We start from the raw sequence: 57,671 nt of genomic DNA on the forward strand, positions 1-57,671 counted from the left end.
CCGCGTTTTGCAGGCTGTGAGTGGCAGGGCGTTCCGTGGTTCCAGTCTCATGGACAGTGGGGCGCACGGGGGTATGAGAATATTGCTCCCGGTGATGCCATTTTCTTCGATTGGGATCTGGACGGTACTGCTGACCATGTGGGAATCGTTGTCGGCACCGATGGCAGCCGTGTTTATACTGTGGAGGGAAATTCCGGCGATGCCTGCAAGATCAAGAGTTATGACCTGAATTATCAGAGTATCAAGGGCTACGGCCTGATGAACTGGTAACAGAGATTCTTAGAAGGAGTGATAGACGATGGCAAAGAACAAAATTGAACGTATCGATCAGGAAATTGAGAAAACCCGTGAGAAGATTGCGGAATATCAGGAAAAGCTCAAGACCCTGGAAACACAGAAAACGGAGGCAGAGAATCTGGAAATCGTTCAGATGGTTCGTGCGTTACGCATGACTCCAGCACAGCTGAACGCTATGCTTTCCGGTGGAATGAACCACGGCAGAGATACAGCACTGCCGGAATCAAATAATCAGGAGGCTACCGCTTATGAAGAATAAAAGAATTTGCAAAACACTTTCCGCCCTTTGTCTGACAATGGTTGTGGCATTTGGTTTTACGATCCCTGCTTTCGCACAGGGGGCAGAACAGGCTCCGGCGGCACCGGCAGAGGATACCACCAATGACAGCAATGTGGTGGTGGAAGAAACGGAAAAAGCACCGCCGCTGACCCCAGATGGCAATGCCGCGCTGGTGGATGATTTTGGTGGTAACAAACAGCTCATTACCGTTACCACCAAGGCGGGCAACTACTTTTATATCCTGATCGACAGGGCCAACGAGGATAAAAAGACCGCTGTTCACTTTCTGAACCAGGTGGATGAAGCGGACCTGATGGCACTAATGGAAGATGGCAAAGCCAAAGAGGAGCCGCCTGCGGTGTGCAGCTGCACGAAGAAATGTGAAGCAGGGGCAGTCAATACGGCCTGTCCGGTCTGTGTAACTGATAAGAGTAAATGTACGGGAAAAGCACCGGACCCCCCGACAGAAACGACGGAACCGGAAAAAGAGAAGCCTGCCGGACTGAACCCGGCTGCGCTGATCCTTCTGCTGGCTCTGCTGGGCGGCGGTGGCGTATTTGCCTACTTGAAGCTCATTAAGAACAAGCCTAAGACCAAGGGCAATGACAGTCTGGACGATTATGATTATGGCGAGGAAGATTCCGAGGAATGGGAAACCGAAGATGAGGAGTCGGGCGAGCCGGACGCTGACGGGGGCAGCGCAGAAGAAGATGACGAGGACAGCGTGAAATGACCCGTTTCACAGACAGTCCCTATGAACGCATGATGACACGCAGACCGGAGGGCGGGAAGGAAACTTCCCGTCCTCCCTCTTTACCCCAAAGCCACCCCTGTTATGGCTGCGGGAATTATGGAAGTCCCTGCGTAGGCGTTTGCCACCGTGAGATGGAACGCTGGCTTAAAGAAAGGAAACGAAAAAAATGAGTGTTCTGATTATATTTATCAAGCTGATTGCTGTTTTTGACCTGCTGGTAATTGCTGTGTATTTTGGCGGCGACATTCTTTCTACCATGTTAAACAAACTCCGGAGAAAACCGAAACAGGAAGATTCCTTTGATTTCTCTCTGGATGCCGCAACGGTTCCCTTGTCCGTAGATTCCATCCGTCAGCTTTATTCAGGAGACGCGGCGGATTTTGTGGAAGAAAAGATCCTGCCAAATGCGGAGAAAACGATGGCTGTTTTGACGGATCAGGAACAGACAGCAGCCCGTCTGCTCCTATCTGCCCTGATCGGTTTTCTTGCAGCAGAAGCTCCTATGGATGAACAGAGCTTTCCTATGGTAATGGAACTTCTGAACTGCATGGAAGGGGAAAAAGAAGATGGTTGTCAGGACGCAGTAGATATTTTGCTTGAAGATACCGTCCGCAATACCCACCGCCATGAAGAATATTACAGCAATTATCAACGCTACCAGCTGATGCAGGTGGATAAAACCCGTGTCATTTTGGCTTGCCGCATCATCATCAATGACCTGCTGGGGAAACTGTACCGCTATGACTACCGGTTCGGCTATGACCTGCTGCTGGATGAGGAAAACAGCATTGAGAAAAAACTGCACACGACTGTGCGGGAAGAATGGGAGGATGAAGATGATGGGATATAAACTGGTAATCGCTGAAAAGCCGTCCGTTGCCCAAAGTCTGGCCGCCGTGATCGGCGCGACTGTCCGCAAGGACGGCTATCTGGAGGGCAACGGCTGGCGTGTCAGCTGGTGCGTGGGCCATCTGGCTGGTCTTGCGGATGCAGACAGTTATGACCCTAAGTACGCCAAGTGGCGATATGATGACCTGCCTATCCTGCCGGAGCATTGGCAGATGGTGGTGGGAAAGGATAAGAAAAAGCAGTTTGATATTCTCAAAAAGCTGATGAATGCCCCGGATGTGACGGAGGTGGTAAATGCCTGCGATGCCGGACGCGAGGGCGAACTGATCTTCCGCAGCGTCTATGAGCTGGCAGGCTGCCCAAAGCCGATGAAAAGGCTCTGGATTTCTTCGATGGAGGACTCCGCCATAAGGGAGGGCTTTGCAAACCTGCGCCCCGGTGCGGACTATGACGGACTTCGGGATGCTGCCCTCTGCCGTGCCAAGGCCGACTGGCTGGTGGGGATCAATGCCACAAGGCTTTTTTCCGTGCTGTATCACCGCATACTCAACATCGGGCGCGTTATGTCCCCAACGCTGGCACTCATTGTCCAGCGAGAAGCTGAGATCGACACCTTTAAGCCGGTTCCCTTTTATACCGTGGCGCTGGAGCTGGCCAGTCTTACCGTATCCGGGGAGCGCATGGCGGATAAGACCGCTGCCGAGCAGCTGAAAGAAGCCTGTCAGGGTGCAGCTGTCACAATCAAAAAGGTGGAGTGCAAGGAAAAGTCCGAAAAGCCACCTGCCCTCTATGACCTGACTACTCTGCAAAGAGATGCCAACCGCCTGCTTGGATTTACAGCCCAGCAGACCCTGGACTATCTGCAAAGCCTGTATGAAAAGAAGCTCTGCACCTATCCCCGTACCGACAGCCGCTATCTGACCGGCGATATGGCAGACAGCCTACCGGTGCTGGTCAATCTGGTTGCTAACGCCATGCCGTTTCGCAAAGGGATCGCCATTACCTGTGATTCGCAGACGGTCATCAACGATAAGAAAGTAACCGACCACCACGCAGTAATCCCTACCAGAAATCTCAAGGATGCAGACCTTTCTGCCCTTCCTGCGGGAGAAAAAGCGGTGCTGGAGCTGGTAGCCCTGCGTCTGCTGTGCGCCGTAGCCCAGCCACACATCTATTCGGAAACGGTTGTAACTGCCGATTGTGCCGGCGGGGAGTTTACCGCCAAAGGGAAAACGGTAAAGCACCCCGGATGGAAAGCACTGGAGAACGCCTATCGTGCCAAAATGAAGGATGCAGAGCCGAAAAAAGAGGATACAGAGAAAGCCCTGCCGGAGCTGACCGAGGGACAGACCCTTTCGGTTTCTGAGGCAATCGTCAAAGAAGGCAAAAGCAGTCCGCCCCAACACTTTACGGATGTAATACACTTTGAGAGTAGGCAGTGGAAATATTCAAAATGCAAAGGAGCAGGATAGCAATGAAAATCAAGGATAAGAGATTTAAAATCACAGCTTTATACGAGCGACTCTCAAAGGATGATGAGGTGCAGGGAGAGTCAAACAGTATCGTCAATCAGAAGCGGATGTTGACACAGTATGCAGAACAGCATGGGTATGAGAATATCGAGCATTACACGGATGATGGATGGACTGGTACAAACTTTGACAGACCCGACTGGAAGAGAATGCTTGCGGATATTGAAGCTGGCAAGGTGGGAACAGTCATTGTCAAGGACATGAGCCGTATCGGTAGAGATTATTTGCAAGTAGGATTTTACACAGAAGTCATGTTTCGGGAAAAGGGAGTGCATTTTATAGCGATTTCCAATGGTGTTGACAGCGAGCGCAGGGAGAGTGCAGAATTTGCCCCATTCTTGAACATTATGAACGAGTGGTATGTGCGTGATACCAGTCGGAAGATAACAACGGTATTAAAGGCAAGAGGTATGAGTGGGAAAGCACATACAACCAACCGCTGTTGCTATGGATATAAAAAGAGTGCAGAAAACCCCGATAAATGGGTAATTGATGAAGAAGCTGCCGAGGTTGTTCGTAGGATATTTAATATGTGTCTGAATGGGAAAGGACCCTATCAGATTGCAAGGGAACTGGCAGAGGATAAGGTGGAAAGACCCGAATATTATTTGGGTATTCGTGGCAGGGGAGTTAATATAAAGTCATTTGATATGGAACATCCGTATATGTGGAGAGGTGGCACTGTTAAGACCATATTAACAAGAATGGAATACACTGGATGTACTGTTAATTTTAGAACAAAAAAGGAGTCGTACAAGGATAAGCGACCTACTAAAGTAGACTCATCCGAATGGATTATCTTTGAAGATACCCAAGAACCGATTATCGACAAGCATACATGGGAAACAGTGCAGAAGCTGTTAGATACTCCAAGAAGAAAAGGTGTATTTGAGGAGAATAATCCTCTTACCGGTAAAGTGTTTTGTGCAGATTGTGGAGCAAAAATGTATCATCACAGAAATGCGCAGGGAATATGGAAAAAAAATTATTTTAAGGCAGGGGAGATGATATATCATGCACCCGAAGATAGGTACGATTGCTCCAACAATATAAGAGGTAGACAGCGTTATGAAAAATTGTGTTGCAGTCATTCCATTACCACAAAGGCGTTGGAAACGCTTGTGTTGGAAACCATAAAAAGAACTTGTGATTATGCGGTGGAAAATGAAGCAGAGTTTAGGGAAACGGTATGCAGTATCTCTGAAGAACAGCAGGGAGAATTATCTGTCAGACTGGAGAAAAGGCTTGCCAAAAAGCAGAAACGAGTGAATGAAGTCAATCGTCTGATAAAGAAGCTGTATGAGGATAATATCAGCGGTAAATTGAACGATAAACGCTTCAATGCCATGCTAAGTGATTATGAGTCGGAGCTTGAAGCGTTGGAAGAGGATATTGACAGAGATAATGCTGAATTAGAGGGCATGAGTGCTAAGAAAACGGATGTGGATGTGTTCATGGAACTTGTAAAAAAGCATACGACATTCGAGGAACTGACACCAGCCATATTGAATGAATTTGTTGATAAAATCATGGTTTATAAGGCAGTTGGAAGTGGTGCAAACAGAACGCAGGATGTAGATATTTATTTGAATTATATCGGTAGATTTGTAGTTCCTGAAGTGGTTGTGGAGCTGACGGAAGAAGAGAAGCTGGCAGAAGCTAAAAGGCAGGAAAAACTGGAGAAAAAGCGAGCAAGTAACCGCAAATATATGGCACGAAAAAGAGAAGAAGCGAGGAAAGCGTGGGCAGAAATAGAAGCGGAGAAAGCAAAGGCAGTAGGGCAATAATTATCGTGAATTTGCGATTGTGAAAATGGCAGACGAGGAAATTATCAAGTGAATAATATGGATTGATTTTGCTCCGATAATTAACGAGCGAAATCAGAATAAAAAGGCATTCAAAACGGACAGTGGAACATGTTTGTAGTGGATGTCTTTTTTGTGGTCTTGTCAGTGCAACCTTCCCTTCCCCTTCCTTCTCTTCCTCTTCCTAGAGAAAAAAGAGAAAAAGAAAAGCAGAAAAGAAAGAACCAAAGAAAAGAATAAAATAAAAAGATAAAAAAGAGATATACCATCTCAATCTTATCCTATCCCATCCTATCCGCCTGCCTACGGCAGGCTTTATTATTTGCCCGTCAAAAGTACGAGTCTAGAGTCGTCAAAAATACAAACCTGAGAGAAAGGAGTGATTTAATGGGCAGTTTATCAAAGTATGAGCAGGAGACAGTTATCAATTTCAATGCAGGGGAGCAGAGAGCAGTTGTTTATACCCGAGATAAGGCAGTTATGAGGAAACTTGACGCATTAGTTATTGCGTTCCCAGAGGTTTATAAGCTGGTAGGCGAAACAGATATTGATAAGACCTATTCCATGCCGAAATCATGCGTGAATTATCGTAAGCCGAGAAAGCTCGATGATAAATACAGAGAACTAAAAAGAACACAGATGAAGCAGTATAATATGCAGAGGTAAATAGTTGAAAAAATGTGTGTTCAATGATATAATTTCCTTGTTGAAAGAGCGTGTCAATTTGGATTTGTTTGAAACATATTTGACACATTTGGCGTCTAGAATAACAGATGGAAACAATTAGACAAACTTGAATTTGACGGAGAGATAGTATGGCTATTATTAAAAACGAAATACCGATTTTGGAGTTTGATACAGAGCAGACAGCAGTTCTTAATCCCACTCATGAAAATCTTGGTTTGAACTTACCCAAGAAATGTGTGTTCGCATTTCTTGGTGCTTACATAGATGAATATGCCAGTAAAAGTGATACCAAACAGGTATCCACTTTTGAGAGTGCAACGAAGCATTATCCCATTTACATCACCAAATACAAGGGTGAGGACATTGTGCTTTGTCAAGCACCCGTTGGTGCGGCAGCAGCCACACAGATACTTGATTGGCTGATTGGTTATGGTGTAAGAGAGGTAATCTCGGCAGGTAGTTGCGGTGCTCTGGAAAAGTTCCCCGAAAGTACATTCCTCGTACCAAACAAGGCTCTGCGTGATGAGGGAACATCTTATCACTATGCGCCCCCTTCTCGATTTGTGGAAATCAGCGAGAAGGCAAGAAAAGCAATTGAAGAAACCATTCTTGAGCATAGTATGAAATATCAGGAGGTTATAACCTGGTCAACGGATGGATTTTTCCGTGAAACCAAAGAAAAGGTGGCTTATCGCAAAAGTGAAGGCTGTGCAGTTGTAGAAATGGAATGTTCTGCTCTGGCGGCCTGTGCTGATTTCAGAGGGGCAACCTGGGGTATGATACTTTATACCGCAGACAGTCTTGCAGATGTTGACAAATACGACGAAAGAAACTGGGGCGGTAATGCATACGAATATGCACTTACGCTCTGCCTTGATGCGGTTATCAAATTATAAGAACAGTTAGAATCAATCTTTTTTTGTGATATAATTTTATTGAGGTGAATGAAATGAGGACTGAAAAAGAAATATACGATTTAGTTTTGAATTTTGCTTTTCAAGATGAGAGAATTAGAATTGTAACTCTTGAGGGGTCTCGCACTAATGTTAATATACCAAAAGACAATCTTCAAGATTATGATATTACTTTTTTTGTTATAGATATGGGAGAATTTTTGAAAAGCGATGACTGGCTTAGTGTTTTTGGTAACAGAATTATGATGCAAAAACCTGAAGATATGGAATTATTTCCTCCAGAAGAAAAAGGATTTTCTTATATAATGCTTTTTGATGATGGTGTAAAGATTGATTTAACTTTGTTACCTGTTTCAATGCTTGAGGAGTATCTTACTCGCGATAAACTTGTAAAAATCATGTTAGATAAAGATAATATGATTAAAACAGAAATAGTTCCCACAGATGAAGATTATTACATTAAGTGTCCAACAGAAAGAAAGTTTGATGACTGTTGTAACGAATTTTGGAATGTTGCAACATATGTATCCAAGGGCTTACTTCGTGGTGAAATACTATTTGCAATAGACCATATGAATGAAGTATTACGTCATGAGCTTCTTAGGATGATTAGTTGGTATGTCGGTACTGAAAAAGGATTTAATTTCAGTTTGGGTAAAAACTATAAATTTTTAGATAAGCATATTTCAAAAGAATTGTGGGATAACTTACTAAATACATATTCAATGAGTTCGTATGAAGAAATGTGGAAATCGTTTGATTTGTGTCTATGTTTGTTCAAAAAAATATCTAAAAAAGTGGCAGATTCACTTGGTTATAATTATCCTGATTATGATGAAAACGTTACAAAATATTTGGAAACACAAAAGAGAATTTCAAATAAATATCTTTATGGTAATAGGTATTGACAAATTCCAATTTGTCGAATAGATGAGATTTATTATGGCAAAGAACTAATTTAATATCGAACACCTAAAGGTGGCATGGAAATTATAAAACCATGACCACCTTTTTTGTTACAAAAAATCAAGAAAAAGGAGATTGAAATTATGTTACAGAACAATGAAAAAACAGCAGAGGTATTAAAGGCAGAGAAGATTGTGGAGCAGGCAAAGGCAAGGCTTGCAGAAGCTAAGAGAAAGGCAAGTCAGCAGAAGCGCAAAGAGGAAAATCAGCACAAGTACATGATGGGTGGTATTGTTCATAAATACTTTCCAGAGTGCTACCAGTTTGACGAGCAGGAGCTGAACAGAATTATTGCTTCGGGGATGAAGTCGGAGCAGTGCCAGCGCATTATTGAAATCGTGAAAAAGGAAAGTGCTGAAAAGCGTGAGAATGCAGTTGTAAAAGCTGAAAGTGAGGTGGCAGGGGATGAAGGTACTGGCAAGAGCGAAAATGCCTAAGACCAGTCAACGAGATTTTCTCGTTGCGCACAGATATACCATCTGCAATGGTATGTGCGCTCTCCGAGGGGTCTTGCAGACAGCTGTTGCCTGCCGAGGGCAGTCAAAAGGGAACACTGCGTTTTCCCTTCGGTGCAGAGGGCGCACCTACCCATTTGCATACTTTGCGTTCAGTGAAGCTCCAAAGAGCGGAGCTGCACTGCCCACAAAGTCAGCCGATACCGCACAATCCACAGTATCGGTCTGCCACAGCCTATGCAGGAGAGTGAGGTGTGGCTATGGCAGTTAAAAACCTAAGTACCCGAGTTGCCATTATCGGAAGAGGTGCAAAGTGCAGAGGTGGTTCATCCGCAGTTGACAAATCTGCATATATCAGCCGTACTACCATGTACTCTGAATATGACGGAACAACCTATTACCCGAAGTATACCGAGGATTTGGTGCATAATGAGGTCATGCTTCCGGTCAATGCACCAGCAGAATATTCAGACCCATCGGTGCTATGGAACTCCGTTGAAATGAGGGAGAGTAAATCTGCCAAAGCACAGCTGGCGAGGTCATATAAAATCAATCTGCCGAATGAGTGGAGTTATGAGCTTGCCATAGAGGTAATGAGGGATTATGTGAAAAGGAACTTTGTGGATGACGGAATGTGTGCGCAGTTTGCCATCCATGACTCTGAAAATCCGAATACGCACCAGCGTAATCTTCACTGCCATATTATGCTTACCATGCGTCCTATTTTGGAAGATGGTTCATGGGGAGATAAGCAGAAGAAGATTTATGCACTGGACGCAGACGGAAACAAGATAAGAAAAAAGAATGGGCAATATAAATGCACCACGCAGGATGTGACTGGATGGAACAGCAGGGAGAATGCCAGGAAGTGGCGCAAGGATTTAGCTGACACCATAAATGCGGTCAATGATAAAAACGGATTAAGGGAGAATTTTTGGGAGCATAGGTCATTTGCAGAGCAGGGGCTTGATACCATACCACAGATACATTTGGGAGAGAAAGCCAGTGCGCTGGAAAGGGCAGGAATACAGACAGAGAGAGGGAATGTCAACCGCAGGATAATGGAGCAGAATAAGGCTATTCTTACTGCAAAAATGCTTGTGGCAAAAGCAGAGGAACAGTTGCAGAAGCTTGTTAATTCCAAGCCAGTTGAAGCAGTACGCAATACTGCAAATGAAGTCCTTGATATGATTAGAGCAGTTGTCGGCAAAAAGGGCAGACTGGAATTGCCAGTAATCAAGAGCAAATATTTGAGGAAGATTTCTCAAAGACAGTCATTGCAGGAGCAGGAGAGAATGGAGCGTTTTGTTGTGGCAAATCAGATTGAGAGCTTTGAGCAGTTGCAGGAGTTTAAGACACAGCGAGAGCCAGCCTATGAGAAGCTGTCAGCGGAGAGACAACAGCTTGCGGAGCAGATAGCAAGACTGGAGCAGTTGCTTGTGGCATACAGTGATTATGAGCCTTATATCGTGTATCATAAGACGAGTAATTCGCTGAAAGGATTTGCCAAGCGTAAATATGATAAGGAGCATGAAACGGAGCTTAGAGAATACGACAGTTATCGTGCAAAATTAAAGAAAATGCTTTCCTCTGATGAGAAGATTACACCGAAGAAATGGACAGCGGAAAAGGCAAAACTGGAAGAACAATTGCAGGAGAGCAATCCCGACTATGCAAGAGTGGTTACGGAGCTTGCGTCAACAGAGGTTATTGAGCATAACCATAAAATGCTTGCCATGACCCGAGAAGCCGAGCAAAATCAACGCAGTCAGATACACAGCAGGAAGAAAAATGAACAGTCATTATAACAGCGAGAGGGCAGTTTACAAGCAATGGTTTGTAGCTGTCCTTTTTGCGTGAAGGGAGAAGAACATGGAAGAAAGCAAGAAAGTGAATACAGAGCATTTCAAGAAAAAGATAGGTAATACCACTTATCGGGTAAGAGTGCATTTTCCGCAGAATACCAAGCGGACTTTTACGGACAGCGTGAATACGCTGATTATGAATGAATGTACCAGCAAAAAGAAATAATCCACATCCTACCTTGACAAATCCTCACAGAGGACACCCTATTGTCCGCGATGGAGACTGCCGGAAAAGAGGATATGCCAGAGGATGCCGAGCGAAAAGGTCTGGGGACACCGGCCACCCGTGCCGGTATTTTGGAAAAGCTGGTATCTGCCGGTTTTCTGGAACGAAAAAAGAGCAGGAAAACGGTGCAGCTTCTCCCTTCCCACGATGCAGTTTCCCTTATCACGGTCCTGCCGGAACAGCTGCAATCGCCGCTTTTGACTGCTGAGTGGGAGTACCGCCTGGGCGAGATTGAGCGCGGGCAGCTTGCCCCGGAGGAGTTTTTGGACGGGATCAGCGCCATGCTGAAAGACCTGGTAGGGACTTATCAGGTCATCAAGGGAACCGAGTACCTGTTCACTCCGCCCCGTGAGGTGGTAGGCAAATGCCCTCGCTGCGGCGGTGAAGTTGCAGAACTGCAAAAAGGCTTCTTCTGTCAGAATGATTCTTGCAAATTTGCAATCTGGAAAAATAACAAATGGTGGGCTGCCAAGAAAAAACAGCCGACCAAGGCTGTGGTGTCTGCGCTGCTGAAAGATGGCCGTGTCCGTGTGACGGGACTATATTCGGAGAAAATCGGCAAGACCTACGATGCCACTGTGGTTTTGGAGGATGATGGACAGTACGCCAACTTCAAGCTGGAGTTTGACCAGCGGAAAGGAGGCAGCCGATGAAGCTCTCTTTAGTGGAACGGGAAACCATTCTCCTCTATAACCAGGCAGAACCAATGGCTGAGGTCTACACCCACGATCCCCGTCTGATGGAGAAGCTGGAACTGCTGGCAAAAAAGCACCCCGACCAGATCACCCGAAAGGACGCCCATAACTTTACCGTCCCCAAGCGGTGTGTATCAGTCAGGGAGCCATACAGCGCAGAACGCCGCAAAGCTGCCAGTGAGCGTGCGAAAGCTGCCGGATACCAGCCCCCTGTGAGAAAGTCCAGCAGTTAAAGGCACATGGCAGAGAATGTATTTGAAGCAGTCAAGCAGTCGGTCAGCACCAGAGAAGCGGCAGCGTTTTATGGGATCGAGGTCAAACGAAATGGTATGGCCTGCTGTCCTTTTCACGATGATAAGAACCCCAGCATGAAGGTAGACCAGCGGTTCCACTGCTTTGGCTGCGGTGCAGATGGGGATGTGATCGACTTTACCGCAAAGCTCTTTGACCTCTCCCCAAAAGAAGCGGCGGAGAAACTGGCGCAGGACTTTGGCCTGATCTATGACAGTCAGGCCCCTCCCCGCAGGAAGTATGTCCGGCAGAAAACCGAGGCACAGCAGTTTCGTGAGGACCGGCAGCGGTGTTATCGCGTACTGTCCGATTACTACTATCTGCTGAAAAAATGGGAGGCCGACAATTCTCCCAGGACACCGGAGGAAGAACCGCACCCCCGCTTTGTGGAAGCGATCCAGAAGAAAACCTATGTAGAGTACCTGCTGGACCTTTTTCTTTATGAAAGTGAAGAAGAACAAAAGGCATGGATTGCAGAACACACAGCAGAAATCACACACTTGGAAAGGAGATTGAAAATCATGGCTGAGAACAAACCCACCAACCGAGAGCGGCTAAGGGAAATCACAGACGGCATCGAGCAGGGCATCAAGGAACTGTTCGAGAGTGAAAAGTATATGCGCTATCTGTCCGTCATGTCCCGCTTCCACCGCTATTCGGTAAACAATACCATGCTCATCTATATGCAGAAGCCGGACGCCACTTTGGTAGCCGGATACAATAAGTGGAAAGACCAGTTTGAGCGTCATGTAAAAAAGGGCGAGCATGGCATTACCATCATCGCCCCCACACCGTACAAGAAGAAAATCGAGGAGCAGAAACTGGACCCGGATACCAAGGCTCCGATTTTGGATAAAGACGGAAAGATCGTTACAGAGGAAAAAGAAATCGAAATCCCCATGTTCCGCCCTGTCAAGGTCTTTGATGTGAGCCAGACTGACGGGAAACCTTTGCCGGAGCTTGCTTCCTCCCTTTCAGGAAATGTGCCCAATTATGAGGCATTCATAGAGGCTCTGCGCCGCAGTGCGCCGGTGCCGATCACTTTTGAAGCAATGGCCGCCGATACGGACGGCTATTTTTCTGCCGATCATCAGAAAATCGCCATTCGTCAGGGCATGAGTGAGGTGCAGACGGTTTCGGCCACAGTCCACGAGATTGCCCATAGCAAGCTCCACAATCAGAAAAAGATTCAGATTGCCAATGACGAGAAGTATCAGGAGATTGAGCTGTTTGATAAACCCGGTCTGTTTTCCAATGGGCGGATTGCCCGTGATACTCTGCCGGAGGGCGTTTACTGCTACGACCTGCGCGGTTCTGACTATGACCCCGGCGATCCGATTTATGTGGAGGACCGAGTTGGTGTAAATCATGCAGGCTCTGTGATTCTGGCAGAACCCTTAGACCTTTCAAAAGAAGGGTATCTTCGGTTGACCGAGGAAGAAGGGCTGAATTTTGTTGGCGGCTTTTCTACCCTCGCCCAGTTTTTGCAAGAACAGAGGAAAGACCGCCACACGGAGGAAGTGGAGGCTGAAAGCATCTCCTATGCAGTCTGCAAGTATTTTGGCATCGAGACCGGAGAAAACAGCTTCGGCTATATTGCCAGCTGGAGTCAGGGCAAGGAACTGAAAGAACTGAGAGCCAGTTTGGAGACCATCAATAAGACCTCCGGCACTTTGATCTCTGACATTGAGCGCCACTATAAGGAAATCTGCAAAGAGCGTGGGATTGATTTGCACCCCAAAGAAGAAATGACCACTGCCACCTCGGAAATACAAAAAGAGTCCGAAACCTTTCGATATTACATCACAAAGGCGGCGGCTGATGCGGGTGTTTATCCCTTCCAAGAGGGCTGCAAGGTACATTTCACATCAACACTGGAAAACTACGAGGATGGAAAGGTACAGGCATTTGGTTATGTGGAATACCTGGAAAAACTCTCACCGGAAGAAATTCAGGAGTATGACCTTACCCCTGCCGGAGAAGCGGTAAGTAAGGAAGAAACCATTTGTTATTATGCAGCAGAGTGTATGGAGTTTCCAAACCTCGGAGAATACCACGATAACCTGTCTTTGGAGGAAGCAATTCGCATTTATCAGGAGATTCCGGCAGAGCGAATGAACGGGATCAAGGGCATTGGCTTTGAGCTGAAAGATGGAAGCGACTATGAAGGACCTTTTCCGATTTTGACCGGGCAGACCATTGACCTGGATACCATCCAGGCAATCGACTATTACCGTGACAATCCGCTGGTACAGAAAGCGGTAAAGGAACTGGCTGCGGCCATGCCAGAAATGGAGGTGCTGGGGGCGGACGCCAATCAGCAGGAGGCTTTGTTTCTGATCGACGATGCCACCTATCTTCATATCCAGCCCTGTGACAGCGGATGGGACTACACCCTTTACGATGCTGCGTCCATGAAAGAGATGGATGGCGGTCAGCTGGATATGCCGGAGCTTTCCCGCATGAAGGCAGTTCTCCAGATTTGTGATGACAACGATTTGGGCAAAGACTCGGTAAAATACGCACCGTTGTCCATCATTGAGACCTTGCAGGAAGCTGCCTATCAGCAGATGCAGGCAGAGGCCAGTCAGATGGCTACTTCTTCCCAGCTGCCGGAAGCACAGGAGCAGGCACTGGATGAATACCCCATGCCCGATGAGCAGGTCTCCACACCGGATATGCAGGAATATGGCTACTCTTATGACGGGATGCTCCCTGTTACCAGAGAACGGGCGCTGGAACTGGATGCCGCCGGTTTGACCGTCTATGTGCTGCATGAGGACAATACGGAGAGCATGGTGTTTGACCCGCAGGAAATCATGGATCATGGCGGTCTTTTCGGTGTGGATCGTGAGGAATGGGAGAAAAGCCCTCAGTTCCACGAAAAGATCATGGAGCGTCAGGAACATCAGCAGGAACGAGAACAGGCATTTCTCTCCCAGAACAGAGATTGCTTTGCCATCTATCAGGTAAAGCATACCGATGAATTGCGTGACATTCGCTATGAAGGGATGGACTGGCTCCGATCCATCGGGCAGGAAGTAAAGCGTGAAAACTATGATCTGGTCTATACTGCGCCGTTGGAACCCTGCAATTCTCCGCAGGATGCTGTTGAACAGCTTTATAATCAGTTCAACAACAATCATCCGGCAGACTACCACCATCCTTCTATGAGCGTCAGCGACATCGTTGCGATCAGGCAGGACGGTAAGGTATCCTGTCATTACTGTGACAGCGTTGGTTTTACCCAGATCCCTGGATTCTTGCCGCAAAATCCTCTGAAAAATGCGGAGATGACCGTGGAGGACGATTACGGCATGATCGACGGTATCATCAACAATGGCACAAAAGAGCCTACGGTAGCAGAGCTGGAACAGCAGGCCCGAAGCGGTCAGCCTATTTCCCTGATGGATCTGGCAGCCGCCACCCATCGGGAGGAACGGGAAAAGAAAAAATCCGTTGTGGATCAGCTGAAAAGCCAGCCCAAAGCAGAACACAAAAAGACAGCACCCAAAAAGAGTGCGGAAAGGGAGATTTGATATGGGAAACTTTACTTTTGAAGAAATGAACCTGATGTGCATTTACAATACCGGCAGCCGCACCGGATTGATCGACAGCCTGCGTGAAATGCGCGGCGAACTATCACCGGAGGAAACGGAACTGAGGGAGCTGACCGACAGCGCCCTTACGAAGCTCTGTGCGATGACCGATGAGGACTTTGCCCAGCTGGAGCTGTACCCGGATTTTGACCAGTAAATTGATCGTGTCAGGATGATATAGTGAGAGAAACTGTTCGATGGAAAGACGGTTTCTCTCAATTCTTTACAAAATCCCACTATACTTGGAGGGATGAATGAACTATAATGTAAGCATAAACAACAAATAGGAATTTGAGGTGGATATATGGCATCAAGCAAGGAATACTTAGAGTTTATTTTAGGGCAGCTATCTGAGTTAGAAGAAATTACTTATCGAGCTATGATGGGAGAATTTATTATTTATTATCGTGGCAAGATTGTAGGCGGTATCTATGATGATAGATTACTTGTTAAACCAGTAAAATCAGCAATTAGTTATATGCCGACAGCTCCGTATGAATTACCTTATGAGGGAGCAAAAGAGATGTTGTTGGTAGATGAAGTTGATAATAAGGAATTTTTGACAGGCTTGTTTCATGCAATGTATGATGAACTGCCAGCCCCAAAACCGAAAAAGAAGAAATAAACAACTTCCAGTTTGTTTGTGCGTTGATGAATATCTTGAACTTAGGAGGTGTTGAATGAAAACGGTTCTTTTACATGGGTTGGGACAAACTGCACAGGACTGGAAAGAAGTAGTCCAACAACTATCAATTTCCGATGTCGATTGTCCAGAACTTTTTTCTTCAACAGAAGATGAAATATCATATTTGAAGATTTTGGGCGATTTAGAACAGCGGTATTCAGAAGTAAAAGAGCCGCTTCGTATCTGTGGTCTTTCGTTAGGTGCGCTTCTTGCGATTGATTTTGCTATTCGGCATGAGGAAAAAGTGGCTTCGCTGGTTTTGATTGGCGCACAATATAAAGTTCCAAGTTTACTGATAGATTTTCAAAATCTTATCTTCCGTTGTATGCCAAACAAGGCTTTTGAAAGTATGGGACTATCAAAAAGCAGCACCATAAAATTGGCTCACTCTATGCGGTCATTGGATTTTACTGTGCAATTAAACAATATTCTTTGTCCAGTGACAATTTTGTGTGGCAAAAAGGATACTGCCAATCTGAAGGCTTCTAAGCAGCTAAAAGAATTGCTACCACAAGCTACTTTGCACATCGTTCCAAATGCAGGACATGAACTCAATAAATATGCACCAAACACGATTGCAGAGATATTAAATAACTAAAATGTAATATTCACAGTTTCACCCAGCAGGAAATCTTAGGTTTCCTGCTTTTCTTTTACCCAAAAACCGAAAGGAGGACAGAACACCATGCCAAACAAAGCTGAACTATATGCACAGATGGCGGACAAGGTGGCAACACAGCTCACGGGGAGCTGGCAGGAATGGGCAGGGTTTCTCACCACTGCTTCCCGCCTTTACAAGTACCCGTTCCATGAGCAGCTGATGATCTACGCCCAGCGACCGGACGCCACCGCCTGTGCGGAGTACGATTTGTGGAATGAAAAGATGGGCCGATATGTAAGGCGCGGTTCCAAGGGGATCGCTCTGGTGGACGATTCCGGGGACAGACCCCGCCTGCGCTATGTCTTTGACATTTCCGACACCGGAACCCGTGAACATTCCCGCACTCCCTGGCTATGGCAGCTGGAGGAGCGCCATCTGGATTCGGTGCAGGCCATGCTGGAGCGCACCTACGATGTCTATGGTGATGACCTTGCCGGACAGCTCACCAAGGTAGCCGGAAAACTGGCTGAGGAATACTGGACGGAGCATCAGCAGGACTTCTTCTATATCGTTGACGGTTCCTTTTTGGAGGAATATGATGAGTATAACATCGGAGTGCAGTTCAAGGCAGCCGCCACCGTCAGCATCACTTACGCTTTGATGTCCCGCTGCGGACTGGAGCCGGAACGCTACTTCGACCACGAAGATTTCATGGCGATCTTTGATTTCAACACCCCGTCCACCATCGGGGCGCTGGGAACAGCGGTCAGCCAGATCAACCAGCAGGTGCTGCGGCAGATCGGCGTCACCGTCCGAAATGCAGAGCGCGAAGCCACCCAAGAAGAAAGGAGCAAGCAAGATGAACAATCCCATGACCTACATCCAGAACGGAGACTATCTGATTCCCGACCTGAAGCTGAGCCAGCAGCCGGAGAAACCCCTGGGCAAGTACGGCAGGATGAGGAAAACCTATCTGAAGGAACACCGTCCCATCCTCTACAACCAGATGCTGCTGAGCGAGAAGCTGTACCCGCACCTTCTGGAGATCGACGAGACCGCCCAGAACAGACTGGAGCAGATGATGCCCCAGCTGGCGAAGGAAGCGGGAGCCACCGAGGAACTGAAAGCCAGCGATCCCATGAAGTGGGTGGGGCTGATGAACACCTGCAAAGCCCAGGCAGAGGAGATCCTGATGGCGGAGCTTATCAACAGCTGACCCTAAACCTGTTCCTCTCCGAAGCGGAACAGATCCAATCCATAGATGAAGCAGAGAATGTAGCGCATACATCCTCTGCTTTTTCTTTTGCCCAAAATGACATCGACCATGTGCTGCGTTTGGGCGGCAATACAGACCGTCAGAGAGAGCGTGTGGTTGCAGCATTTGAAAAACAGAAAACCACCGCTGAGATTGCCGAGATACTGAAAACGCTGTACCACGGCGGCAACGGCCTTGGCAGCGTGAGCGCATGGTATGCCGAGGATGGTATCCATCTTTCTCACGGGAAGTCTGTCCGTTATGACAGGTCTGCCCAGGTCATTTCCTGGGAGAGCGCCGCGGAGCGTATTGGGGAGCTTTTGGAGAGCGGCCAGTTTGCCTCCAATGTGGAGCTTGCAGAAGCGGCAGGCTATGAACGCTCCCTCCTTGCCACAAAGTTCTGGAACCTATATCACGATCTCAGTGAGGACGCCAGAGAAGCCGGATATTTGTCCTGCCTGTCAGAGATCAAAGGCAATGGGTTCCCGGAGGAGACCCACCGTCTGACGGAGCAGCTGAGTGACCCGGCTTTCCGCCAGGCCCTCAAGGAAGAATACGCCGCCTTCTGGACCGCCTATCAGCAGAACCGTGACCTGTTGCGCTTTCACTATCATAAACCAAGGGAGATCTGGGAGAACCTGAAGGAACTTGACCTACCACGCAGAACTTTTACTTCTGACCTTTCCCAAATGCCAATCGTCCAGCACTTCATTACCGAGGATGAGATCGACGCCGCCATGACCAGAGGAAGCGGTATCTCTGGTGGTAAAGGCCGTATCTATGCCTTCTTCATGGAAAACCATACGGATAAGGAAAAAGTGAGATTCCTCAAGAACGAGTATGGCATGGGCGGCTACACCCATGCACTGTCCGGCGCAACCTTTAGCGGCGAAGGCCACGACGGAAAAGGAGTGCACTATAAAAAGCAGGACTGCCCGGATGTTCACTTGAACTGGGAAAATGTTGCCAAGCGCATTACCTCTCTTGTTCAGAAAGGCCGCTATCTTACCGAACAGGAACAGGCGCAGTATGACAAAATCCAGGCTGAAAAGGAACTGGCCGAAGAAGATGCCATCCAAGCCCAGCAGCCGGAGGTGGAGGAAGAAACGCCAAAGCCTACCCTTCGGGAGCAGTTTGAGCAGTATAAGCCTGTGGTAACTGCCGCCATTTCCGAGGATGCCGCATACTGCAATGCCTGCGGTCATTCTGACCGTGAAAATGCTGTCATCGAGGGCAATGCTGCTGTGCGCCGTGCGGTCCTTGGTTCTAAGGATATGGAGCTGATCCGCCTTTATTCTGATATACCGGAGTTCCGCCAGCGTCTGCACCGGGAAGTGATCGACGAAACCTATCCAAAGCTCCATGAACTTCTGCGCCCTCTTTCTCAAGAAGATATTGATACTGCCCTTTGTGCATGGAACGGCAATATTGAGAGTAAACACGCTGTCGTCCGCTATATGAAAGACCATGCAAGAGAGAAAGATACCGCTGCATGGCTGGCTCAGGAATACGGCGGCAGTAACAGCAACAGCCTGTTCATTACTCGTGCCGGAAGCCCGGAGGAAATGCAGCTGCCCTGGCCGAAGGTACAGCGCCGGATTGCCCAGCTCATTCAGGAGGACCGGTTCTATACCGAAGAAGAACAGGACCGTTTTGACAACATCGACCCTATCGCCATCAGGGAAGCCCTGGAGGAAAGAGGGATTGTCAACGGTCAGGTGACAGAGCCGGAAAAACTGGACAATGACCCATTTATCCAACAGGTGATGTCGGATGCAGAGCAGATCGCAGCTGCCGAGACAGAGCAGCCTTCCGAAGTTTCCATTTCCGATGAGGAATATGATGCAGTTCGCCGCCCAACTCCGCAAAGAACCTCCTATGACCCTGCCGCCCCAGTTTATGCCGTGGGCGATACCGTGTATATCGAGGATGACGCCTATCAGATCACCGAGCTGCGGGATGACACCGTGCAGCTTCTGCCCACCGGTATGGTGTATCCCATCTACCGTGCAGAACACAAAGAACAGTTTGAACAGCTGCTTCGTGCAGATCGCCGCAATGCTTACTATACCGAGTTTCTTCCCGTTGACCCGAACAAAGCCGATCAGGACCTGCGGGATGTATTGGCTCATGGACTGATGGATGAAGCGGATAAAAAACAGGTTTCCACGCTGCTGCAATCCGGCAGGAGCAACAGCGAGATCGCCTACTGGCTGAGTAGAGCCTATCCCCATGAGATCGAGACTCTGAATCTGGAGACCGGCGATATTGCCGATTACCGTACCACGGCACAGGGCATGGAGCTGGAAGTCCTGGACGCAGAGGAAAAGCGTCTGGCTGTGCTGTATTTTCGCTGGGATGAAGTTGCGCCTTTGCTGCGCGGGATGTATGCCCGTAAGCTGGATGGCTTTGGACAGGAGCAGTCAGAACCAACTGCCGAATCCCCGACCTTCCATTCCGAGACCGTGGCCGTCTATCCGGGCGACAAGAACAATCTGCCTTATGATGTGGTGGTGGAACGGCTGCATATTGAGGAGCCGGAGCCGCCAGCCCCTGTGACAGAGCCGGAAAAAACCTTTGAGGAAGTGCTGGACGAACACCCGGTTTCCATTCAGGTCAATGGCCAGTGGCAGACCTTCCCGAATGTCAAAGCTGCCGAGGAAGCCTCCTATGAGGAATACAAGGCTAACCTGCGCAGCAATGCACAAAACTTCCGTATTACCGATGAGCATTTGGGAGAAGGCGGTCCGAAAGCCAAGTTCCAGGCCAATATCGAGGCAATCAAGCTGCTGAAATACCTGGAGGAAACCACCGGACAGGCAACGCCGGAACAGCAGGAGGTTCTTTCCCGCTATGTGGGTTGGGGCGGTCTTTCTAATGCCTTTGCCCCGGAGAAACCGGAATGGGCTTCAGAGTATGCCCAGCTGAAAGAGCTGCTGACCCCAGAGGAATATGCCGCCGCCAGAAGCTCCACCCTCAACGCCCATTACACCAGCCCTACGGTCATTCAGGCCATCTATGAAGCGGTGGGCCGTATGGGATTTGAGACCGGAAATATTCTGGAGCCGTCTATGGGTGTGGGCAACTTCTTCGGGATGCTGCCGGAGGAAATGAGAAACAGCCGTTTGTACGGCGTGGAGCTGGACCCTGTTTCTGGGCGTATTGCAAAGCAGTTGTATCCAGAGGCGCATATTGAAATTGGAGGTTATGAAAAAACTCAGTATTCAGATGGATTTTTCGATCTTGCAGTTGGAAATGTGCCTTTTGGAGATTACAAGTTAAATGATGCCTCATATAACAGGCACAATTTTTTGATTCACGACTATTTTTTTGCTAAAACGATTGATAAAGTTCGGGCAGGAGGAATTATTGCCTTTATTACCTCCAATGGAATCAGCGGAGGTACATTGGATAAGAAAGATAGCCGCATAAGGAATTATATGGCACAGCGTTGTGAGTTATTAGGAGCTATCCGTTTGCCAAACAATGCTTTTCTTGCCAATGCCGGAACAGAAATGAACACAGACATCATTTTTCTACAAAAACGGGAGATTCCGCGAATGCAAGGAGAAATGATGCCTGACTGGGTTGAAACGGACAATTTATTAAGCCAATTCCATACAAACAAAGAAGGCACAGAACGCCATAACTTTGTCAATGTCAATCGCTATTTTAAGGAACATCCTGAAATGGTGCTGGGCAGATTGGAAATAACTCCGGGTCCGTTTGGTCCAAGGCTGGAATGTTTACCGGATGGTGGAAAGAGTTTGAAACAGCAACTTCAGGAAGCAGTTTCTCATATTCATGGTACTTATCAGGAGGCAGAGCTGCCGGAGCTGGGCGAAGGCGAAGCCATTGACACCTCCATTCCTGCCGACCCCGATGTGAAGAACTATTCCTATGCCATTGTGGACGGGCAGGTGTACTACCGGGAAAACAGCCGCATGGTGCGCCCTGACCTCAATGCTACTGCCGAAGCCCGTGTAAAAGGTCTGGTGGGACTGCGGGATTGTGTGCAGGAACTGATCGACCTTCAGATGGACGCAGCGGTTCCTGACAGCACCATTCGGGAAAAGCAGGCGGAACTGAACCAGCTCTATGACAGCTTTTCTGCCAAATACGGTCTCATCAATGACCGTGCAAACCGCCTGGCCTATGCAGACGATTCTTCCTATTACCTGCTCTGTGCGCTGGAAGTCATCGACGAGGACGGAAAGCTGGAGCGCAAGGCGGATATGTTCACCAAGCGCACCATCAAGCCCCATCAGGCGGTGGCTGCCGTGGATACGGCAAGCGAAGCACTGGCGGTGTCCATCTCGGAAAAAGCCTGTGTGGATATGGGCTATATGAGCCAGCTTACCGGAAAAACAAAAGAAGAACTGGCCGGAGAGCTGCAAGGTGTGATCTTCCGTGTACCGGGACAACTGGAGCAGGATGGCACTCCCCATTATGTGACTGCCGATGAATACCTTTCCGGCAATGTACGCCGTAAACTGCGTCAGGCGCAGCGTGCGGCACAGCAGGACCCTTCCTTTGCAGTCAATGTGGAAGCCCTTACTGCCGCCCAGCCCAAAGACCTGGATGCGTCGGAGATCGAGGTGCGCCTGGGTGCAACCTGGATCGACAAAGAGTACATCCAGCAGTTTATGTACGAGACCTTCAACACCCCGTTTTACCTCCAGCGCAGCATCGAGGTCAACTATTCCTCCTTTACCGCTGAATGGCAGATCAAAGGAAAATCTTCCGTATCCTATAACGATGTGGCAGCCTACACCACCTACGGGACCAGCCGCGCCAATGCTTATAAGATTTTGGAGGACAGTCTGAACCTGCGGGATGTCCGTATCTATGACACCATAGAGGACGCAGACGGAAAAGAGCGCCGTGTGCTGAATGCCAAGGAGACTACCCTGGCCGCCCAAAAACAGCAGGCGATCCGGGAAGCCTTTAAGGACTGGATCTGGAGAGACCCGGAACGCCGCCAGACTTTGGTGCGCCAGTATAACGAAGAAATGAATTCTACCCGTCCCCGTGAGTATGATGGCAGCCATATCACTTTTGGCGGCATGAACCCGGCCATTACCCTGCGGGAACACCAGAAAAGCGCCATCGCCCATGTGCTGTATGGCGGTAATACCCTGCTGGCACATGAGGTGGGCGCAGGCAAAACCTTTGAGATGGTGGCCGCTGCTATGGAGGCCAAACGCCTGGGCTTGTGTCAGAAATCTCTCTTTGTGGTTCCAAACCACCTGACCGAGCAGTGGGCGTCGGAGTTTCTGCGCCTCTATCCTTCCGCCAACATCTTAGTCACAACCAAAAAGGACTTTGAGACCCATAACCGCAAAAAGTTCTGCGCCCGTATTGCGACCGGTGACTACGACGCCATCATCATGGGACACAGCCAGTTTGAGCGTATCCCCATCAGCCGGGAGCGTCAGGAACGGCTTCTCTATGAGCAGATCGACGAGATCACCGAGGGCATCGCAGAGGTGCAGGCCAGCGGCGGCGAGCGTTTTACCGTAAAGCAGCTGGAGCGTACCCGTAAGTCTCTGGAAGCCAGACTGGAAAAGCTGCAAGCCGAGGGGCGAAAAGACGATGTGGTAACTTTTGAGCAGCTGGGTGTGGACCGATTGTTCGTAGACGAGGCCCACAACTATAAAAACCTGTTTCTATACACAAAAATGCGGAATGTGGCTGGTCTTTCCACATCGGACGCGCAGAAATCCTCCGATATGTTTGCCAAGTGCCGCTACATGGATGAGATCACCGGAAACCGTGGCGTGATCTTTGCCACCGGCACACCGGTCAGCAACTCCATGACCGAGCTTTACACCATGCAGCGTTACCTTCAGTATGAACGCTTGCAAGAGCTGAACATGACCCACTTCGACTGCTGGGCTTCCCGATTTGGGGAGACCGTCACAGCATTGGAGCTGGCACCGGAGGGAACCGGCTACCGGGCAAGAACGAGATTCAGCAAGTTCTTTAATTTGCCGGAGCTGATGAACCTGTTCAAAGAAGTTGCGGACATCAAGACTGCCGACCAGCTGAATCTTCCTACCCCGGAAGTGGAATACCACAATATCGTGGCGCAACCTACCGGACATCAGAAGGAAATGGTCAAGGCTCTTTCCGAGCGCGCCTCCAAGGTCCACAGCGGCAGCGTTGACCCGTCCCAGGATAATATGCTCAAGATAACCTCGGATGGCCGCAAGCTGGGACTGGACCAGAGGATTGTCAACCAGCTGCTGCCGGACGAACCCGGCACAAAGGTCAATCAGTGTGTGGACAATATCATGCAGATCTGGCGGGATGGCGAAGCTGACAAGCTGACCCAGTTGGTATTCTGCGATATTTCTACACCGCAGGCAAAAGCCCCTGCAAGCAAGGCGGCGAAAACACTGGATAATCCACTGCTTCATGCACTGGAAGGCGCTGTGCCTCTGCCGGAGCAGGAACCGGCCTTTACGGTATATGACGATATTCGTCAGAAACTCATTGCTCAGGGGATGCCTGCCGACCAGATCGCTTTTATCCATGAAGCTAACACCGAAGTGCGGAAAAAGGAGCTGTTCTCTAAAGTCCGTACCGGTCAGGTGCGTGTGCTTATGGGTAGCACCGCCAAGATGGGCGCAGGCACCAATGTGCAGGACCGTCTGGTGGCACTTCATGACCTGGACTGCCCGTGGAGACCGGGAGACCTTGCCCAGAGAAAGGGCCGTATCGAGCGCCAGGGCAACCAGAATCCCCTTGTCCATGTGTACCGCTATGTGACCGAAGGAACCTTTGACGCATACCTCTGGCAGACTGTGGAGAATAAGCAGAAATTCATCAGCCAGATCATGACTTCTAAATCGCCGGTGCGCTCCTGCGATGATGTGGATGAAACGGCTCTGAGTTTTGCCGAGATCAAGGCTCTGTGCGCCGGAGACCCCCGTATCAAAGAGCGTATGGATTTGGATGTGGAGGTATCCCGCCTGAAGCTGATGAAAGCCGACCACCAGAGCAAGCAGTATCGTCTGGAGGACCAGCTGCTCAAATACTTCCCGGAGGAAATTGAAAAGCACAAGGGCTTTATCAAGGGCTTTGAATCTGACCTGGAGGTTTTGGCAGCTCACCCGCACCCGGAGGACGGCTTTGCCGGTATGGAGATCCGTGGAGATCTGCTGACTGATAAGGAGAACGCCGGTGCTGCCCTTTTAGATGCCTGCAAGGAGGTCAAAACCTCCGATCCGGTACAGATCGGCAGCTACCGGGGCTATGCCATGTCCGTGGAATTTTCCGCCTGGAAACAGGAATATACGCTCCTGCTGAAAGGCCAGATGACCCACAGGGCAACCCTTGGTACAGACCCGCGCGGAAACCTTACTCGTATCGACAATGCCCTCGCCCAGATGCCCCAGCGTCTGGAGGCGGCAAAGGCCCAGCTGGATAACCTTTATCAGCAGCAGGCTGCCGCAAAGGAGGAAGTCGGAAAGCCATTCCTTTATGAAGAAGAACTGAAAAGCAAAAACGCCCGTCTGGTGGAGCTGGATACCCTGCTCAACATTGACGGAAAGGGACCGGCACACGATGAAGCTGTCGTTGCCAAAAGCACACGGCCTTCGGTATTGGACCATCTGAAACGCCCGGTGCCGCCCCGCAGTATAGACAAGAAACCAAAACAGCATGAGGAGGTGCGATAACATGAATACCAACGATTTGAATACAGCCCTTTATGAAAAGATGGCTGCTGAGCAGGACAAATACAGGGACTGGCTGAAAAGCCAGCCCCCGGAAGAAATCCTGCACCACACCTATGAGTATACTGTCCGTGAGGACATCGTGATGGCGATGGAGGAACTGGACCTGACCGATGCACAGGCACAGGCTCTTTTGGAGTCTCCCTCTCCGCTGGCGGATGTGTACCGCTATTTTGAAAAGCTGGAGACCGGCTATATGGATGTAATAAGGGACAGCATTGAGAACCGTGCCGATGATGTGTGCAGAGCCAAAGAAGAACTGCAAACAACGCCGGTTTATCCCCATTCTGCCGCCTATGCAAAAGAACATGGGGAGCTGGAGCAATACCGGGCTTCCAACAATGTAAATCTCCAATGCAAGGAGGCTATTGAAGCGGCGGTGCGGGAACACTTCGACGGAATGTATCTCAGTCACGATTCGGCAAAGGGTGTGATCGAGACCTATGGCATGGAGCGTGTGTCGCTGGTCCTTGCCAACACCGTTCAGCTTCAGGACTGGGATGGGCGCTACTCCCGACGCAACAAAGAATGGGCTAAGAGCATTCCCAACGAGAACCCCGAAACCGTCCGATGTGGTTATGTCCTGAACAGCCACCCTGCTGTGCTGGATGGATTTATTGATCTGGTGCGGGAAGAACAGCAGCGCAGCCGTACTCAGGGAGAAAAGATACAACCGTCTCGTCCCTCTGTACGGGATAAGCTCAAGCAGGAACTGCCTGCCCATAAGCCTGCCGCCCCGAAAAAACGGGAACCGGAGCGATGACTATGGCAAAGCGTAAGCGGGATGTTCCGGTTTTGTTTTGGGTGTCCGCAGAGGAACTGGAGCTGATCCGCCAAAAGATGCAACAATATGGGACAGAAAACCTGAGTGCCTATCTGCGGAAGATGGCTTTGGATGGCTATGTGGTGCAGCTGGATTTACCGGAGCTGAAAGAACTGGTTTCCCTTATGCGATATTCCAGCAACAACTTAAATCAGCTGACCCGTAAAGTGCATGAGACCGGGCGGGTTTATGATGCTGACTTGGAGGATATATCCCAGCGGCAGGAACAGTTATGGGAGGGCGTGAAGGAAATCCTTACCCAGCTTTCTAAACTTTCATAACAGGGATAGACACTCCATTTGCGGAGGGAGGAACGGCGTTCTTTTCGCCGCACCTCCCTCCGCTTTTTCTTTTTGCCGGTATCCTTGTCTTTTGCCTGTCCATACCGGATAATATGAAATAGAATAGAAGCAAAGGAGTGAAAACAGATGCTGACCTTTGAAAAAGTGTTAGAGATTTTTGCGGACTACCTGGCCGCAGATAAGACCATCGAAGTTTATATCAGCCGTCATGGATGTGTAAGGGTTGAGTTTGACCAGGACTTTCATTATTGCACCGGCGAGGTGTGCCATACTCCCAGGAAACTGTTTGACCTCTTATCCGATGATTACCAGACTTATCTGGAGATTGAACTGACCAAAGGCAGACGGGAACTGACGGAAGATGATATAAAAGAAGCGGATACCCTGTGCAAACGGTATCTGGATCGCTGGAAGGAGGAATTGGGATGAAGATTTTGAAATGCCTGCTGATGATCGTAACTGCACCGGTCATTTTGGTGCTGACGCTTTTTGTCTGGCTCTGCACGGGGCTGATCTACATATCCGGTCTGGTGCTTGGCCTGCTCAGTACCGTGATTGCTCTGCTTGGCGTGGCTGTGCTGCTTACCTATTCTCCGCAGAACGGTGTGATTCTTTTGGTCATGGCATTTTTGATTAGCCCCATGGGATTGCCGCTGGCTGCGATTTGGTTATTGGGCAAGGTACAGAGTTTGAAATTTGCGATCCAGGATAGGGTGTATGGGTAAATGATGTGAATATAATCTGAAATGAAAAAGAAGCAGGACAATGGGAGATGAGACCCAATGTCCTGCTTCTTGTTTATTCAGAATGAACAGTAATATATTTTTGATTACGACTTTTAGGTTTATCGGGAATCGTCATTTCCAATTGCCCAGATTCTAAAAGCGGATTGATATGCTTCAAGGTGAAATTTCTTAGATCTTTGAAGCCGCAAAATGCTGCAAGCTCTTTCTTTGATTTTGTTTTTGTGCAGAAAGCCAAAATCTGCTCAGATACCGTTGATAGTTCAGCATCTTGGTGGGTAACTTGGTGGATGTCACCCACTAAGTTGTGATTCATATCTTTCAAAAAGGATAGTGTGTATGGATGCACGCTAATATTATAGTGTATAATTTTGCAAAAAATAGGTTCTCTTTTGTGTATTTACTTTCGTGCTATATTCATGTGTAATGGTAGCACGAAAGGAAGTGATGGGGCATGACAAAATTGGAACGGTTTGCACAGCTGGACGGGATGCTACAAACCTCTCAGGCGATTGCCAGAGGAATTGTAAAACCTACTTTTTATGAATATATGCTGAGTTTGGAAAAGGTTTTGACAAATCAAATCTTCGTAAGATGAGGCAGTTCTACTGTACATTCCCAATTCGAGACACACTGTGTCTTGAATTAGGTTGGTCGCATTATCGCCTTTTGATGCGCATACCAGATGAACAGGCACGAACCTTTTATATGGAGGAATGTGTAAAGTCTGCGTGGAGCGTCCGGCAGTTAGAATGGCAGATCAACACAATGTACTATCAGAGGATGAATAAGAGTAACAGGGTGTCGGAATTTTCCCGACACCCTGTTACTCTATCTCATAATCGTCGCTGTCATTCGCTTCACCTGTTGTACAGGTAAAGCACAGGTTGCTACCAGTGATGGCACTTCCCGCTGCCCAAATCGGTGCGCCACAGATAATACATTTTGCACCGTTTTTCTTGGCAGTAAGTGTTTCGTTCAGCGTTTTTACCAGTTCCTTTTTTCGATAGCCTTTATTATTCTTCATGACCATACTGGCAAACGCTTCGACAGAAATTGGTTGCATTATTGGGTTATACCTCCTTGAATTATTTAGAAAATTATGTTTGTGTTTTCGGGGTTAGGCGGTCATATTGGATGACGGTCTCTCCGGTAGTTAAATTCTTTTTTTCTTTATAGAGCATGGTATAGCGCGGCTGTCCCTCTGTGTAATCTTTCTTCTCTTTCGGGAAGAAAGACCGACAGAAATATTTTCCGGTGTCCTTGTGTTCTGCAATAAAAATGTAAATGTCGCTGTTTTCCAACGGAGTTGATAATAAATAGTCCGCTTCAATTAAAGAGAACTGATTTAATTTTGCATTGTAACGGAACACCAGACGGTTATCGTCCAAGAGTTGTTCAATCAAAGCCAACGGTTCAAACCGATTTTCAATTTGAGGCAGATAACGGCTTTTCGCTAAAGTCTCATAGGTGGTGCTTCCGATTATGATTTCATCAAATACAGAGCCGCGATTTTGTTTTGCTATCCGCAAATCTTTTAGTTTTCCAAGCCCCATCAGATGATGAAAGTCCAATTTGGAAAAGCCAATCACTAACTCTACGGTTTTTCCCTTTCGGCCAATAATAATTCGATACTGTATTTCCAATAATTTTTCAAATGCTTTTGCACACTTTTGTAATTTATCCATAAAACCTCTCTGTCCATAAAGAAAGCCGCCCTGCAACGCAAGGCGGCTTTGAGCATTTTCTTTCGGCTTTGCAGCCTACTCCGGTTTGAGGTTACTGCACAACCCCTACTGAAAGCTCTGCATAACAAGGCATTCCGGTACGCTATTATGCTTCAACGCTTTGGCAGACACACGCCGTTGCCCACCTTGTACTATTATTATATGCAACTTTAGAAAATATGTCAATCCCCATGAAAAATCAAAAAATATCTTTTCTGCTTATGAGAAAGGAGGTCCCTTCTATGGCAACCACAAGAATCATGCCGCTTCATGTCGGCAAGGGCCGCACAGAAAGTCGGGCGATCAGTGACATCATCGACTATGTGGCCAATCCAAAGAAAACAGATAACGGCAGGCTCATTACCGGCTATGCGTGTGACAGCCGGACTGCGGATGCAGAGTTTCTTCTGGCAAAGCGGCAGTACATTGCCGCTACCGGACGAGTGCGTGGCGCAGATGATGTGATTGCCTATCATGTGCGCCAGTCCTTCCGCCCCGGAGAGATTACCCCGGAAGAAGCTAACCGGCTGGGTGTGGAATTTGCCAAGCGATTCACCAAGGGTAATCATGCCTTTGTGGTCTGTACTCACATAGACAAATCGCACATTCATAATCACATTATCTGGTCATCAGTCAGCTTAGAATATGACCGGAAATTCCGAAACTTTTGGGGCAGCACCAAGGCGGTTCGTCGGCTAAGTGACACCATCTGCATCGAAAACGGACTGTCCATTGTAGAGAATCCGAAACCTCACGGAAAGAGCTATAACAAATGGCTGGGCGATCAGGCAAAGCCCTCTCACCGAGAGCTGCTTCGTGTGGCGATTGACAACGCATTATCACAAAGCCCTGTTGATTTTGAGGAACTGCTGAAGCTGCTGCAAGAGTCCGGCTGTGAAGTATCAAAGCGCGGAAAATCGTATCGCCTGAAGCTCCCCGGCTGGGAGAAAGCAGCCCGAATGGACAGCCTGGGCGAAGGATATGGATTGGAAGATTTGCAGGCAGTTCTCTCCGGGAAGAAAGCGCATACCCCACGAAAGAAAACAGTTACACAGGCAGAGCCGCCGAAGGTCAATCTGCTGGTGGACATTCAGGCAAAATTGCAGGCTGGAAAAGGTGCCGGTTATGCTCGATGGGCTAAGGTGTTCAACCTCAAGCAGATGGCGCAGACCATGAATTACCTGTCAGAGCATAACCTGTTGGAGTATGCGATTTTAGAAGAAAAGGCTGCGGCTGCCACGGCACATCACAATGAGCTTTCGGCGCAGATCAAAGCGGCTGAAAAGCGCATGGCAGAGATTGCTGTTCTGCGTACTCACATCGTAAATTATGCCAAGACCCGTGAGGTCTATGTGGCATACCGCAAGGCTGGCTACTCTAAGAAATTCCGGGAAGAACATGAGGAAGAAATTCTGCTCCACCAGGCTGCCAAGAATGCCTTTGATGAAATGGGCGTTAAGAAGCTGCCTAAGGTCAAGGAGTTGCAGACGGAGTACACAAAATTGCTGGAAGAAAAGAAAAAGACCTATGCCGAGTACCGGCGTTCCCGTGAGGAAATGCGGGAGCTTTTAACGGCAAAGGCCAATGTAGATCGAGTGCTGAAAATGGAGGTAGAACAGGATGTTGAAAAAGAAAAAGACCACGGCCAGCGGTAAGCTGGTCCTGGTCAAAAGCGTTCGCAGAACGCGCAGCCACAGAATGAAATTCTGTGTTCAAAGGGGCTTGGGGGCGCTGCCCTCAACAAGCAAGCGGAGAGGAAAATCACGGAGGGATTTTGCGCTCTGCGGGTCGGTGTGTATTAACACCGGCATTGCTTGCCCCTTTCTTCGCAGAAATGAAAGGAGCCAGTGAGGAAACAGTCAAATTTCACTCACCGGCTCAATTCGTTTCAAATTTCTCGGATAATTCTGTTAGTTCTTTCGCGGTCTCCTGCGTATGGCGCAAGAGGGTTTCACGCATTTCTGACGGACAGCTGCAATAAAGCATCTTCATCTGAGTGGCTCCCTCATCTTCTGGAGAAACATCTGGATTGATCAGAGTGTCCAGAGAGATCGGAAGAACCTTTGCCAACGCCTTCAAAATCAAATAAGATTGATTTATTTTTCCTTTTTCTATTTTTGCAATTTGCTTGATAGATACATGGCTCAGATCCGCAAGTTCTTGTTGTGTCAGGTCTTTTTTCTTTCGGGCTTCCCGCATTTTTTGCCCCAAAGTGGTCAAATCATCAATCGGCATAATCGTTCACCTCAAATATATTCTATCGTGCCGATTTGCACAAAGGAATAACCTTATTATGCCTGTTGACAGATACGATTATACTGATTTTGTGAGAGGGAATAGAAAAAGTGCAGTTGTATCCTTGATGAGCTATGTTACAATGTTGATAGTAAGGAAAAATAAAAAATGTTTTGATTTTTAGATTTAGGACATTTCTGTAACATTTTGTGTTTATCCTATCAATATAGTTGAAAAATAAGGAAGGAAGTGAATGTCTTGAAGAAGATTCTAATTGTAGAGGACGATCAGCTTTTGAATCGGACATTGGCATACAATCTGACCTCTGATGGATATGAGGTTATTTCTGTTTTTAATTTTGACAGCGCGGTAAGAAAGCTACGGGAAAATGAATTTGATGTGGCACTGTTGGATATTAACCTCCCCGATGGCAGCGGACTGGATCTGTGTGAAGAAATCCGGAATCGCGGTCAGCATACCTATATCATCTTTATCACAGCCAATGATAAGGAGAGCGATATGCTCAAGGGATATGAAGTCGGCGGTGCGGATTATGTGACCAAACCATTTTCTGTGACGGTGCTTTGCAAAAAAGTAGCGGCGGTTTTTGCAAATCTGGAACTGCGGACACCCCGGCATGATCTGTTTGATGATGGCTTTCTGAAAATCGACTTTTCCGAACAAAGTGCGTCCCTTGCCGGAGAATCCTTGGACTTTACACCGAAGGAATACCGCACCCTGTTCCTGTTCGTAAAGAACCCCCGGATTATTCTGACCAAGCGGCAGATTTTAGAGAAGCTGTGGGACATTGATGGGGACTTTGTGGATGAGCATACGCTGACGACGATCATCAGCCGTATCCGCAAAAAAATCGAAACAGACGAGAGGAAATATATTAAGACAGCTTATGGAATGGGCTATCAGTGGATCGGCGGTGAGCCTCGATGAAGCTGCAAAATTTATCTGTCAGGGCATTTTTGAGAAAAATTGTGGCGGGGACTCTGCTCACTGCCGCTTTGCTGCTGTTGATTTTTTTCCTGTTGACGAAAGATGTGCGTGTTGTCATCTGCGGCATTATTTTGACAGCTGCATTTTACATTTGGGGCATGGTTTTTCTGAACTATTTTCAAAAGAAACTTTCTCTGTTCACCGATGGTTTGTGCCAGACATTGGATCACATGATGGACAGTACAGACCGGCCTCAGGTAGACTATGAAGCGGAAACACTGCTGTCTCGGATCAGCCATCGTCTGGAACGGCTCTATAATGTGATGCAGAAAACCAGACATACGGCAGAGGGAGAAAAGGAAGAACTGCAATCCCTGGTATCGGATATTTCCCACCAGACCAAAACCCCCATCGCAAATTTGAAGCTAATCAACGATACGATGCTGACAAGGCCATTGACAGAAGAAAAGCGCAAGGAGTTTTTGCAGGCCACAGGCACACAGCTGGATAAACTGGATTTTCTCATTCAGGGAATGGTGAAAACTTCCCGTCTGGAAACGGGTGTCATTACGCTGGAGAAACAAGATGCTGTGATCGGGGATACGCTGGTGAGCGCCATCAATGGTGTTTTGGCTCCGATGGAACAAAAAGAGATCAGCCTGTCGGTGGACTGCCCATCTGATCTGACAATATCCCATGACAGCCGCTGGACTTCCGAAGCATTGTTTAACATTCTGGATAATGCGGTAAAGTACACCTCTGCCGGTGGCAGCATCCAGGTGAGGGTACGGGATTGGGAAATGTATTTGAGGATAGATGTGACGGATACAGGCAGAGGCATCCCGGAGCATTCTCAGGGCACGATCTTCAAACGCTTCTATCGGGATGAAGCGGTGCATGATATAGATGGGGTCGGAATCGGCTTATACCTTGCCCGTGAGATCATTACCATGCAGGGCGGCTATATTACCGTCGAGTCTAAAGTTGGGGAAGGATCAACTTTTTCCGTGTTCCTGCCCATAAAATAATTCTGAGGCAGTCTGTTTGGCAGGCTGCCTTTTTTGAAAAATTTTTAGAGGACAACGGATTTTAGGACAATTCTGCAACATTTGGGATTTATGCTGACAGCAACATCATGAATTTGGAGGTGGCCTTATGGAAATCACAAAGACATTACTCATCAATGCAGCTTGCTTGCTGATCCCGCCGGTTGTTGTTGTGCTGCTGCTCCGGCACTTCTTTCCGAGAAAAATCAGATGGTCGGCTGGTGTGGTGGCTCTGGCAGATCTGGTGCTCTTCTGGACAGATATTTCTTATTATGAGAGCGTTTGGCTGACGCTGTTTTTTGTTGTAATTCAGTTAGCAATGGTTTTTCTTATATCTATCTGGCTTTATAAAAGAGACACATGAAAATGAATTGTCCTAAAATTGAAGCAATTCACCCTTAAACTGTTGAGCCTTTGGGATATTTCTGCAACATTTGGGGGTTAAGATGACAGAGAAAGGAGTGAATGACTATGACATTACCATTTGAAAATGATACTAGCCGGATTGTCAAAAAGTATGCCAAGCACAGTATCAGTCAAAGCCGGGTTAAAACATTTTTATCTGTTTTGACCATCGCGTTGGCAGTTGCCTTGCTGTCTGGCTTTGCTTTGTCTGTGATTGGGATGGAAACCGAAGCAAAACGAGAATTGCTTGTGTCAAGTCAGATGTTATATCACAATCTGAACGATGAACAGATGCAGACCCTGCGGCATGATGAAAGAATTTCGGATTCAAAGATATATATGCAGGCGGCCAATACGCAGATTGAAAACTATCTGGTGATCCCTGTCTATATCGAGCAAAATAACAGCCAAATCGTTATGGATGAAATTGTGGAAGGGCAGTATCCCATAGACCTTTATGATGTAGCTGTGGATAAGGCATATTTGGAGCAACTGGGGCTTCCAGCGGAGTTGGGGGCAACAATCACAATCCCGTTTTATGATGGAAATAAGGAAAACTTTACTGTGGTAGGCCTTACAGACAGTGGTTCCACAGAACGGGTCTACTCCCTTTTCTGTTCCAAACAATATACGGAAGCGGGAAGCCAATTCCAGCATTCTGTAACAGCTCTGGCTGTTCAATTTGCTCATGCTGATGAAATGTCCAAGCAGGCATTTGAGGCCATGACCAAGCAGATTGAAGCTGACTATGGTATTCCAGCGCAAAATTCTGATCCGAACGATGGTTTTCTTTCCTCTCTGGAGCCGAATTGGGAAGATATTCAGATTGTTATGATCTTTTCTTTTGCTGTACTTTTTGTTAGTTATTTGGTGATTTACAGTATTTTCTATATTTATGTGCATAATCAGGTGCGGGAATTTGGGCAGTTGCGTACAATGGGAACAACTGCAAAACAGATTAAGAAAATTCTTCGGGTACAAGGTAGGATTTTCTGTATTTATGGTACAGCTTTGGGGCTGGTAATCGGTGGGATTGCAGCCTTTCTGTTCAAGCCAAACGGATGGAGCTGGGGTAATACCGCAATAACCAGTATTGTAATTTTCCTTCTTGTCTATGGCATGGTATGGCTGGCTATGAGCAAGCCTGCAAAAATTGCAGGCAGCATTTCACCGATTGAGGCAGCAAAAAACACCGGATATGAGAGTTTTCCTGCTGTTTCAAAGAAACTGCATCGGAAAATCACCCCTTTTTCACTGGCTATTATGGGAAGTTCTCGTAACCGGAAAAAGTGGATTGTAACTGTTCTTTCGTTAGGTATTGCAGGAATCATGTTTATGGGCGGAACAACACTCCTTTCTTCTCTGGATATGGAGCGCCTTGCAAGACATGGGCTTTTAGAATATGGAGAATTTGAAGTTGAGCTTTCCCGAAATGCGATCAAGAATGACCCGCATGGACAAACTGGAGTCCAGTTAAAGAATCCTTTGAAGGAAGATTTGATACAGACCATTGCGCAGATGGAGGGTGTTGCAGAAGTTTCGGAATATAAAACATTAGAGGCAAAATTTGAATACAACGGAGTGACTAAAAAAGAAAATATTACCCCATTCACACCAGATCAGCAGGCCCTCTTGGAAAAATATTTGGTGACTGGCACGGCTGATTATTCAACTATGTCTGAAAGTCATGAGATTCTGGTGTTGCGAAATGAATATGCAGACTACATCTACGACTGGACATTTCATGTTGGAGATACGGTGAAGTTCCGCTGGTTTGATGGGATACGGGAGCAGGAGACAGAGTTTAGAATTGCTGGAGAAATCAGCGATGGTATCTTTGAAGATGATGGTGGAGGTAAAATTTTTGGAAAAACAGGATTTTTCCTACTGCCAGAAGAACTAATGAATCAAATGATGCCATCTGGCTTTAACTTCAACAGTCAGTTGCTGGTTCGTATGGATGACCTTTCACAAGAGCCAGCCCTTCGGGAAACTATGAATGATCTGCTTGATACCACACCAATGGTAACAATGGAATCTCTCTATGACTACTATCAAGACAGCGAGGCTATGTATCAACGCACCAGCCTTGTGATATGGGGGCTGTGTGGATTTATCATGCTGTTTGCAGTTATCAATCTGGTAAATACACTGATTGCTACGACACTCTCCCGCAAACACGAATTTTCTGTTCTTCGCTCTGTTGGTATGGCCAAAAAGCAGTTAAGGCAGACAGTGCAGTGTGAAGGCATCTTGCTGGCTTTTTGGAACATTTGTATCACTGCCCTGATTGGAACTGCGGTCGGTTATGGGATTATTCGTTATCTGAATTATGTTGGCGACGATACTTGGGTGTGGCATTTCCCGGCAGTACATTTTGCTGGATATATGATAGTGGCAATTTTGCTTCCTGTTTTAATTGCTGCAGCTCTGATCCATCTTTTGGAGAAAAAGTCTATTGTGCAGCAGTTGAGAGAGATAGATTAAGCAATTAGAACTGTCCTAAAATTGAAGCAATTCACCCTTAAACTGTTGAGCCTTTGGGATATTTCTGCAACATTTGGGGGTTAGGATGATAGCGAAAGGAGTGAAGGACTATGACATTACCATTTGAAAATGATACCAGCCGGATTGTAAAGCGGCTGGCGAAACAGAATATGAAAGCAAACCGGCGTACATCCATTTCTATCATGGTAGCCATATTGATCGCATCAACTTTTTTGTGTTCGTTATGCACATTCGTCCAAAGCTATTGGAATCAAAGTGTGCAGCAGGAGATTGCAGCCTACGGTGATTGGGATGCACAGCTTTTGGAGATTCATGCCGGCCAGCTGGATTTGATTCGGAATAACGAAAATATCCAGAGCATCATGGTAAAAGGAGATAATCAGACCGCCTTATTGCCGACTGCATCCGGCCTGCCCTATCTTTTGATCCAAAACTGTGATGGAGCCTATTGGGGCGGTATGCGGGAAAAGAATCTGATCCTGCGCGGACGGGTTCCCCAGGCGCTGGGAGAGATTGTGGTTGGAAAAAGTTTTTTTGAGCAGAATCCATCTGTTGAGATTGGAGATCGGCTGAACCTGGATTTGGGCGAACGAAGGATTGGAAATACAACTGTGGATTTTCTTTCCCCCATTCAAAACGGGGAAGAATTTGTGAAAACAGAAAAAGTGCAGTACACCATCGTTGGTGAGATTGATATGACTGTTTCCAGCGCATACAATGGCTACCCTGCGTATGGGTGGCTGGACACGGCCACATTATCGGAGGACACGGGGATCGTTGCGTATCTTCAAGTGACGCAGCCGCGAAAAGTCTATGAAATCATCCCGCAGATAGCAGAGGACATTGGCTTGCAGCCGGATGAATTTGGTGACTATCCCTTCCGTTACCACACAGCCCTGCTTGGGATGTATGGAATTTATGCGCCGGGACATTTCCTAAGCAGTGACCTTCCCAAACTTGCGCTTGCGCTGGGTTTGGTCATGGCAGCATCTATGGCGGTATTTGCCTATATCATTCGGGGCGCTTTTTCTATTTCTGCGAAACGCAAGGTAAAGGAGCTGGGAATCTTAAAATCCATTGGAATGACGCCCAGGCAGATCCGCATGATGATCGTATATGAGGCGCGCTGGCTGTCTGTGCTTCCCATTCTGGTTTCTGTGGGACTTGGATACCTTTTTTCCTATGGCGTATTGGCAGCATACTCTGACCTGACGCAGGAAGTGACCGGGAGCCGGATAACCGCTTCCTTTTCCCCGTGGGTCGCAGTGGTTTCTGTGATTCTTTCGTTCCTGACGGTTCGCCTGGCTGCTTCTGGTCCTGCCCGGCAGATGGGAAAACTTCGCCCGATTGAAGCGGTCAAAGAAAGCTGGAGCAATCCTTCTTTGAAAAAATCAGCAAAGCATCCGATCCTGAAAAAGTGCTTTGGATTCCTTGGAAATATTTCTGCAAACTCCATGACGGCTAATAAGAGGCTGTTTCGTACCTGTACGGTAACGCTGAGTCTGTGTATGCTTTTGATGTTCAGTTTTCTGGCTGTTTTTTCCGTTTCAGATATTAACAATACAAAAGCAGAACAGGACAGCCACTTTAATGTCAATCTTACCATGGAGTCTGGTCAGAAAATAGAGCCAGCGCTTATGGATGAATTGAAGCAGCTGCCTCATATAGAAGAACAGGCCACCTATACGATGGCGAACTGTGCGATCTGGGTTTCAGAAAGTGAGCTGTCAGAAGAATTTCTTTCCTCTGGAGGATTTGGCACAAAAGCGGCTGGTGAGTATGTAGCAAAGCGCGATGGTCGCTACCGTATCCCATGTGTATTGATTGGTCTGGAACAGGACGCCTATGAAGATTATCTCATGCAGTCAGGGGTGCCTTATTCTGAACAGGGTGCTGCGCTCATTGTCAATTCTGTTGTGAAAAATCCTGACTCCAGAGGTTATGAAGCCAAAAAAGATATGGTTCCATATCTAAAACTCAAAGAAGGTCAGTCTTTAGAAGTAACAGAGAAGTTCCTGGACTCCATTCAGGGGGATTACCGTTTTGATGTGACGGTGTCATCTGCACTTTCTGAAATGCCGGAGATTGGGCGTAATATGGCCTTTTATACATTGCCCATTCTGGTGCCGATGGATCAATACTATGAGATTATCCAGAATTTCGGAGAGGATCGTGCAGTTTACAATTACAGGACTTACATGAATCTTCTCGTGGAAGATGGGCTGGATGCCGAAGTACAGGCGCAGGCAGAGCATATCTGTGGTACTTATCTGGGGACGAGTGATTTCTATACCTCCAGCAAGACTCAGCGCGCTTTGGACAGAGAGCGGCTGACCGATGCGACCATGCTGATCGTTTACAGTTTGACTGCACTATTTGGTATCATTGGAATCTCATCGGCAGCAGTGGCGATTCTGAACAGTCTGTATCAGAGAAGAAAGGAATTTGCCATGCTGCGTTCTGTGGGGCTGGATAGAAAAGGTCTTAATCGTTTGCTGCATATAGAAGGGTTCTTCCTTGGAGGAAAGCCTTTGGTCATTGGATTGCCGATTCTGTTTTTGATCGCCGCAGTTTTGATGTGGATGCAGGATGTGACTTTTATGGAGTTCATTCAGGTATTTCCGTTATTAGGGCTGGCAGCCTATATTGTTCTGGTACTAATGGTCATCAGTGGGATTTACAGAACGGCTTCCAGAAGAATCCGCAGGGATATTATTGTAGAAGTCTTAAAGGATGAAAATGTGTGAGTCTTACTGCAAAATGAATTGTCCTAAAATTGAAGCAATTCACCATAGATTTTCATGCCATTTAGGACAATTCTGCAACGTTTGCCCTTTACCCTATACTCAATAAATTAAGAAAGGCAGGTAACTGTTATGAAAATTTTGCAGACAACTGATCTTAAAAAATACTACGGCACAGAGCCGAACATTACCCGCGCCCTGGATGGCGTGAACTTCTCTGTGGAGGAAGGCGAATTTGTGGCGGTGGTCGGCACTTCCGGCTCCGGTAAGTCCACCCTGCTTCACATGATGGGCGGCCTGGATACCCCCACTTCCGGCAGCGTGATGGTGCGGGATAAGGAGCTGGCGAAGATGAACGATGAGCAGCTTACCATCTTCCGCCGCCGCAATATCGGCTTTATTTTCCAGAACTACAATCTGGTGCCGATCCTAAATGTTCATGAGAACATCGTTTTGCCCGTGGAACTGGATGGGGATACGGTGGATCAGAAATTCATGGCGGATGTGGTGTCCATGCTGGGACTGGAGGATAAGCTGAAGAATATGCCAAACAACCTCTCCGGTGGCCAGCAGCAGCGTGTGGCTATCGCCCGCGCTCTGGTGTCAAAGCCCGCTATCGTCCTTGCCGATGAACCCACCGGAAACCTGGACAGCAGGACCAGCGCCGATGTGCTGGGGCTTTTGCAGAGAACAAGCCGTGAATTTAACCAGACGCTGGTAATGATCACACATAATGATGCCATTGCCCAGCTTGCAGACCGTATCGTGCGGATTGAGGATGGCAAAATCGTTGGATAAAGGAGGTGGCAGACATGACATTGCCTTTTGAAAATGATACAGGGCCGGTTATTAAAAGACTGGCGGTAAGGAGTATTCAGACAGACAAGCGGCGCAACCTGTTTGTGATTGTAACGATTGCTCTGGCGGCTGCCCTGATGGCAGCGATTTTCTGCGCAGGAGCGGGAAGTGACAGAAAACTGGAGGCGGACATTCGGGGACAGTATCAGGCGGTTGTGGTACATTGTGACCGTGATACGATTGAAAAACTGAAAGCCTGCCCGGAAGTGGAACGCTGGGGCCTTTCTCAGAATTATGGTTCCGCCCGCTATGGTGACAGCGTTCTGACTGTGGAGTATGCGGATGCCAACTGGATGGAATTGGGTAAGAAGCCTTCCTTTACTGGGACACTTCCGCAGGCTGCCAATGAAATTCTGGTAGAACGGGCCTTTCTTGATTATTTTGAAATCCCCGCAGAAGTCGGGCAGACCATAGAAGTGAATCTTGGAAACGGAAAGCAGACCTATACCGTCAGCGGTATCATGGATGTGGAGAATGACTCCCGTATGTTCCAGCTTTATGTATCTGAAGCATTTGTGGAGGAGATGGCGCAGGGAGAGCCGCTGTTTGAATTTCGGCTTCGTTATACTGGTGCTGATAGTATGGAACTGGAGCAGCTCAAGGCGGATATTGCAGCATTCCTTTCTGCCAACGATGTCTCAGAGGATCAGATTTTTTACAGTTCCAACTATTTCGATATGCAGGGCTTTAAGTCCGGCGTGATGAAATATTACATTCCCGTGGCAATCCTTTTGCTGGTTGCCTGTGCCGTGGTCATTTACAGTATCTTTTTCATTTCCGTAAAGGGCAAAATGCGGGAATATGGACGCTTGAAAGTGATCGGCACAACACCAAAACAGATCCGGCGGATCGTGCGGCGGGAGGGATTGCTGTTATCTCTTTGCGGTATCCCGCTGGGGCTTTTGGTTGGAGGGGGTATCGGGTTTGCTATTTTCCCGGCACATTGGAGCTGGATGGGCAATCTGCCTTATCTGGCTGCGACCGCAGCAGCCTGCGCCCTGACGGTATTTCTGTCCATTCATGCGCCTGTCCGCATGGCGGCGAGGGTATCCCCAATCGAAGCGGTCCGCTCCAGTGGTTATGAAACGGCAACAGACCGGAAAGATCAGAAAAACCACCGCATTACGCCGTTCTCTATGGCACAGATGAACTTTAGGCGGAGCAGGAAAAAGACGGTCATCACCCTGGTATCTTTGGGATTGACGGGTGTGTTTTTGGTAACAGCCGCTACGGTACTTAACTCCATCAGTCCCGAAAAGATGGCGATAGAAGCCATGGGAGATCACTGTAACTATGAGGTCAGCTGGATGGATTCGGGAGGCGCGGAAGGATTGCCTGCCATCGCACGGGAAAATCCATTGACAGAAGAACTTCGTCAGGAGCTTCTTGCCATAGATGGTGTGGAATCTATCACCAGCCATGAAGTAACATCCGCAACGGTGAAATTTCCTCAGGAAAGTGTTGCATTAAAGTTCCCTGTATTTGACAGAGAGCAGATGGAACAGTGGTTGCCGGAGGAAAATCTGGAACAGGGCAGCGCAGATTATGAGGAGCTTGCCGCAAACAACGGTGTGGTCGTGACTGATTCGGAAGATCATCTTTTAAGTATGTTTTATGGCTATACGCCTGCTGTCGGGGATGTGCTGACCTTTGAATCCATGGACGGTAAGGCCATAGAAGTAACGGTCATGGGGATTGCGAAACCGTCAGTGACATCGGGCACCGGCGCATGGGGACTGTTTACCCTTACAGAAGAACTGGCCGATCAGCTCTACCCGGACATTGAGAACAGGGAGGCTGTTTGGAATGTCCATACATCGGAGGACTCGGATGCGCTCAGGGCGTCTATTTTCAGCCTGCTGGAAAATCCGGTGCTGACGGTCTTTTCCAGAGCAGACCATGCGGCATCCCTGGAATCGCAGCTAAAGATGATGACCCGCGGTGTTTATCTGCTGCTGGCATTCCTGTTTGTGTTCTCCATGGTAAATCTGGTCAACACCCTGATGACCAATCTGCTGGCAAGGCAGCAGGAGCTTGGGATTTTGCAGTCTGTGGGAATGACCGGAAAGCAGGTTTCCCGTATGCTGATCGCAGAATGCCTGTGGTACGCAGGGGTTACGGTATTTTTGTCAGTTGGCATTGGCGGAATCCTGGGCTGGATTTTTGACTATGTGATCAGCAGCTTTAATATTTTCGGGGAACTGTCCTATCAATTCCCTTTGATGGAAACGGTTGTTTTTGTTCTGGCACTTTTGTTCGTGACCGGAATCTTCTCTGTGGTTGCTGTCCGTTACTCTAAACGGCTTTCCCTTGTGGAGCGGATCAAGACCATGGACTAACCAGAGGCGGCGGCTTCCGATATGAAGCCGCCGCTTTGTTGACAGCAGGAATATAAGACTTAAAGGAGATGATCAAAATGACAGTACCATTTGAGAATGATACAGGAAATATTGTCAGGAAACTGGCAAGAAAAAGTTTGAAAAGTGAGAAGCGTCGGAATCTCATGGTGGTGATCGCCGTTGCGCTGGCATCCTGTCTGATTTGTTTTTCGATTGTGATGGCTTTGTCTACCCGGCAGATAGAGAAAAATCATGTGGAGGATACCTATGAGGCGGTCTATACCAGGATTACCGAAGAAGATGTGTCCACCCTGAAGGGGCTGGATGACTTCTCAAGGGTAGGAGAGTATTATATGCTGGCTGTGGAACCTGCGGAGCAGGGATACAATGCCTCCTATATTTATTGTGATGAGGAAACGATGTATATTGCCCGTGACCAGATGAGGTTGCTGGAAGGCCGACTGCCCCAAAAGGAGGATGAGGTGGTGGTGAGCCGTTATTTCCTTTCCAACTATGGTGCAGACGCCGGGATAGGTGAAAAGGTTATGCTAAGCAGCGAGAGCTTTCACGGAGAATACACGGTGACTGGCATTATGGAAGGCTATAAGGAAAAAGAGGTAAATGGCACATCCATCCTTCTTTCCAAAGAAGCCCTGAAGGGATGGAGCGGCTACGACCCCGCTGATTATCGTGCCTATGTGCATTTTAAGAATGAGCAGCAGATGGATGAAACAGAGCTGACTGCCCGTAGCCGGGAGATTGCCAAGGAATATCAGCTGGAAATGCCGGTCATGAACCTCAGCTATATGAAATTCTATAAGCAGCCGGTGAATGTCAGTATGCTTGCGCTGGTTGCCGGAATCGCAGTCCTGGTCATCATCGGAGGGTATGTTGTGATACAAAGTATCTTCCGAATCTCGATCAATGACAAAATCCAAAGCTATGGACAGCTGCGGACCATCGGCACAACGCCAAAGCAGATCCGGAGTATTGTCAAAAAGGAAGGCCGTTTCTTAGGATGGGCTGGTATCGGAATCGGTATTTTGCTGGGATGTGCAGCCGGGTTTGCGCTGTTTTCCCGTGGGTTTCATCTGCCGTTTTATGCTGCTGCGGTTGTTTTGACTGCGCTGCTTGGCAGGTTTATGGTATCCATTGCGATCCGCAGACCGGTAAAGATTGCCGCCGGTATCTCTCCGATTGAAGCGGTCCGCTTTACCGGCAGTCAGAGCGGAAAGGCCCACACCCATAAGAAGAATATGCGGTTAAATCCCCTCTCCATGGGAATTGCAAATTTCAGGCGTGACCGTAAAAAGACCATCAGTATCGTGGCTTCCCTGAGTCTGGGCGGGATAATCCTTTTGGTGACAGCCTCTGTTCTTCTGGTTCGTTCGCCGGAGCGGATCGCAAGGCAGTTTTTCCCGGATGGGGATTATAAAATCTATATGAACTCTGAAAAAACAGAATATGAGGTAATGTCGGAGGGAAATCCTTTGAATGAAGCGCTTCGGCAGGAGGTGCTGGCTGTGGACGGCGTGACAGATGTGATCGAGAATCGTCAGGCGGTTCATGTGCGGTTTGAGAATGAGGAGAGTTCTTCCGGCGGAATGTGCGATCTGTTGAGTGATAGAAACAGGGATCAGATGGAAGCGGCGCTTGTGTCCGGAACTTTACCTCAAGATTCCCATAGTATTGCACTGGATATGGAATATGCAGAAGATATGATTGGTGTAGATGTGGGGTCAGTTATAAAACTTACCATAGGGGATCAAGAGATTCCTGTCACTGTTTCCGGTCTGTTCCTAAACGACGGGCTTAAAAATGGTCATGGTCCTCTGGCATTGGACAGCACCTGCATGGTTGCAACCAAAGAGCTGTTTCAGGAAGCAATGCCCATGATCGATTGCTTTGATTATTCTTGGAGCATTGTCAGTGATCCCCAAAAGGCAGAGCAGATTGAAAACAGTCTGAGCGCGATCATTTCTTCTGATCCCGACCTTGCACTGGACACCATTGGGATACATAAGGATTATGAGGAAATGGAAAACAGGGTCGTTTTTGGAGGGCTTCAGGCACTGTCCTGGCTGGTATTCCTCTTTGGCGTGGTCAATCTCATCAACACCACCCTCTCCAATCAGATGTCCAGAAAGAGGGAAAACAGCGTCTTTCGCGCCATCGGTCTGACCAGAAAACAGCTTTGTCAAATGACCATTTATGAAGGGATCTGCTATGCGTTTTTTGCTGCATTGGCAACCCTGGCAGCGGGCCTCCCGATTGCAGTGATTGCTGCCCGGAAATTCAGTGAAATGACTTTCCATGGAGTCATCATGCCATATTCCTTCCCCTTCCTGCAAATGGGTCTGTTCGTTCTGGTGCTGTTTGGTCTGGAGGTTATTCTGTCCTTCTGGACAATGCGCAGGCAGAAAAATCAATCGCTTGTGGAAGAAATGCGAGCGATGGAATAAGCATATAGGATCGGCGGGGCGGCGTGTGCTGCCCCGCTTTTTAAGTTTGCTGTTATATTTTGGATCGTTATTGACTTCTATTACGGTTAGTGATATATTTATTACAGTAACCGTAATAAGGAGGCAGGTGTTATGCGAGACAATGCGAAAGGTGGTGCGCTCACAGAGGTGACATTCTTTATTTTGCTCTCCCTTTATACCCCGAAACATGGATATGCTGTCATGCAATTTATTGAAGATAGTACAAAAGGGCGGCTCACGCTGGGGGCAGGTACTTTATATGGTGCGTTGAACTCGTTGCAGGAAAAAGGCTGGATTGCACCTTTTGGAGATAGTGCGGGACGGAAAAAAGAATATCTCATCACAACACAAGGAAAAGAAATTGCAGAAAAGGAACTTATAAGGCTCAATGAACTTGTAGGAGTGGCCAATGGAATTATTGGAGGTGCAGTATGAGCAAAAAGTGTTATCGTTTCTTTGGCGGTTTGTTGACTGCCCAGGAACATTGGTTGAATAAAATGTCTGAAAAGGGCTATCGTCTGATTCGGACGGAAAAAATGTTGTATGAATTTGAGGCGTGTAAACCGGATCAGGTAAAATACTGCGTGGAGTTTATCGGGCAAAAATCGAAAGCCAACGCGTCCGATTATCATGAGTTTTTAGAGGGGATGGGTTACAAAGTATTTTATAAAAACATCAACCTGAACTACTCTGTTGGTAAAGTACGCCTACGGCCATGGGCTGAAAAAGGCGGACGCATAGCAACAAATGTCACCACCTTTAATCGGGAATTGTTGATTGTAGAAAAAGATAATGACGGTAAGCCATTTGAACTTCATACTTCTTATGAGGACAAGGAAAACTATTACAGAAATCTGCGTAATCCGTGGCTGCTGATCCTGCTTATGTTCGCAATATTTGCGGTTGCAAAATGTTCGGTAGTTTTTGGTGTGCTTGCCTTGGTTTCTCTGATTCCTGTTCTCGTATATCAAACCCAGGTTATGCAGAACAAACGCGAAGGTAAGACAAAAGAATGGTGAGGTGTTCATATCATGAATGAACGAGAAAAAACAATCCGACTATGGTTTGATATGTGGCTCAATCAGCAGGATATGGGCATTGATGATATTTTTACAGAAGATGTAATCTATACAGAAAGCTGGAGTCCCCAGTATAACAACCGAAAAACAGTAAAGCATTGGTTTCAGGAATGGAATACCCGTGGCAAGGTAGTTATTTGGGAAATCAAGCAATTTTTTCATAAGGGAGATCAAACGATTGTAGAGTGGTATTTCAAAAATGAAATGAACAATGGAAGTATAGAGGAATTTGACGGCATTTCTTTGGTTGAATGGACAGAGGACAATAAAATAAAGGCATTAAAAGAATTTGGGTGTAATCGCAATACCTATAATCCATACCAGGAAGGCGATACCCCTCAATTCAAAGCAGAAAAAGCGAATTGGTTTTGAATTGAGTGCTTATGGAGGTAAAAATATGATGTATCGGACAGAATTAGTAGAAGGAATTACCGTGGAAAATGTAACAGAGAAAATCAATGCAAAAATAGAAGAAATGGAAAAGGAAAGCTATCGACTTGTTACGATGTCTTTTTGGGGAACCGAAAGAGCTGTACTGGTTTTCAAAAAAGGGTTAAAGGGTAGTTTGCTTTAACATATATACTTGACTTATTCGAATATCAATGGGAGAATGAGCAACTGCATATCGCATTTTTTACGGAGGCTGATATGAAAGAAAAAATATTGATAATAGAAGATGATCCGTTGATACGGAATGAATTGAAAACGCTGCTGCAAAGCAATGGCTATGAAACGGTGGCTCCGGAGAATTTTTCTGATGCGATCGACCGTATCAAAGCTGAACAGCCACATTTGATTTTGCTGGACATCAAACTGCCGGGAACCAGTGGCTTTTCTCTCTGCACCGAGGTTCGCACATTTTCTGAAGTGCCAATCATCTTTGTGACAAGCTGCAACACGGATATGGACGAACTGAATAGCATCATGCTGGGCGGAGACGCTTTTATTACGAAGCCCTATAACACAGCGATCCTGCTTGCGAAAATTGCTTCTCTGCTGAAGAAAGCCTATCCCGCACAGCAAAGGGAACAGATCGTCTATGGAGATACAGTGCTGCATCTGGAATCCAGCAGTCTGGACTATCATGGACAGAGCGTAGAGCTTACCAAGAACGAATTGAAAATTCTCTATTACCTTTTCAAGAACGGAGGAAAAATCTGTTCTCGCGGAGATATTGTTGAGTATTTGTGGGACAATCAGTTGTATGTGGATGATAATGCTTTGAGTGTCAATATTAACCGCATACGGGAAAAATTGGCGAGCATTGGTTTGACGGATTTTATCAAGACAAAGCACCGACAGGGGTACACGATATGAACAGCAGACGATATTGGAAAAACAGGCTGCCATTTCTGCTGACAAACCTTGTTTGTATGGCTGCGCTCACTGTATTTCTGCTGGTGTGCGGCAATTCGGTTTCCGCAGTAGTATTGATCCTGATCGTATGGGCATTGATTTTGCTGATGGGACTTATCCTCACTTACTGGAAACGGAAACGGCAGATGAAAAAACTTCTGGATATGGCGGAGCAGCTTTCCGAAAGATACCTCATTTCCGAAGTGATGGAGCTACCAGAACAGGCCGAGGACCAGGTTTACTATCAGCTTTTGAAAATGGCCGGAAAATCCATGTTGGAGCAGATTGGAGAGATCGAGCGGGAACGCCTGGAGTACAAGGAATACATTGAACAATGGATTCACGAAATCAAAACGCCCATTACTGCCATGAAACTCCTATGTGAAAATCATCGGATGGACTGGACAAAAGAACTTCTGCTGGAGCTGGAAAAGACCAACCGCTTTACCGAACAGGCTCTTTATTACGCCCGCAGCGAACATACAGAGAAAGATTATTCTGTACGGGAAATGGCGCTGTCCCAAGTGGTGCATGGGGCGATTGCAGATAATAAATATCTGCTGCTCCAAAGTGGTATGCGTCTGGAAGTGGAGGAAATGCAGGATACGGTTTATTCAGATGAAAAGTGGGTGCGTTTTATCCTAAATCAACTGATTGCCAATGCGGTCAAGTATCGTACGGAACAGCCGGTTCTCCGCATTTCCACCCATAAACGGCAGGATCAGGTTGTCCTTGTCGTGGAGGATAATGGAATCGGAATTGCTGCGTCCGATCTGCCCCGTATTTTTGAAAAGGGATTTACAGGCCAGAACGGTCGCAAGATTCAGCAATCCACAGGAATTGGTCTGTATCTGTGCAAACGGCTTTGTGAAAAGCTGGGCATTGGCATTGCGGCGGAATCGTCGGAACATGGCACAGCCGTTTCCCTTTCTTTTCACATCAACTGTCTGATTCATGAAGTGCAGGACTGAAAAGCGTTCTGCACTTCTTACATTTTTGTTAGAACTTTGTAAGAAAACTTGATACAAACGAAGCCGCTCTTATTTTACAATAGAGATCAGAGGTGATAACAATGAAAGAAATTTTGAAACTGGATCATATCCAAAAATATTACGGAAATGGCGGGAATGTTACAAAAGCAATTCAGGACATCAGCTTTTCCGTTCAAGAGGGAGAATTTGTAGGAATCATGGGAGCATCCGGTTCCGGCAAGACCACCCTGCTCAACTGTATTTCCACCATTGATACCGTCAGTGCGGGACATATCTATCTGGATGGAACCGATGTGACGGAAATCAATGAAAAACAAATTGCCCGGTTTCGCCGGGAAAATCTTGGATTTGTGTTCCAGGATTTTAACCTGCTGGACACGCTGACCATTTCGGAAAACATAGCCCTGGCGCTGACCATCAACAAGGTTCCCGCAGGCGAGATTGATGGGCGGGTGCGGGAAATGGCCGGAAAGCTGAATATCACGGATATTCTGGATAAGTACCCCTATCAGGTGTCCGGCGGCCAGAAGCAGCGGTGCGCCTGTGCCAGAGCCATTATCAACCAGCCTAAGCTGATTTTGGCGGATGAACCCACCGGTGCGTTAGACAGTCACTCGTCCCAGATGCTGCTCTCGACGATCCAGAGTATCAACGAAGATCTCGGAGCCACGATCCTGATGGTGACACACGATGCTTTCTCGGCAAGCTATGCCAATCGTATTCTCTTTATGAGGGACGGGGCAATCTTTATGGAAATCCGTAAGGGTGGTGATTCCCGCAGGACTTTCTTTGAAAAAATCCTGGATGTCCTCACCATGATGGGAGGGGGCATGAGCGATGTACGCTAAATTGATTTTTAGAAATGCGAAACGCTCTGCAAAGGACTATCTAATCTATATTGTTACCTTGACGATCTGCGTTACTTTGTTTTATGCGTTTCTATCTATATCGAGCAGCTACTACCAGCCAGATATTGGAACTGCTTATGAAATTACAGCGTTTAGTGATGGTATCAAATTGGCGGTCTGTGCGATCACGCTGTTGTTATTGTTCCTGATACGCTATGTAAACAGCTATATGCTGCGGCGCAAGCAAAAGGAATTTGCCGTACAATCTATTATGGGGATGGAGCAAAAAACAATCGGCTGGCTCTTTTTTGCAGAAACTTTTTTGATGGGGGCTATATCTATTGCTCTTGGTATTGCTCTTGGTGTGTTGTGTTCGCAATTTATGTCCGCTATGCTGCTCGCTTCCTATGGTCATAGTTATGAGCTGACATGGACACTGTTCCCCGATACCGTTCTTTGGACAGTCGGCTTTTTCACAATCAGTTTTTTCGTGGTTGGACTGTTCAATGTCCGTACTATTCGTAAGATCAAGATTATTGATATGCTGTCTGCGGACAGACAAAATGAACCTGATTTGAAGAAGAACCGGTTTATACCGACAATCCTTGTGATCTACTTGGTGCTTTCTATATGGATGTTGGAAACAGGGATTCAAAAGATGATCTTTTTCTTTGATCCACGATTTGCTTTTCCTCTCCACATCTTGTTTTGGGGAAATATCATTTTTCCGGCGCTCACCCTGCTGTGGTCGTTCGTTTGGCTACTCAAAAAGAAAGTATGGACATTGCAAACTTTGCTTATCGGTCTCTTAGCCTGCACAGTTCCAAATACTGTACTTGCAGCTCTCGTACCGGTTTTTGAAAGCAAGTATTATCTAACTCTGGGCGCTGGTACGATCAATCAATATTTGCTGTTCGTTGTTGCAGATTTACTTTTTTTGATATGCGGAATTATTTATCTGTCCAGCAGCGCGATTGTTGCATGGAAAAGCAAATCCCCTGCACACAGGTATCAAGGTAATAACCTGTTTTTCTTTGGACAGATCATATCCAAGCTCACAACAACGACAAAAACAATGACCTTGATTTGCATTACGCTGACAATAGCCATTCTTATGTTCATTATCGCACCAGTACTGACAGAATGGAGTACGGGGTATTTGGATAGTCGCTCCATGTATGATGTTCAGATCAATTCCCGATATAATGATGTGTACGAAAAAAAGGATTTGCCAACAGGCGATTATGAAGCGGTCACAGATTTTTTGACGGAAGAAGGAATTGCGGTAAGCGCAGACTGTGCCTTTAGCCTTTATCTTCCAAATTGTGAAGATTTTCATGACCGTGTAAAACATGAATTTCCTGTGGTTGCTATTTCTCTTAGCGATTATAATGCTATCAGGGAAATGCTGGGATATGAGGCTATTACGCTTGAAGAAAATGAGTTTACGACCCAATGGCATACAACTGCAACAACGGATGAACAAGAAGAATTTATACGCAGTCATGCAGTGGTAGATACCGATGTAGGAAGGTTAACGCTTTCTGAACAGGCCAGTTATCAAGAGGCAATGGGCGAAACCTTATACAATTCCTATACACAAGTTGTATATGTATTTCCAGATAGTGTTTGTCAAAACCTTCTTTCTGTCAAGCGGAACCGTTATATCCAGACATCAAAAGAACTTTCCTACTCAGATGCAGCGGCCTTAGAAAACAGGTTTATAAAGGTCTATCCAGAACTTTCGGAAAAGGGTGTTGGGTATTCCATTCGATTGAGTACGCTGCAAATCAATGAAACAAAGGGTATGAACTTCATTCTAAAGACAGCGATGATTTATGGCGCTGTGGTTTTAATGGTAATGTGCCTCACAATACTTTCTTTGCAGCAACTCTTAGATGCAGGAAAATATAAATATCGTTTTGGAGTTTTGCGTAAATTGGGGACAGAGGAATCCGATATAAAGAAATTGATGCGAAAACAGCTTAGAGTGTGGTTTGGTTTACCGATTACAGTAGCGGTTATTGTATCCTTCGTTGTGGTAGCTTATTTTATTCAATCTGTCTCAAATGAGATCGCTTCTTATATTGGATTTGATAAATTGCTCCTGCAAGTGGGCATTACGGTCGCTGTACTTATTTTGCTTTTGGTTTGCTATTATATCAGCACATGGATATTATTCAGCAAATCCACATCCAATTCAGATTGAGGGGGTGTGATGATGTACTGGAAGTTAGCAATTCAAAATATTCGCAGAAGCCTGCGGGATTATATCATTTACTTTGTGACGCTTACCTTGACTGCGGCATTGATGTACTCATTTTTGGCATTGGGCTTTTCATCAGATGTTCTTGCTATGGCAGAAAATATGTCGATGCTGACTACTGGAATTCTGCTTATGTCAGCTCTGGTTGCTTTTATGTCCTCGTTTGTGATCGGTTATGCGATCCGCTTTATGCTGGGACGACGGAAAAAGGAGTTTGCAACCTACGAATTGATTGGCATGGAATCAAAGACAGTACGGAATTTGTTCCTTGCTGAAAACAGTATCATCGGCACTGGGGCCTTTCTGCTTGGTTCTTTGGTTGGCACAGGGCTTTCCGGTTTGCTGAATCAGGTGGTAAAAAATATCTTTGAGGTGCCGCATACCTATCAGGTTTCCTTTTCTCTCCAGGCATGGGCAGTAACATTTTTGTTTTTTGCCTTGATGTATGGTTTTGGGATGCTCCGAGCAGCAAAGATTATCCGGCATCAGAAAGTAATCGATCTGCTGTATGATAACCGCAAGAATGAAGAATACCGTTTCAAATCATTCCGCCATAGTCTTTTGGTAGTATTGCTCTCAATCGCTGCAATGGTTGCAGGCGTGATTTTGCTTGGGCGGATGCTTCAGACACAAACCAATGAAGCATTTTTGTACCTTGGCGGAGCCTGCCTGCTCATTCTGGTGGGTGTTTACGAGCTGCATCGCCAGATTCCGCTTTTGCTGCACCGATTTGCAAAACAAAATCTGCGCCATAAGTACAAAGAAGAAAATCTGTTCTTCCTGGGGCAGATTGGGCGGCGCATCCATTCTGCTGGCCGGACAATGGCTGTGGTGGCGATTCTTTTAACCATATCCCTGGCAACCATGTTTGTGGGGCTTACAATGGGAGCAGGCTACAAAGCCAACATGAAAGCCTATTATCCCTATGATGCAGGCGTGGCGATTGATGCACCTTTAGAAAAATCCAACATGGATTCCATCGTTTCCTTTACAGAGGAGCATTGTGGAGTCGAGGATTCTGTGAGCTATTATCTGTATGCGGTTCCTGAAAAACCGATTGAAGCCTTGTCCTTGTCCGACTATAACCATCTGCGTGAAATCCTGGGGCTTTCTCCTGTTGTCATGGGCAACAACGAATTTTTGGTTCATTGTGATACATGGAACTATATGGACGGAATCCGGCAGGGCTTGAAGCAGCAGCCGGAGATCACATTAAATGGTCGAACCTTGACTATTGCAGAGACACCAATCCTGACGGAGCCGATGGAGCAGTATCAAATGGCCGGAACGAAGGGATATGTACTTGTTCTGCCGGATGAAGCAACTTCACAATTAGTCGGAGAAAAAATCCGTCTGGCGATGAAACTGGAAGATGGCGGATACCCGGAATTGAAAAGCGACTTGAAGCAATTCCTGAACAGTGGGAAATGGCAGCCGGAATTGCAGTCCGGTCAACAGCTCCCGGAAAAAGTAACGATGGGTGTTACAGTAAAGGCGTGGGGTGTTGCCAATTCGCTGACTGGATTTACAGCTATTTCGTTCTGCGGATTGTATTTAAGCATTATTTTTATCATCCTATCCTGCTCGGTTCTTGCATTTGAGCAGCTTTCTGCCATAGACAAAAACCAGAAGAATTATGCAGTCATTGACCGTTTGGGTGTACCGGGCCACAGGCAGGCTTCCCTGATTCGCAGGGAACTGTCCACAGTCTTTTTGATCCCACTGCTATTCCCTCTTTTGCTGACGATTTTGCTGATAGCAGGGGCACAGTTCTTTTTCGGAGAGGCAATCTTGCAGCAGGGACTTGTACCTCTTTATGGTCTGGTGACGATTCTGCTATTCTGTGCAATCTACCTGACCTATTTTGGTGCAACAATGTTCTTATTCAAACGGGTTATTCTTCGACCGGAAATGAGATAAAAATTGAATTGCTACAAAAATGAAGCAATTCAGCCTGTTTTCTTGCTGAAAAAGAAAGCGATTAGGAGATTTCTGCAACATTTGGTTTTTATCATAGAATTAAAAGTAAGATAGAAAATGTGATTAAATCTGCCGAACGATGGCAAAAGAAAAAAAGCCGTCGTACAGCAGACATATTTCTATGCACCTATGAAGTGGCGGCTTTGAGAAATCAGAGCCGCCGTTTCTTTTTGTTTTTCCAACGATGCTCATGCGATTAAGAGGGCGGTACACAGGAGGATACCGCCATGGCAATTATCGTCATTCATAGCACCCATGAGCTTCATCAATTAAAAAAAGTCTTGTCCCTCCTCCGGGGAGGTATGACTATCAATCAGTATTATCATTCCATCTAAATCAGCAAAATAGTAGGTATTTTTGTTGCGCCAGTTTCCAATTGTGGGGAGCTGGCGCTTTTTGGTATCGGTTTTTCGGGAAAGCCCCCGAAGTATGTCGCTGCCGATCACCACCTCCATTCGATTCACTCGCTAATCGCCCATGAATCGAAATGGAGGTACATAATGAAGAAAGTCAATCTTAGGGAGTTGTATCCTGATATATACAAAACGGATGTTTTTATAGAAGTAAGCAGTGAAGTACAAGAAGTATTCCTGACAGATAAGCGAGCAGAAGCTGCACGCCAGCGCCAGATGTATAACTACAAAGCGTACTATTCTCTGGACTGTGATAATGGTATAGAGAAACAGGTAGTGTATCAGCCGCCGACGCCAGAAATGCTCATGGAGGAAAAGCAGCTTCGAGAACAGCTCTATTCTGCGGTGATGGCCTTACCGGAGAAGCAGGCAAAGAGGATTTATGCTCGGTTTTATCTGGGTATGACAGTTAAAGAAATTGCCAAGACAGAAGGCGTTGATCTCAGTAGAGTGTATGACAGCATCCAACGCGGTTTGAAATGGCTGGCTAAAAATTTGAAAAAGTTTGATTAGCATAGCGAAAATCTTGCTCTTTTTTTCATTACTATTAGAAGGACAAGTTTTCCCCCTTCAACAGCACTTTGACAATTTCATAGACAGCATAACAGGTACATAACCCGTGTACGAGCGAGTGTGGAACGCCGCGAAGATGGAGCAGCTAGGGAGGTGATGAACAGAGCTATTTCGGAGCGATCTACGATTCCACAAAGCGGATGATGGCAGATCTGCCGCGAGGACTGCACGGGGGCTTAAAGATACTTCCTCACGGCCTCCTAAAGACTTGGGGGGAACCCTACGGCGCACGAGTAAAACGACGCTGCGGAGTTATGACAACCGCGCCAGCGGAGACCTGTTATGTTCCCATCGTCAGGGTTGCGTGGCAAATGTGACGAGAATTGAGTCATATTAAAATAGGAAGAGACTGCTCTTTTGGGTGGCCGCTTTCTATTCAAAATCAGATACCATGCGCTGGCAGTTTCGGCTGCCAGCGTATTCATGTGATTTTGAAAGCACTATGATAACCTTGACAGATTGGAGGGAATATAGTCTATGGAAAAGCTCATTACACGAAAAGAAGCTGCTGAAATCTTAGGAATCAGCATAGCAACGCTGGATGCCGCCCGTAACAACGGCTTGATCTCTTATGTGCAGTATGTTCAGAATGGCTGTGTGTATTTTACTGCGGCAGGTCTCCAGGAGTATATCGCAAAATGCACGCACAGGGCAAAGCCTGTTGAGAGAAGCGCAACTTACCGTAAACCTCGAAGCGGAAGATCGTGAGCCAGTCCGTATCCTTGATGGAATCAGAGATGTTTGATAAAACAAAGGTACAGCGCTGGAGATTATTCTTAGGAGGTGGAGGAATTGGCAAATAGAAAAATAATACTTCCTCAATATGGCACAGTCATGAAAAGAGGTGTCCTATATTATAGGACCAGAATTAAAGATGCGAATGGTAAGCTCGTAGCTATCTACGCAAAAACACCTGAAGAACTATATAACAAAGAAACGCTTGCATTGGAACAGATTGAGAATGCCACTTTTCATCGGAAAACGCCCACAGTTGCAGAGTATTGTGAAAAGTGGCTGCTGATGCAGTCGGTTCATGTACGAGCTACTACTTTGACGGATTACACCTCAAAGGTCAGGCGGCATATTATAGCGGAATTGGGAGATAAACGGATGGGAGAGGTTAGCCTGGATGATATTCAGCTTGCCCTTGTTCCGGTTTCCAAGAAATCCGCATCGGTTTATAAATCTGTGGTAATTCTCTATAAGTCTATCTTTCGCGCAGCGATGGAAAGCAGGATCATTGACCATAACCCGACGATTTATCTGACGACAAAAGGTGGCGGTGTTCCACAAGAGGATCGTCAGGCTTTGACAGATGAACAGGCAGAGCGCCTTTTGGATGCTATCCGAGATTTGCCGCCTTATGTCTTTGTCATGATTGGTTTATATGCAGGGCTGCGCCGGGAAGAAATTCTTGCTCTGCAATGGGATTCAGTATATCTGGATACGGATACTCCATATCTGACGGTAAGGCGGGCATGGCACACAGAACACAACAGACCGGTGATCTCAGATGAATTGAAAACCAAGGCTGCGGAGAGAAATATCCCCCTTCCTGTTTGTTTGGCTGAGTGCTTGAAAGCAGCAAAGGAAGCCTCGACTTCGGAGTATGTAGTTTCAAACCGGGATGGCGATCCATTGTCCTATACGCAGTTTAAGCGGCTGTGGCAGTATATTGTTACGAGAACGGTCAAGGAACGGAGCTATTACCGGTATGAAGATGGAAAAAGAGTAAGGCATACTGTCACACCTGTCTTGGGAGAAAAGGCTGCTCATAACGGAAAAGTGGTTTACAGTCTGGACTTTGAGGTAACACCCCATCAGCTGCGGCATACTTACATCACCAATCTTATTCATGCGTCGGTAGATCCCAAAACGGTTCAATACCTGGCAGGCCATGAAAGCAGCAAGATCACCATGGACATCTATGCAAAGGTTAAGTATAACAGGCCGGATGAACTGGTCAGATCAATGAGTTGCGCGTTTGCAAGCTGGGACACAGCACAGTAATAATAAAATAGGAAGTAAAGCAGGAGCGAGGCAAGGATGTCTCGCTCTTTGTTTTACATCAGCCGTATCTTTGATTAAATCGAGGCTTTCTGATAAAAAGAGAGTGTAGATACGGAGACTACACATTATCAAGAAAGGACGATCAAAGATGGCAAAAAAGAAAACACAGATCCCGAAGTATGGGACCATTACATTGAAAGGAATCCAGTATTACAGAACCAGGATTACGGATGCAGATGGCAAAGAATTGAGTTTGTATGCCGCTACTTGTGAAGAATTGTATGAGAAGCAGTTAGAGGCCCGGAAGCAGGTGGAAGAAATTATCTTTCACCGGCAGCACCCGACAGTAGCCGAGTATGGAGAGAAGTGGCTGCTGATGCAGTCGGCAAAAGTGTCTGCGTCTACACTCAGAGGTTATACGAGGGATATGACAAACTATATCATAAAACCTCTGGGAGAGATGTATATGGAAGAAGTGACCGCTGACGATATTCGGCTGGCGCTTGTTCCATTGTCAAAGAAATCGGAAGGCTTATATAATAAGGTCAATATGCTGCTCAAGTGCATTTTTTATACAGCAGAGCGAAACAAAATCCTTGAACACAACCCCTGTGCAGGAATATCTGGTAAAGGCGGAAAACCGACAAAAAAGAAGGAGGCATTGACAGATCAACAGGTAGCCGTGCTTCTGGATACAGTCAAGGGGCTTCCTCCATATTTGTTTATTATGCTCGGTTTGTATTCCGGTCTGCGTCGGGAAGAAATTCTTGCACTGCAATGGGATTGTGTATTTCTGGACGAGACCACCCCGTATCTATCAGTAAGGCGGGCATGGCGTACAGAGCATAACAGGCCCGTGATTTCTACGGTGCTAAAAACTCCGGCGGCAAAAAGGGATATTCCGATACCGAAGTGCTTGGTGGATTGTCTAAGAGAAGCGAAAGAGAATTCCATATCAGATTATGTGATTGCTGACAGCAAAGGGGAGCCGCTGGCTGCTTCGCAGTTTCAAAGAGTGTGGCAGTATGTAGTTGTTCGGTCCACCAAGCCCCGGAACTATTATAAGTATGTAAATGGGGAGAGTATCAAATATACGGTTACTCCAACGCTGGGCATGACCCAAAAGAATCAACCCAAAATCAAATATACGCTGGACTTCGATGTGACACCCCATCAGCTACGGCACACTTACATCACCAATCTTCTCTATGCGGGCGTTGATCCAAAGACAGTGCAGTACCTTGCCGGACACGAAAACAGCAAAACAACTATGGACATCTATGCAAAAGTGAAGTACAATAAACCAGAGGAGCTATTTGGGGTAGTAAATGGTGCGTTTCATCAGCCTGTCGCTGAATGAAAAAGGGCCGTTTTTTATGGTCCGCATACCGGATAACTGAGAAGCAGAAAGCCGGAAAAGCCCAGAATATCAAGGAAAAACAGCTCAAAAACTCGCGCAATACGGCCTCAAGGCAGCTCGTCGCGCGCCTCAGTT

The 57,671-nt window shown here is 47.0% G+C and carries 53 protein-coding genes and 2 pseudogenes (1 of these 55 running past the window's edge); 49 read left to right on the forward strand and 6 right to left on the reverse strand.

Going from position 1 to position 57,671, the window contains the following annotated elements; translation table 11 throughout:
- From NE664_09890 to NE664_09980, 19 genes and pseudogenes are all read left to right on the forward strand, one after another.
- Positions 1–270, forward strand: the 3' portion of a protein-coding gene (locus NE664_09890; GenBank protein MCQ4726955.1) for a CHAP domain-containing protein. 1,467 nt of this gene lie to the left of the window's left edge; only the last 270 of its 1,737 coding nucleotides appear in the window; the start codon falls outside the window, past its left edge; it ends in the stop codon at positions 268–270.
- A gap of 28 nt (positions 271–298) precedes the next feature.
- Positions 299–556: a DUF4315 family protein gene (locus tag NE664_09895; GenBank protein ID MCQ4726956.1), complete on the forward strand. Its 258-nt coding sequence runs from the start codon at positions 299–301 to the stop codon at positions 554–556.
- On the forward strand, positions 546–1,310 hold the full coding sequence (locus NE664_09900; protein MCQ4726957.1) for a DUF4366 domain-containing protein: 765 nt from the start codon (positions 546–548) through the stop codon (positions 1,308–1,310). The genes NE664_09895 and NE664_09900 overlap by 11 nt, the downstream gene beginning before the upstream one ends.
- Positions 1,307–1,501: a hypothetical protein gene (locus NE664_09905; protein MCQ4726958.1), complete on the forward strand. Its 195-nt coding sequence runs from the start codon at positions 1,307–1,309 to the stop codon at positions 1,499–1,501. Before NE664_09900 ends, NE664_09905 begins: the two co-directional genes overlap by 4 nt.
- Entirely contained in the window at positions 1,498–2,181 is a 684-nt protein-coding gene (locus tag NE664_09910; protein ID MCQ4726959.1) for a conjugal transfer protein TraG, read from the forward strand. The genes NE664_09905 and NE664_09910 overlap by 4 nt, the downstream gene beginning before the upstream one ends.
- Positions 2,168–3,595, forward strand: a pseudogene (locus tag NE664_09915) (DNA topoisomerase). The gene NE664_09910 and the pseudogene NE664_09915 overlap by 14 nt, the downstream one beginning before the upstream one ends.
- Positions 3,596–3,654: 59 nt before the next feature.
- Entirely contained in the window at positions 3,655–5,499 is a 1,845-nt protein-coding gene (locus tag NE664_09920) for a recombinase family protein (protein ID MCQ4726960.1), read from the forward strand.
- Between the two features lie 405 nt (positions 5,500–5,904).
- Positions 5,905–6,183 (forward strand): hypothetical protein, encoded by a 279-nt coding sequence (locus NE664_09925; GenBank protein ID MCQ4726961.1) that lies wholly within the window; start codon positions 5,905–5,907, stop codon positions 6,181–6,183.
- Between the two features lie 149 nt (positions 6,184–6,332).
- The gene (locus tag NE664_09930) at positions 6,333–7,100 is read left to right on the forward strand and encodes a nucleoside phosphorylase (GenBank protein MCQ4726962.1); all 768 of its coding nucleotides are present in this window, start codon (positions 6,333–6,335) and stop codon (positions 7,098–7,100) included.
- Between the two features lie 53 nt (positions 7,101–7,153).
- On the forward strand, positions 7,154–8,026 hold the full coding sequence (gene ant(6), locus NE664_09935; protein ID MCQ4726963.1) for an aminoglycoside 6-adenylyltransferase: 873 nt from the start codon (positions 7,154–7,156) through the stop codon (positions 8,024–8,026).
- Between the two features lie 141 nt (positions 8,027–8,167).
- Positions 8,168–8,521, forward strand: coding sequence for a hypothetical protein (locus tag NE664_09940; GenBank protein MCQ4726964.1), 354 nt, complete (start codon positions 8,168–8,170; stop codon positions 8,519–8,521).
- Positions 8,522–8,799: 278 nt separating this feature from the next.
- Positions 8,800–10,347, forward strand: coding sequence for a MobA/MobL family protein (locus NE664_09945; GenBank protein MCQ4726965.1), 1,548 nt, complete (start codon positions 8,800–8,802; stop codon positions 10,345–10,347).
- 64 nt (positions 10,348–10,411) lie between these two features.
- Entirely contained in the window at positions 10,412–10,570 is a 159-nt protein-coding gene (locus NE664_09950; GenBank protein MCQ4726966.1) for a transposon-encoded TnpW family protein, read from the forward strand.
- 26 nt (positions 10,571–10,596) lie between these two features.
- Positions 10,597–11,283, forward strand: a pseudogene (locus NE664_09955) (DNA topoisomerase).
- The gene (locus tag NE664_09960; GenBank protein MCQ4726967.1) at positions 11,280–11,558 is read left to right on the forward strand and encodes an immunoglobulin; all 279 of its coding nucleotides are present in this window, start codon (positions 11,280–11,282) and stop codon (positions 11,556–11,558) included. The pseudogene NE664_09955 and the gene NE664_09960 overlap by 4 nt, the downstream one beginning before the upstream one ends.
- A gap of 6 nt (positions 11,559–11,564) precedes the next feature.
- Entirely contained in the window at positions 11,565–15,155 is a 3,591-nt protein-coding gene (locus NE664_09965) for a YodL domain-containing protein (protein ID MCQ4726968.1), read from the forward strand.
- Position 15,156: 1 nt separating this feature from the next.
- Entirely contained in the window at positions 15,157–15,372 is a 216-nt protein-coding gene (locus tag NE664_09970; GenBank protein ID MCQ4726969.1) for a transposon-transfer assisting family protein, read from the forward strand.
- 147 nt (positions 15,373–15,519) lie between these two features.
- Positions 15,520–15,840 (forward strand): TfoX/Sxy family protein, encoded by a 321-nt coding sequence (locus NE664_09975; protein MCQ4726970.1) that lies wholly within the window; start codon positions 15,520–15,522, stop codon positions 15,838–15,840.
- Between the two features lie 55 nt (positions 15,841–15,895).
- Positions 15,896–16,498, forward strand: a complete 603-nt coding sequence (locus NE664_09980; GenBank protein MCQ4726971.1) for an alpha/beta hydrolase — start codon at positions 15,896–15,898, stop codon at positions 16,496–16,498.
- Between the two features lie 414 nt (positions 16,499–16,912).
- Here the strand turns inward: NE664_09980 and NE664_09985 are convergent, their stop codons facing one another.
- Positions 16,913–17,374 carry a hypothetical protein gene (locus tag NE664_09985; GenBank protein MCQ4726972.1) on the reverse strand — a complete coding sequence of 154 codons (462 nt, stop codon included), beginning with the start codon at positions 17,372–17,374 and terminating at the stop codon, positions 16,913–16,915.
- On the opposite strand from NE664_09985, the gene NE664_09990 reads away from it, so the two are divergent.
- The 6 genes from NE664_09990 to NE664_10015 all read left to right on the forward strand — a co-directional run bounded on the left by NE664_09990 (position 17,361) and on the right by NE664_10015 (position 27,348).
- Entirely contained in the window at positions 17,361–17,717 is a 357-nt protein-coding gene (locus tag NE664_09990) for a TnpV protein (protein MCQ4726973.1), read from the forward strand. The two genes, NE664_09985 and NE664_09990, sit on opposite strands and share 14 nt — an antisense overlap.
- A gap of 119 nt (positions 17,718–17,836) precedes the next feature.
- A complete protein-coding gene (locus tag NE664_09995; GenBank protein ID MCQ4726974.1) occupies positions 17,837–25,441 on the forward strand; it encodes an SNF2-related protein in 7,605 nt (2,534 codons plus the stop codon).
- 1 nt (position 25,442) lies between these two features.
- On the forward strand, positions 25,443–26,261 hold the full coding sequence (locus tag NE664_10000) for a DUF3849 domain-containing protein (protein ID MCQ4726975.1): 819 nt from the start codon (positions 25,443–25,445) through the stop codon (positions 26,259–26,261).
- Positions 26,258–26,602 carry a MobC family plasmid mobilization relaxosome protein gene (locus tag NE664_10005; GenBank protein ID MCQ4726976.1) on the forward strand — a complete coding sequence of 115 codons (345 nt, stop codon included), beginning with the start codon at positions 26,258–26,260 and terminating at the stop codon, positions 26,600–26,602. The genes NE664_10000 and NE664_10005 overlap by 4 nt, the downstream gene beginning before the upstream one ends.
- A 147-nt stretch (positions 26,603–26,749) precedes the next feature.
- The gene (locus NE664_10010) at positions 26,750–27,052 is read left to right on the forward strand and encodes a hypothetical protein (protein ID MCQ4726977.1); all 303 of its coding nucleotides are present in this window, start codon (positions 26,750–26,752) and stop codon (positions 27,050–27,052) included.
- Positions 27,049–27,348, forward strand: a complete 300-nt coding sequence (locus tag NE664_10015) for a CD1845 family protein (GenBank protein ID MCQ4726978.1) — start codon at positions 27,049–27,051, stop codon at positions 27,346–27,348. The genes NE664_10010 and NE664_10015 overlap by 4 nt, the downstream gene beginning before the upstream one ends.
- A gap of 73 nt (positions 27,349–27,421) precedes the next feature.
- Here the strand turns inward: NE664_10015 and NE664_10020 are convergent, their stop codons facing one another.
- Entirely contained in the window at positions 27,422–27,667 is a 246-nt protein-coding gene (locus NE664_10020; GenBank protein ID MCQ4726979.1) for a hypothetical protein, read from the reverse strand.
- Positions 27,668–27,820: 153 nt separating this feature from the next.
- On the opposite strand from NE664_10020, the gene NE664_10025 reads away from it, so the two are divergent.
- Positions 27,821–27,964 carry a hypothetical protein gene (locus tag NE664_10025; protein ID MCQ4726980.1) on the forward strand — a complete coding sequence of 48 codons (144 nt, stop codon included), beginning with the start codon at positions 27,821–27,823 and terminating at the stop codon, positions 27,962–27,964.
- Positions 27,961–28,245, forward strand: coding sequence for a DUF1016 N-terminal domain-containing protein (locus NE664_10030; protein ID MCQ4726981.1), 285 nt, complete (start codon positions 27,961–27,963; stop codon positions 28,243–28,245). The genes NE664_10025 and NE664_10030 overlap by 4 nt, the downstream gene beginning before the upstream one ends.
- Here NE664_10030 and NE664_10035 read toward each other — a convergent pair.
- Both NE664_10035 and NE664_10040 read right to left on the reverse strand, forming a co-directional pair.
- Positions 28,193–28,432, reverse strand: coding sequence for a hypothetical protein (locus NE664_10035; GenBank protein MCQ4726982.1), 240 nt, complete (start codon positions 28,430–28,432; stop codon positions 28,193–28,195). The genes NE664_10030 and NE664_10035 overlap by 53 nt on opposite strands.
- 34 nt (positions 28,433–28,466) lie before the next feature.
- On the reverse strand, positions 28,467–29,054 hold the full coding sequence (locus NE664_10040) for a PBECR4 domain-containing protein (GenBank protein ID MCQ4726983.1): 588 nt from the start codon (positions 29,052–29,054) through the stop codon (positions 28,467–28,469).
- 281 nt (positions 29,055–29,335) lie between these two features.
- On the opposite strand from NE664_10040, the gene NE664_10045 reads away from it, so the two are divergent.
- Positions 29,336–30,748, forward strand: coding sequence for a relaxase/mobilization nuclease domain-containing protein (locus tag NE664_10045; protein ID MCQ4726984.1), 1,413 nt, complete (start codon positions 29,336–29,338; stop codon positions 30,746–30,748).
- Between the two features lie 223 nt (positions 30,749–30,971).
- Here NE664_10045 and NE664_10050 read toward each other — a convergent pair whose 3' ends face one another.
- Complete coding sequence (locus NE664_10050) at positions 30,972–31,328, reverse strand: helix-turn-helix domain-containing protein (GenBank protein ID MCQ4726985.1); 357 nt, start codon at positions 31,326–31,328, stop codon at positions 30,972–30,974.
- Positions 31,329–31,586: 258 nt separating this feature from the next.
- Between NE664_10050 and NE664_10055 the strand changes: the two genes are divergently transcribed.
- From NE664_10055 to NE664_10135, 17 genes are all read left to right on the forward strand, one after another.
- A complete protein-coding gene (locus NE664_10055) occupies positions 31,587–32,276 on the forward strand; it encodes a response regulator transcription factor (protein MCQ4726986.1) in 690 nt (229 codons plus the stop codon).
- Entirely contained in the window at positions 32,273–33,304 is a 1,032-nt protein-coding gene (locus NE664_10060; protein ID MCQ4726987.1) for a HAMP domain-containing histidine kinase, read from the forward strand. Before NE664_10055 ends, NE664_10060 begins: the two co-directional genes overlap by 4 nt.
- A gap of 127 nt (positions 33,305–33,431) precedes the next feature.
- On the forward strand, positions 33,432–33,686 hold the full coding sequence (locus NE664_10065; GenBank protein ID MCQ4726988.1) for a hypothetical protein: 255 nt from the start codon (positions 33,432–33,434) through the stop codon (positions 33,684–33,686).
- A gap of 107 nt (positions 33,687–33,793) precedes the next feature.
- Positions 33,794–36,214: an FtsX-like permease family protein gene (locus tag NE664_10070; protein MCQ4726989.1), complete on the forward strand. Its 2,421-nt coding sequence runs from the start codon at positions 33,794–33,796 to the stop codon at positions 36,212–36,214.
- A gap of 110 nt (positions 36,215–36,324) precedes the next feature.
- On the forward strand, positions 36,325–38,982 hold the full coding sequence (locus tag NE664_10075; protein MCQ4726990.1) for an FtsX-like permease family protein: 2,658 nt from the start codon (positions 36,325–36,327) through the stop codon (positions 38,980–38,982).
- A 129-nt stretch (positions 38,983–39,111) separates the two neighbouring features.
- Positions 39,112–39,777 (forward strand): ABC transporter ATP-binding protein, encoded by a 666-nt coding sequence (locus tag NE664_10080; GenBank protein MCQ4726991.1) that lies wholly within the window; start codon positions 39,112–39,114, stop codon positions 39,775–39,777.
- 14 nt (positions 39,778–39,791) lie between these two features.
- Positions 39,792–42,176, forward strand: coding sequence for an ABC transporter permease (locus tag NE664_10085; protein ID MCQ4726992.1), 2,385 nt, complete (start codon positions 39,792–39,794; stop codon positions 42,174–42,176).
- A gap of 77 nt (positions 42,177–42,253) precedes the next feature.
- Positions 42,254–44,638, forward strand: coding sequence for an ABC transporter permease (locus NE664_10090; protein ID MCQ4726993.1), 2,385 nt, complete (start codon positions 42,254–42,256; stop codon positions 44,636–44,638).
- Positions 44,639–44,770: 132 nt separating this feature from the next.
- Positions 44,771–45,094: a PadR family transcriptional regulator gene (locus tag NE664_10095; GenBank protein ID MCQ4726994.1), complete on the forward strand. Its 324-nt coding sequence runs from the start codon at positions 44,771–44,773 to the stop codon at positions 45,092–45,094.
- Positions 45,091–45,678 (forward strand): DUF2812 domain-containing protein, encoded by a 588-nt coding sequence (locus tag NE664_10100; GenBank protein ID MCQ4726995.1) that lies wholly within the window; start codon positions 45,091–45,093, stop codon positions 45,676–45,678. Before NE664_10095 ends, NE664_10100 begins: the two co-directional genes overlap by 4 nt.
- Positions 45,679–45,690: 12 nt before the next feature.
- Entirely contained in the window at positions 45,691–46,110 is a 420-nt protein-coding gene (locus tag NE664_10105) for a nuclear transport factor 2 family protein (GenBank protein MCQ4726996.1), read from the forward strand.
- A gap of 25 nt (positions 46,111–46,135) precedes the next feature.
- The gene (locus NE664_10110; protein ID MCQ4726997.1) at positions 46,136–46,312 is read left to right on the forward strand and encodes a hypothetical protein; all 177 of its coding nucleotides are present in this window, start codon (positions 46,136–46,138) and stop codon (positions 46,310–46,312) included.
- A 74-nt stretch (positions 46,313–46,386) separates the two neighbouring features.
- Positions 46,387–47,055 (forward strand): response regulator transcription factor, encoded by a 669-nt coding sequence (locus tag NE664_10115; protein ID MCQ4726998.1) that lies wholly within the window; start codon positions 46,387–46,389, stop codon positions 47,053–47,055.
- Positions 47,052–48,065 (forward strand): sensor histidine kinase, encoded by a 1,014-nt coding sequence (locus NE664_10120; GenBank protein MCQ4726999.1) that lies wholly within the window; start codon positions 47,052–47,054, stop codon positions 48,063–48,065. Before NE664_10115 ends, NE664_10120 begins: the two co-directional genes overlap by 4 nt.
- A 101-nt stretch (positions 48,066–48,166) precedes the next feature.
- Positions 48,167–48,934, forward strand: a complete 768-nt coding sequence (locus NE664_10125) for an ABC transporter ATP-binding protein (GenBank protein MCQ4727000.1) — start codon at positions 48,167–48,169, stop codon at positions 48,932–48,934.
- Complete coding sequence (locus NE664_10130) at positions 48,924–51,143, forward strand: ABC transporter permease (protein MCQ4727001.1); 2,220 nt, start codon at positions 48,924–48,926, stop codon at positions 51,141–51,143. The genes NE664_10125 and NE664_10130 overlap by 11 nt, the downstream gene beginning before the upstream one ends.
- A gap of 9 nt (positions 51,144–51,152) precedes the next feature.
- Positions 51,153–53,120 (forward strand): ABC transporter permease, encoded by a 1,968-nt coding sequence (locus NE664_10135; protein MCQ4727002.1) that lies wholly within the window; start codon positions 51,153–51,155, stop codon positions 53,118–53,120.
- Positions 53,121–53,449: 329 nt separating this feature from the next.
- Here NE664_10135 and NE664_10140 read toward each other — a convergent pair whose 3' ends face one another.
- Positions 53,450–53,635 carry a hypothetical protein gene (locus NE664_10140; protein MCQ4727003.1) on the reverse strand — a complete coding sequence of 62 codons (186 nt, stop codon included), beginning with the start codon at positions 53,633–53,635 and terminating at the stop codon, positions 53,450–53,452.
- Positions 53,636–53,680: 45 nt separating this feature from the next.
- Here NE664_10140 and NE664_10145 point away from each other — a divergent pair, with 45 nt between their 5' ends.
- The 4 genes from NE664_10145 to NE664_10160 all read left to right on the forward strand — a co-directional run bounded on the left by NE664_10145 (position 53,681) and on the right by NE664_10160 (position 57,536).
- Positions 53,681–54,106 (forward strand): sigma-70 family RNA polymerase sigma factor, encoded by a 426-nt coding sequence (locus NE664_10145; protein ID MCQ4727004.1) that lies wholly within the window; start codon positions 53,681–53,683, stop codon positions 54,104–54,106.
- 537 nt (positions 54,107–54,643) lie between these two features.
- Positions 54,644–54,874, forward strand: coding sequence for a helix-turn-helix domain-containing protein (locus NE664_10150; protein MCQ4727005.1), 231 nt, complete (start codon positions 54,644–54,646; stop codon positions 54,872–54,874).
- A gap of 84 nt (positions 54,875–54,958) precedes the next feature.
- Positions 54,959–56,176, forward strand: coding sequence for a site-specific integrase (locus NE664_10155; protein ID MCQ4727006.1), 1,218 nt, complete (start codon positions 54,959–54,961; stop codon positions 56,174–56,176).
- A 148-nt stretch (positions 56,177–56,324) separates the two neighbouring features.
- Positions 56,325–57,536 carry a site-specific integrase gene (locus NE664_10160; protein ID MCQ4727007.1) on the forward strand — a complete coding sequence of 404 codons (1,212 nt, stop codon included), beginning with the start codon at positions 56,325–56,327 and terminating at the stop codon, positions 57,534–57,536.
- Positions 57,537–57,671: the final 135 nt, after the last annotated feature.

The organism is Anaerotignum faecicola (genome assembly GCA_024460105.1).
Classification (GTDB): domain Bacteria; phylum Bacillota; class Clostridia; order Lachnospirales; family Anaerotignaceae; genus JANFXS01.

What these genes read in the sequence shown, in the direction of transcription:
- NE664_09895 (MCQ4726956.1), top strand. Translation starts at nt 299, where the DNA reads ATGGCAAAGAACAAAATTGAACGTATCGATCAGGAAATTGAGAAAACC.
- NE664_09900 (MCQ4726957.1), top strand. Translation starts at nt 546, where the DNA reads ATGAAGAATAAAAGAATTTGCAAAACACTTTCCGCCCTTTGTCTGACA.
- NE664_09905 (MCQ4726958.1), top strand. Translation starts at nt 1,307, where the DNA reads ATGACCCGTTTCACAGACAGTCCCTATGAACGCATGATGACACGCAGA.
- NE664_09910 (MCQ4726959.1), top strand. Translation starts at nt 1,498, where the DNA reads ATGAGTGTTCTGATTATATTTATCAAGCTGATTGCTGTTTTTGACCTG.
- NE664_09920 (MCQ4726960.1), top strand. Translation starts at nt 3,655, where the DNA reads ATGAAAATCAAGGATAAGAGATTTAAAATCACAGCTTTATACGAGCGA.
- NE664_09925 (MCQ4726961.1), top strand. Translation starts at nt 5,905, where the DNA reads ATGGGCAGTTTATCAAAGTATGAGCAGGAGACAGTTATCAATTTCAAT.
- NE664_09930 (MCQ4726962.1), top strand. Translation starts at nt 6,333, where the DNA reads ATGGCTATTATTAAAAACGAAATACCGATTTTGGAGTTTGATACAGAG.
- NE664_09940 (MCQ4726964.1), top strand. Translation starts at nt 8,168, where the DNA reads ATGTTACAGAACAATGAAAAAACAGCAGAGGTATTAAAGGCAGAGAAG.
- NE664_09945 (MCQ4726965.1), top strand. Translation starts at nt 8,800, where the DNA reads ATGGCAGTTAAAAACCTAAGTACCCGAGTTGCCATTATCGGAAGAGGT.
- NE664_09950 (MCQ4726966.1), top strand. Translation starts at nt 10,412, where the DNA reads ATGGAAGAAAGCAAGAAAGTGAATACAGAGCATTTCAAGAAAAAGATA.
- NE664_09960 (MCQ4726967.1), top strand. Translation starts at nt 11,280, where the DNA reads ATGAAGCTCTCTTTAGTGGAACGGGAAACCATTCTCCTCTATAACCAG.
- NE664_09965 (MCQ4726968.1), top strand. Translation starts at nt 11,565, where the DNA reads ATGGCAGAGAATGTATTTGAAGCAGTCAAGCAGTCGGTCAGCACCAGA.
- NE664_09970 (MCQ4726969.1), top strand. Translation starts at nt 15,157, where the DNA reads ATGGGAAACTTTACTTTTGAAGAAATGAACCTGATGTGCATTTACAAT.
- NE664_09975 (MCQ4726970.1), top strand. Translation starts at nt 15,520, where the DNA reads ATGGCATCAAGCAAGGAATACTTAGAGTTTATTTTAGGGCAGCTATCT.
- NE664_09980 (MCQ4726971.1), top strand. Translation starts at nt 15,896, where the DNA reads ATGAAAACGGTTCTTTTACATGGGTTGGGACAAACTGCACAGGACTGG.
- NE664_09990 (MCQ4726973.1), top strand. Translation starts at nt 17,361, where the DNA reads ATGAACAATCCCATGACCTACATCCAGAACGGAGACTATCTGATTCCC.
- NE664_09985 (MCQ4726972.1), bottom strand. Translation starts at nt 17,374, where the DNA reads ATGGGATTGTTCATCTTGCTTGCTCCTTTCTTCTTGGGTGGCTTCGCG.
- NE664_10000 (MCQ4726975.1), top strand. Translation starts at nt 25,443, where the DNA reads ATGAATACCAACGATTTGAATACAGCCCTTTATGAAAAGATGGCTGCT.
- NE664_10005 (MCQ4726976.1), top strand. Translation starts at nt 26,258, where the DNA reads ATGACTATGGCAAAGCGTAAGCGGGATGTTCCGGTTTTGTTTTGGGTG.
- NE664_10010 (MCQ4726977.1), top strand. Translation starts at nt 26,750, where the DNA reads ATGCTGACCTTTGAAAAAGTGTTAGAGATTTTTGCGGACTACCTGGCC.
- NE664_10015 (MCQ4726978.1), top strand. Translation starts at nt 27,049, where the DNA reads ATGAAGATTTTGAAATGCCTGCTGATGATCGTAACTGCACCGGTCATT.
- NE664_10025 (MCQ4726980.1), top strand. Translation starts at nt 27,821, where the DNA reads ATGACAAAATTGGAACGGTTTGCACAGCTGGACGGGATGCTACAAACC.
- NE664_10030 (MCQ4726981.1), top strand. Translation starts at nt 27,961, where the DNA reads ATGAGGCAGTTCTACTGTACATTCCCAATTCGAGACACACTGTGTCTT.
- NE664_10035 (MCQ4726982.1), bottom strand. Translation starts at nt 28,432, where the DNA reads ATGCAACCAATTTCTGTCGAAGCGTTTGCCAGTATGGTCATGAAGAAT.
- NE664_10040 (MCQ4726983.1), bottom strand. Translation starts at nt 29,054, where the DNA reads ATGGATAAATTACAAAAGTGTGCAAAAGCATTTGAAAAATTATTGGAA.
- NE664_10045 (MCQ4726984.1), top strand. Translation starts at nt 29,336, where the DNA reads ATGGCAACCACAAGAATCATGCCGCTTCATGTCGGCAAGGGCCGCACA.
- NE664_10050 (MCQ4726985.1), bottom strand. Translation starts at nt 31,328, where the DNA reads ATGCCGATTGATGATTTGACCACTTTGGGGCAAAAAATGCGGGAAGCC.
- NE664_10060 (MCQ4726987.1), top strand. Translation starts at nt 32,273, where the DNA reads ATGAAGCTGCAAAATTTATCTGTCAGGGCATTTTTGAGAAAAATTGTG.
- NE664_10065 (MCQ4726988.1), top strand. Translation starts at nt 33,432, where the DNA reads ATGGAAATCACAAAGACATTACTCATCAATGCAGCTTGCTTGCTGATC.
- NE664_10070 (MCQ4726989.1), top strand. Translation starts at nt 33,794, where the DNA reads ATGACATTACCATTTGAAAATGATACTAGCCGGATTGTCAAAAAGTAT.
- NE664_10075 (MCQ4726990.1), top strand. Translation starts at nt 36,325, where the DNA reads ATGACATTACCATTTGAAAATGATACCAGCCGGATTGTAAAGCGGCTG.
- NE664_10080 (MCQ4726991.1), top strand. Translation starts at nt 39,112, where the DNA reads ATGAAAATTTTGCAGACAACTGATCTTAAAAAATACTACGGCACAGAG.
- NE664_10085 (MCQ4726992.1), top strand. Translation starts at nt 39,792, where the DNA reads ATGACATTGCCTTTTGAAAATGATACAGGGCCGGTTATTAAAAGACTG.
- NE664_10090 (MCQ4726993.1), top strand. Translation starts at nt 42,254, where the DNA reads ATGACAGTACCATTTGAGAATGATACAGGAAATATTGTCAGGAAACTG.
- NE664_10095 (MCQ4726994.1), top strand. Translation starts at nt 44,771, where the DNA reads ATGCGAGACAATGCGAAAGGTGGTGCGCTCACAGAGGTGACATTCTTT.
- NE664_10100 (MCQ4726995.1), top strand. Translation starts at nt 45,091, where the DNA reads ATGAGCAAAAAGTGTTATCGTTTCTTTGGCGGTTTGTTGACTGCCCAG.
- NE664_10105 (MCQ4726996.1), top strand. Translation starts at nt 45,691, where the DNA reads ATGAATGAACGAGAAAAAACAATCCGACTATGGTTTGATATGTGGCTC.
- NE664_10110 (MCQ4726997.1), top strand. Translation starts at nt 46,136, where the DNA reads ATGATGTATCGGACAGAATTAGTAGAAGGAATTACCGTGGAAAATGTA.
- NE664_10115 (MCQ4726998.1), top strand. Translation starts at nt 46,387, where the DNA reads ATGAAAGAAAAAATATTGATAATAGAAGATGATCCGTTGATACGGAAT.
- NE664_10120 (MCQ4726999.1), top strand. Translation starts at nt 47,052, where the DNA reads ATGAACAGCAGACGATATTGGAAAAACAGGCTGCCATTTCTGCTGACA.
- NE664_10125 (MCQ4727000.1), top strand. Translation starts at nt 48,167, where the DNA reads ATGAAAGAAATTTTGAAACTGGATCATATCCAAAAATATTACGGAAAT.
- NE664_10130 (MCQ4727001.1), top strand. Translation starts at nt 48,924, where the DNA reads ATGTACGCTAAATTGATTTTTAGAAATGCGAAACGCTCTGCAAAGGAC.
- NE664_10135 (MCQ4727002.1), top strand. Translation starts at nt 51,153, where the DNA reads ATGATGTACTGGAAGTTAGCAATTCAAAATATTCGCAGAAGCCTGCGG.
- NE664_10140 (MCQ4727003.1), bottom strand. Translation starts at nt 53,635, where the DNA reads ATGGAGGTGGTGATCGGCAGCGACATACTTCGGGGGCTTTCCCGAAAA.
- NE664_10145 (MCQ4727004.1), top strand. Translation starts at nt 53,681, where the DNA reads ATGAAGAAAGTCAATCTTAGGGAGTTGTATCCTGATATATACAAAACG.
- NE664_10150 (MCQ4727005.1), top strand. Translation starts at nt 54,644, where the DNA reads ATGGAAAAGCTCATTACACGAAAAGAAGCTGCTGAAATCTTAGGAATC.
- NE664_10160 (MCQ4727007.1), top strand. Translation starts at nt 56,325, where the DNA reads ATGGCAAAAAAGAAAACACAGATCCCGAAGTATGGGACCATTACATTG.